General features: G+C 70.9%; 51 protein-coding genes (1 of these 51 cut by a window edge). 27 read left to right on the forward strand and 24 right to left on the reverse strand.

Annotated elements, in window-relative coordinates; translation table 11 throughout:
• The 11 genes from ACZ7M3_RS31255 to ACZ7M3_RS31305 form a co-directional block, all read right to left on the reverse strand.
• Positions 1–925 carry the 5' end (the start) of a putative baseplate assembly protein gene (locus tag ACZ7M3_RS31255; RefSeq protein WP_472067485.1) on the reverse strand. The gene continues 1,034 nt to the left of window position 1, outside the view, so the window shows 925 of its 1,959 coding nt (coding positions 1–925); it begins with the start codon at positions 923–925; its stop codon lies beyond the left edge, outside the window.
• Positions 925–1,365, reverse strand: coding sequence for a GPW/gp25 family protein (locus ACZ7M3_RS31260; RefSeq protein WP_060901262.1), 441 nt, complete (start codon positions 1,363–1,365; stop codon positions 925–927). The genes ACZ7M3_RS31255 and ACZ7M3_RS31260 overlap by 1 nt, the downstream gene beginning before the upstream one ends.
• 40 nt (positions 1,366–1,405) lie before the next feature.
• Positions 1,406–3,322 carry a VgrG-related protein gene (locus ACZ7M3_RS31265; RefSeq protein ID WP_472067487.1) on the reverse strand — a complete coding sequence of 639 codons (1,917 nt, stop codon included), beginning with the start codon at positions 3,320–3,322 and terminating at the stop codon, positions 1,406–1,408.
• Entirely contained in the window at positions 3,322–4,050 is a 729-nt protein-coding gene (locus ACZ7M3_RS31270; RefSeq protein WP_472067489.1) for a CIS tube protein, read from the reverse strand. Before ACZ7M3_RS31270 ends, ACZ7M3_RS31265 begins: the two co-directional genes overlap by 1 nt.
• Before the next feature lie 15 nt (positions 4,051–4,065).
• Positions 4,066–4,491 (reverse strand): phage tail protein, encoded by a 426-nt coding sequence (locus ACZ7M3_RS31275; protein WP_054235291.1) that lies wholly within the window; start codon positions 4,489–4,491, stop codon positions 4,066–4,068.
• A gap of 60 nt (positions 4,492–4,551) precedes the next feature.
• Positions 4,552–4,827: a hypothetical protein gene (locus ACZ7M3_RS31280; protein WP_472067491.1), complete on the reverse strand. Its 276-nt coding sequence runs from the start codon at positions 4,825–4,827 to the stop codon at positions 4,552–4,554.
• A 3,162-nt stretch (positions 4,828–7,989) separates the two neighbouring features.
• On the reverse strand, positions 7,990–8,148 hold the full coding sequence (locus ACZ7M3_RS31285) for a DUF6760 family protein (RefSeq protein ID WP_095856654.1): 159 nt from the start codon (positions 8,146–8,148) through the stop codon (positions 7,990–7,992).
• A complete protein-coding gene (locus tag ACZ7M3_RS31290; RefSeq protein ID WP_472067493.1) occupies positions 8,145–8,621 on the reverse strand; it encodes a hypothetical protein in 477 nt (158 codons plus the stop codon). Before ACZ7M3_RS31290 ends, ACZ7M3_RS31285 begins: the two co-directional genes overlap by 4 nt.
• Positions 8,621–9,064 (reverse strand): phage tail protein, encoded by a 444-nt coding sequence (locus tag ACZ7M3_RS31295; RefSeq protein WP_054230236.1) that lies wholly within the window; start codon positions 9,062–9,064, stop codon positions 8,621–8,623. The genes ACZ7M3_RS31290 and ACZ7M3_RS31295 overlap by 1 nt, the downstream gene beginning before the upstream one ends.
• Positions 9,065–9,132: 68 nt before the next feature.
• A complete protein-coding gene (locus ACZ7M3_RS31300) occupies positions 9,133–10,713 on the reverse strand; it encodes a phage tail sheath subtilisin-like domain-containing protein (RefSeq protein WP_472067495.1) in 1,581 nt (526 codons plus the stop codon).
• A 204-nt stretch (positions 10,714–10,917) separates the two neighbouring features.
• The gene (locus ACZ7M3_RS31305) at positions 10,918–12,351 is read right to left on the reverse strand and encodes an eCIS core domain-containing protein (RefSeq protein WP_472067497.1); all 1,434 of its coding nucleotides are present in this window, start codon (positions 12,349–12,351) and stop codon (positions 10,918–10,920) included.
• A gap of 351 nt (positions 12,352–12,702) precedes the next feature.
• Here ACZ7M3_RS31305 and ACZ7M3_RS31310 point away from each other — a divergent pair, with 351 nt between their 5' ends.
• Both ACZ7M3_RS31310 and ACZ7M3_RS31315 read left to right on the forward strand, forming a co-directional pair.
• Positions 12,703–14,127, forward strand: a complete 1,425-nt coding sequence (locus tag ACZ7M3_RS31310; protein ID WP_472067499.1) for an RICIN domain-containing protein — start codon at positions 12,703–12,705, stop codon at positions 14,125–14,127.
• Positions 14,128–14,219: 92 nt separating this feature from the next.
• A complete protein-coding gene (locus tag ACZ7M3_RS31315; RefSeq protein ID WP_472067501.1) occupies positions 14,220–15,650 on the forward strand; it encodes a hydrolase in 1,431 nt (476 codons plus the stop codon).
• 55 nt (positions 15,651–15,705) lie between these two features.
• Here the strand turns inward: ACZ7M3_RS31315 and ACZ7M3_RS31320 are convergent, their stop codons facing one another.
• The 3 genes from ACZ7M3_RS31320 to ACZ7M3_RS31330 form a co-directional block, all read right to left on the reverse strand.
• Positions 15,706–17,802: an ATP-binding protein gene (locus ACZ7M3_RS31320; protein ID WP_472067503.1), complete on the reverse strand. Its 2,097-nt coding sequence runs from the start codon at positions 17,800–17,802 to the stop codon at positions 15,706–15,708.
• Entirely contained in the window at positions 17,799–18,518 is a 720-nt protein-coding gene (locus tag ACZ7M3_RS31325) for a Pvc16 family protein (RefSeq protein WP_472067505.1), read from the reverse strand. Before ACZ7M3_RS31325 ends, ACZ7M3_RS31320 begins: the two co-directional genes overlap by 4 nt.
• Positions 18,519–18,651: 133 nt before the next feature.
• Positions 18,652–19,314, reverse strand: coding sequence for a helix-turn-helix transcriptional regulator (locus ACZ7M3_RS31330; protein ID WP_472067507.1), 663 nt, complete (start codon positions 19,312–19,314; stop codon positions 18,652–18,654).
• Between the two features lie 189 nt (positions 19,315–19,503).
• Between ACZ7M3_RS31330 and ACZ7M3_RS31335 the strand changes: the two genes are divergently transcribed.
• Positions 19,504–22,338 carry an AAA family ATPase gene (locus tag ACZ7M3_RS31335; RefSeq protein ID WP_472067509.1) on the forward strand — a complete coding sequence of 945 codons (2,835 nt, stop codon included), beginning with the start codon at positions 19,504–19,506 and terminating at the stop codon, positions 22,336–22,338.
• Positions 22,339–22,350: 12 nt separating this feature from the next.
• Here ACZ7M3_RS31335 and ACZ7M3_RS31340 read toward each other — a convergent pair whose 3' ends face one another.
• Positions 22,351–27,900 carry a hypothetical protein gene (locus ACZ7M3_RS31340; protein ID WP_472067511.1) on the reverse strand — a complete coding sequence of 1,850 codons (5,550 nt, stop codon included), beginning with the start codon at positions 27,898–27,900 and terminating at the stop codon, positions 22,351–22,353.
• A gap of 280 nt (positions 27,901–28,180) precedes the next feature.
• On the opposite strand from ACZ7M3_RS31340, the gene ACZ7M3_RS31345 reads away from it, so the two are divergent.
• From ACZ7M3_RS31345 to ACZ7M3_RS31355, 3 genes are all read left to right on the forward strand, one after another.
• Complete coding sequence (locus tag ACZ7M3_RS31345) at positions 28,181–28,543, forward strand: SH3 domain-containing protein (RefSeq protein ID WP_472067513.1); 363 nt, start codon at positions 28,181–28,183, stop codon at positions 28,541–28,543.
• Positions 28,544–28,602: 59 nt separating this feature from the next.
• Positions 28,603–28,986, forward strand: a complete 384-nt coding sequence (locus tag ACZ7M3_RS31350) for an SH3 domain-containing protein (protein ID WP_472067515.1) — start codon at positions 28,603–28,605, stop codon at positions 28,984–28,986.
• A gap of 79 nt (positions 28,987–29,065) precedes the next feature.
• Positions 29,066–29,437 carry a cupin domain-containing protein gene (locus ACZ7M3_RS31355; RefSeq protein ID WP_472067517.1) on the forward strand — a complete coding sequence of 124 codons (372 nt, stop codon included), beginning with the start codon at positions 29,066–29,068 and terminating at the stop codon, positions 29,435–29,437.
• A 55-nt stretch (positions 29,438–29,492) separates the two neighbouring features.
• Here ACZ7M3_RS31355 and ACZ7M3_RS31360 read toward each other — a convergent pair whose 3' ends face one another.
• The 3 genes from ACZ7M3_RS31360 to ACZ7M3_RS31370 form a co-directional block, all read right to left on the reverse strand.
• Entirely contained in the window at positions 29,493–29,960 is a 468-nt protein-coding gene (locus ACZ7M3_RS31360; protein WP_472067519.1) for a peroxiredoxin, read from the reverse strand.
• Positions 29,957–30,337, reverse strand: a complete 381-nt coding sequence (locus ACZ7M3_RS31365) for a DoxX family protein (protein ID WP_472067521.1) — start codon at positions 30,335–30,337, stop codon at positions 29,957–29,959. The genes ACZ7M3_RS31360 and ACZ7M3_RS31365 overlap by 4 nt, the downstream gene beginning before the upstream one ends.
• Positions 30,338–30,446: 109 nt before the next feature.
• Positions 30,447–31,025, reverse strand: a complete 579-nt coding sequence (locus tag ACZ7M3_RS31370; protein WP_095856668.1) for a TetR/AcrR family transcriptional regulator — start codon at positions 31,023–31,025, stop codon at positions 30,447–30,449.
• 248 nt (positions 31,026–31,273) lie between these two features.
• On the opposite strand from ACZ7M3_RS31370, the gene ACZ7M3_RS31375 reads away from it, so the two are divergent.
• Together ACZ7M3_RS31375 and ACZ7M3_RS31380 are read left to right on the forward strand one after the other, a co-directional pair.
• Complete coding sequence (locus tag ACZ7M3_RS31375; protein ID WP_121417481.1) at positions 31,274–32,728, forward strand: MFS transporter; 1,455 nt, start codon at positions 31,274–31,276, stop codon at positions 32,726–32,728.
• Between the two features lie 227 nt (positions 32,729–32,955).
• Positions 32,956–33,303: a hypothetical protein gene (locus tag ACZ7M3_RS31380; protein WP_472067523.1), complete on the forward strand. Its 348-nt coding sequence runs from the start codon at positions 32,956–32,958 to the stop codon at positions 33,301–33,303.
• A 30-nt stretch (positions 33,304–33,333) separates the two neighbouring features.
• Here the strand turns inward: ACZ7M3_RS31380 and ACZ7M3_RS31385 are convergent, their stop codons facing one another.
• Positions 33,334–33,801 carry a hypothetical protein gene (locus ACZ7M3_RS31385; protein WP_472067525.1) on the reverse strand — a complete coding sequence of 156 codons (468 nt, stop codon included), beginning with the start codon at positions 33,799–33,801 and terminating at the stop codon, positions 33,334–33,336.
• Between the two features lie 209 nt (positions 33,802–34,010).
• Positions 34,011–34,916: an EamA family transporter gene (locus tag ACZ7M3_RS31390; protein ID WP_472067527.1), complete on the reverse strand. Its 906-nt coding sequence runs from the start codon at positions 34,914–34,916 to the stop codon at positions 34,011–34,013.
• 173 nt (positions 34,917–35,089) lie between these two features.
• Here ACZ7M3_RS31390 and ACZ7M3_RS31395 point away from each other — a divergent pair, with 173 nt between their 5' ends.
• Complete coding sequence (locus ACZ7M3_RS31395) at positions 35,090–35,947, forward strand: LysR family transcriptional regulator (RefSeq protein ID WP_472067781.1); 858 nt, start codon at positions 35,090–35,092, stop codon at positions 35,945–35,947.
• A 43-nt stretch (positions 35,948–35,990) separates the two neighbouring features.
• On the opposite strand, the gene ACZ7M3_RS31400 is transcribed toward ACZ7M3_RS31395, so the two are convergent.
• A complete protein-coding gene (locus tag ACZ7M3_RS31400) occupies positions 35,991–36,899 on the reverse strand; it encodes a LacI family DNA-binding transcriptional regulator (protein ID WP_472067529.1) in 909 nt (302 codons plus the stop codon).
• Between the two features lie 206 nt (positions 36,900–37,105).
• On the reverse strand, positions 37,106–37,492 hold the full coding sequence (locus ACZ7M3_RS31405) for a hypothetical protein (RefSeq protein WP_472067531.1): 387 nt from the start codon (positions 37,490–37,492) through the stop codon (positions 37,106–37,108).
• Positions 37,493–38,369: 877 nt separating this feature from the next.
• On the opposite strand from ACZ7M3_RS31405, the gene ACZ7M3_RS31410 reads away from it, so the two are divergent.
• From ACZ7M3_RS31410 to ACZ7M3_RS31435, 6 genes are all read left to right on the forward strand, one after another.
• Positions 38,370–39,020: a GntR family transcriptional regulator gene (locus ACZ7M3_RS31410; protein WP_472067533.1), complete on the forward strand. Its 651-nt coding sequence runs from the start codon at positions 38,370–38,372 to the stop codon at positions 39,018–39,020.
• 47 nt (positions 39,021–39,067) lie between these two features.
• Positions 39,068–39,817, forward strand: a complete 750-nt coding sequence (locus ACZ7M3_RS31415) for a PIG-L deacetylase family protein (RefSeq protein WP_472067535.1) — start codon at positions 39,068–39,070, stop codon at positions 39,815–39,817.
• On the forward strand, positions 39,814–40,524 hold the full coding sequence (locus ACZ7M3_RS31420) for a 4-carboxy-4-hydroxy-2-oxoadipate aldolase/oxaloacetate decarboxylase (protein WP_472067537.1): 711 nt from the start codon (positions 39,814–39,816) through the stop codon (positions 40,522–40,524). Before ACZ7M3_RS31415 ends, ACZ7M3_RS31420 begins: the two co-directional genes overlap by 4 nt.
• Positions 40,521–41,609: a 4-oxalomesaconate tautomerase gene (locus ACZ7M3_RS31425; protein WP_472067539.1), complete on the forward strand. Its 1,089-nt coding sequence runs from the start codon at positions 40,521–40,523 to the stop codon at positions 41,607–41,609. Before ACZ7M3_RS31420 ends, ACZ7M3_RS31425 begins: the two co-directional genes overlap by 4 nt.
• Positions 41,610–41,619: 10 nt before the next feature.
• Positions 41,620–42,585: a catechol 2,3-dioxygenase gene (locus tag ACZ7M3_RS31430; protein ID WP_472067541.1), complete on the forward strand. Its 966-nt coding sequence runs from the start codon at positions 41,620–41,622 to the stop codon at positions 42,583–42,585.
• 256 nt (positions 42,586–42,841) lie between these two features.
• Positions 42,842–44,173: an MFS transporter gene (locus ACZ7M3_RS31435; RefSeq protein WP_472067543.1), complete on the forward strand. Its 1,332-nt coding sequence runs from the start codon at positions 42,842–42,844 to the stop codon at positions 44,171–44,173.
• Positions 44,174–44,263: 90 nt separating this feature from the next.
• Here the strand turns inward: ACZ7M3_RS31435 and ACZ7M3_RS31440 are convergent, their stop codons facing one another.
• Entirely contained in the window at positions 44,264–44,668 is a 405-nt protein-coding gene (locus ACZ7M3_RS31440; protein WP_472067545.1) for a cupin domain-containing protein, read from the reverse strand.
• 233 nt (positions 44,669–44,901) lie between these two features.
• On the opposite strand from ACZ7M3_RS31440, the gene ACZ7M3_RS31445 reads away from it, so the two are divergent.
• The 12 genes from ACZ7M3_RS31445 (at position 44,902) to ACZ7M3_RS31500 (ending at position 56,148) form a co-directional block, all read left to right on the forward strand.
• The gene (locus tag ACZ7M3_RS31445) at positions 44,902–45,465 is read left to right on the forward strand and encodes a carboxymuconolactone decarboxylase family protein (RefSeq protein WP_351302116.1); all 564 of its coding nucleotides are present in this window, start codon (positions 44,902–44,904) and stop codon (positions 45,463–45,465) included.
• Positions 45,462–46,958, forward strand: coding sequence for a sugar ABC transporter ATP-binding protein (locus ACZ7M3_RS31450; RefSeq protein ID WP_472067547.1), 1,497 nt, complete (start codon positions 45,462–45,464; stop codon positions 46,956–46,958). The genes ACZ7M3_RS31445 and ACZ7M3_RS31450 overlap by 4 nt, the downstream gene beginning before the upstream one ends.
• Positions 46,955–47,968 (forward strand): ABC transporter permease, encoded by a 1,014-nt coding sequence (locus ACZ7M3_RS31455; protein WP_472067549.1) that lies wholly within the window; start codon positions 46,955–46,957, stop codon positions 47,966–47,968. Before ACZ7M3_RS31450 ends, ACZ7M3_RS31455 begins: the two co-directional genes overlap by 4 nt.
• 46 nt (positions 47,969–48,014) lie before the next feature.
• The gene (locus tag ACZ7M3_RS31460) at positions 48,015–48,962 is read left to right on the forward strand and encodes a sugar ABC transporter substrate-binding protein (RefSeq protein ID WP_472067551.1); all 948 of its coding nucleotides are present in this window, start codon (positions 48,015–48,017) and stop codon (positions 48,960–48,962) included.
• 181 nt (positions 48,963–49,143) lie between these two features.
• Positions 49,144–50,055 (forward strand): LysR family transcriptional regulator, encoded by a 912-nt coding sequence (locus tag ACZ7M3_RS31465; protein ID WP_472067553.1) that lies wholly within the window; start codon positions 49,144–49,146, stop codon positions 50,053–50,055.
• A gap of 96 nt (positions 50,056–50,151) precedes the next feature.
• Positions 50,152–51,072, forward strand: coding sequence for a VOC family protein (locus ACZ7M3_RS31470; RefSeq protein ID WP_472067555.1), 921 nt, complete (start codon positions 50,152–50,154; stop codon positions 51,070–51,072).
• 91 nt (positions 51,073–51,163) lie between these two features.
• Positions 51,164–52,612: an NAD-dependent succinate-semialdehyde dehydrogenase gene (locus ACZ7M3_RS31475; protein ID WP_472067557.1), complete on the forward strand. Its 1,449-nt coding sequence runs from the start codon at positions 51,164–51,166 to the stop codon at positions 52,610–52,612.
• 5 nt (positions 52,613–52,617) lie between these two features.
• Entirely contained in the window at positions 52,618–53,412 is a 795-nt protein-coding gene (locus ACZ7M3_RS31480) for a fumarylacetoacetate hydrolase family protein (protein ID WP_472067559.1), read from the forward strand.
• The gene (locus ACZ7M3_RS31485; RefSeq protein WP_472067561.1) at positions 53,409–53,780 is read left to right on the forward strand and encodes a VOC family protein; all 372 of its coding nucleotides are present in this window, start codon (positions 53,409–53,411) and stop codon (positions 53,778–53,780) included. Before ACZ7M3_RS31480 ends, ACZ7M3_RS31485 begins: the two co-directional genes overlap by 4 nt.
• A 26-nt stretch (positions 53,781–53,806) precedes the next feature.
• Positions 53,807–54,610 (forward strand): alpha/beta fold hydrolase, encoded by an 804-nt coding sequence (locus ACZ7M3_RS31490; protein WP_472067563.1) that lies wholly within the window; start codon positions 53,807–53,809, stop codon positions 54,608–54,610.
• A complete protein-coding gene (locus ACZ7M3_RS31495) occupies positions 54,607–55,104 on the forward strand; it encodes a GlcG/HbpS family heme-binding protein (RefSeq protein ID WP_472067565.1) in 498 nt (165 codons plus the stop codon). The genes ACZ7M3_RS31490 and ACZ7M3_RS31495 overlap by 4 nt, the downstream gene beginning before the upstream one ends.
• 3 nt (positions 55,105–55,107) lie before the next feature.
• Positions 55,108–56,148: a uroporphyrinogen decarboxylase/cobalamine-independent methonine synthase family protein gene (locus ACZ7M3_RS31500; RefSeq protein WP_472067567.1), complete on the forward strand. Its 1,041-nt coding sequence runs from the start codon at positions 55,108–55,110 to the stop codon at positions 56,146–56,148.
• 64 nt (positions 56,149–56,212) lie between these two features.
• On the opposite strand, the gene ACZ7M3_RS31505 is transcribed toward ACZ7M3_RS31500, so the two are convergent.
• On the reverse strand, positions 56,213–56,500 hold the full coding sequence (locus ACZ7M3_RS31505; RefSeq protein ID WP_067374769.1) for a putative quinol monooxygenase: 288 nt from the start codon (positions 56,498–56,500) through the stop codon (positions 56,213–56,215).
• Between the last annotated feature and the right edge of the window lie 68 nt (positions 56,501–56,568).

Here is a 56,568-nt window from a genome sequence, read left to right on the forward strand (position 1 = left end):
GCTGCCCGGGCAGACCGGTGGACTCGCCGAGCGCCTCGTCCTGGACGGTCTCCGCGTGGATGGCCGAGGTGGTGCCGCCGAGGGTGAACGCGTCGGCGGACCGGATGGTCGGAGATGTGGTGTAGAAGGGCTGGTCGGACAGTGGTTCGGTGACCCGGCAGCGCAGCCAGCCCGCCTCCTGCCCGCCGGTGCGCGACAGTGTGTGGCCGCCCGGGATGTGCAGGACCACCTCACCGGGCCGGTTCAGACCACCGGTGCCGTCCCGGTCCACCTCGCAGGCCGCCCAGCCGTCCTCGGTCCACGCCTCCCAGACCAGCGGCGGCTGCCGCGGGTCGACACCGACACCGTCGACCCGGCTGTCGAGCTCCAGGCCCAGCGCGCAGTGCGGTACGGCGGAGGTGAGGCCGAGGAGCATGCAGTCACCGGGGCTCGGCGACTCCGCGAAACACAATACGTCCTTGCCCTCGGCGAGATCGGCGGTCCGGTCGGTGACCGCACCACCGTTCTGCTGCACGACGAGACGACGCAACGAGCTGGGAACCACGGCCAGTTCGCGCTCGGTCGCGAAGACGACCGCCTCCTCGTTCTCGGTACGCACGGTGGCGGCCTCGGTTCCCACGGGCAGCACGATGGGCTCCTCGTGCGGCGCGGACAGCCAGAACGTGAGGTCCGTACGGGCGGCCGAGGGCGGGAACAGCGTGATGCCGACGAGGTCGAGGAACGCCAGGTGGTTCTTCTCGGGGACGCGGTTGAGCCGGTAGACGATCTGGTCGGCCATGTGGGCGACCGTTTCCACGAGGGTGACGCCGGGGTCCGACACGTTGTGGTCGGTCCATTCGGGGGCGCGCTGCTGGATGTAGCGCTTGGCGTCGTCGACGAACTGCTGGAAGCGGCGGTCGTCGAGGTTCGGGGAGGGCAGTGCCATCAGCGGTCGCTTTCAAGGGAGTTGCCCGCGCCGGAGGCGTCGGGCTCCTCGTGGGAGGGGATGACGTAGAACGGAAAGACCAGGCTGCGCGGGTTGTTGGTGCCGCGGATCGAATAGCGCACGTCGATGAAGAGCACGCCCTGGTCGGGACCCGCCGTCACCTCGACGTCGTTGACCTCGATCCGTGGCTCCCAGCGGTCGAGGGTGGTGTACACCTCGTGCTGGATCCGGCCCGCAGTCGCCTCGTTGACCGGCGCGAACACCAGGTCGTGGATGGCACAGCCGAACTCGGGCCGCATCGGCCGCTCGCCCGGCGCGGTGGCCAGCACCAGCCGGATGGCCTCCTCGATCTCCCGCTCCCCGCTGACCATGGCGATGCCACCGGTGGGACCGATGCGCATGGGGAACGCCCAGCCGGATCCAACGAACTGCTCGGCCATCAGAGGGCCACCCGCCTACTCCTGAAGAACGTTCCGGCCGTCACGGCAGCGGATACGGCTTGTTGTTGACCAGCACCACACCCTGCAAGGCGAGCGTGATGGCCCGAATGCCCACATTCGCGATGGAGTTGACCTGCACGCTGCCGCCGGCGGTGAGCGTCGCGGCGCCCACCGCCTTGAGGCTGAGCGCCCCCATCGCGTCGACGGTGACCGCACCGCCGAGCGATTTGAGGTTGACCAGCCCGCGGCCCTCGATGTCGAGCGGGCCGCCGCTCTTGATGGTCAGTCTCCGGCGCGCGCTCAGGGTGAGGTCGGTGCCGGCCTCGACCGACACCGACCGGGTGCCCTTGATGGTGACGGACCCCTTGCTGTCCACGGTGATCTCGGTCTTCGTGCGATCGAGATTGATGATCAGCTTGTCGTTGCCGGAGGCGATCCGCACCCCCTGCTTGCGGGCACCGGTCTGCTGGCTGAGCAGGTCCACCCGGTTGCCCTTCCGGTCGGACAGGGTGTGCCGGATCGCCTGCTTCTTCAGCCCGTCGTGCAGCGGTACGTCACTGACCACGGTCGGCTTGTCCTTGCCGTTGTAGAGGCCGCCGATGACGAACGGGTGGTCCAGGGCGCCACGGTCGAAGGCCACCAGCACCTCGTCGTTGACGTCGAACGGGAACACCCCGCCGCCGCCCTTCCCGCCGAGCTGCACGGTCCGCGTCCAGTCGCTCTCGTACGCGTCGTCCAGCCAGGGGAACTGGAGCTTGACCCGGCCCTGCTTCAGCGGGTCCTGCACATTGGTCACCAGGGCGTTGGCCACACTCGGCAGCTTCGGCGCGGTGGCCGTGCCCCCGCCGGATGTGAGCCCGTACAGGGAGCGCCACTGTCGGCCGCTGACGGTGATCCAGGTCTGGTAGTGCTCGTCGTAGCCGAAGACGTGCCGCACGGACGTCACCGTGTACTTGCCCTCGAACGGCTTGCCCACGTCGGACAGCGTGACCGGAACGCCGGGACGCAGCTTGGGGTTGCCGAACACCATGACCTCCAGCTCGGCGAAGGAGGAGGTCACGTCGTCGGCGAGGGCCTTGGCGGCGACCTTCACCTCGGCCAGGCGGTCGTAGGGTGTGTCGGTCTCGACCAGCTTGGCGGTCTTGAACTTCTTCGCCGTCTTCTGCGGGGTGGTGCCGATCGCGAAGCCGTCGTTGGACGTGGCGGGCGACATGGCGGTGAGCTTCTTCTTGGTCGTGACGTTCCAGCCGCGCGCCTCGGTCTTGGCGACCTGGTCGGCGGAGGTCACCGCGGCCCGGCAGCGCAGCACGTCGACGCCGCCCTGCAGCACGAAGGGGCTCTTGTCGCCGGGGGTGCTGGTCGGCGGCGCGGTGGAGGCCGGGTCGGCCTTGGCGAACTGGAACCTCCCCTCGGAGTCCAGCGACATGACCACGTCGTTCTCGTCGGCGAGCCGGGCGAGGAAGTCCCAGTCGGTCACATTGGCCTGACTGATGAACTCGTAGACCGTCGTGGTGGGCTTGATGCCGCCCTTCCCCGTGCCGATCGGAATGCCGTTCATCGTGGCCAGCTTCTTCGCGATGTCCGCGGCCGTCTGGTTGCGGTACGCGGCCACCCTGCGCTGGCGCATCAGACGGTGGCCCATGTCGTAGCCGCGGATGACCGTGAAGGTGCCGGTGCCGTCGTAGTCGGTCTCCATGCCGGTCACCTCGCCGGTCAGCAGCGGGGAGGCCGCGCCCTGGCCGTCCGCGACCGGCGCGAGCGTCACCGGGGTGCCGCACTGGATACCGAGTTCGCCGAGCACCAGCCGGTCCGGGTCGCGGAAGGTCAGCCGGAACGCGGCCGGCACCCCCGCCCCGAGGTCGACCCAGCAGCCGACGAGGTCGGAGGCGATCTTCTCCGGGACCGGACTGCCGTCCACGGTCACGTGGACGACGTTGGAGTACGAAGGCTGGACCATCAGAAACCCACCTCTTCGGCGGCGGGCAGCACGAGCTCGGTGCCGTTCGACAGCCTGTTCGGGTCGTCGATGCCGTTCGCCTCGGCGATCGCCCGCCAGGCCGCCGCGTTCCCGTACTCCCTCCACGCCAGCGACTGCAGCGAGTCGCCCGCGACGACCCGGTGCACACGCTGTGCGGTGAGCGCGCCCGACGTCGGGTTCTGCCCCTTGGTCTTGCTGGGGATCTCGTGCAGATGCACCTGACAGGTGGCGCGGATCGGCACGCCCGTCGTGCCGAACAGGGAGTAACTGGCGTCCACCGAGCTGACGTACGCCGTGAACCGCGCGGTCGAGAACGACCCCCACTGGAACACCACCCACGGAGTGGACGGCTGCTTCGCGGCGATGCTCTTCTCCGTCACCTCGCAGCAGGAGAACAGCGCCTCGACCTTCTTCAGCACGGTGTTGCCGGTCGGGTCGTCGGACGAATCGAGGAAGATCTCGACGGTCATCTCGCGGGGCTCGGGCCCCATGAACTCCGGGAGTGAGCCCTTCCGTACGGCCGCGGTCGGGGTGGTCTTCCAGCGGGCGCGACGGCTCAGCGAGAGCGTCGAGGGGTTGAAGTCGAAGGTGAACGTCTTGATCAACGCGCCCGGAGTGGTGCTGCGGCCGATGGGCGGCTCGTGAATGGCCAGCGTGGCCTTCACCAGACTCTTGCCCGCGCCGCCCTTTCCTGACTTGCCTGCCATGTTCTTCGCCGTTCCCTAGTCCGTGAACCCGTGGTGGGTGATTTCCAGCACCTCCGTGGCCACGGCCGGGCTGGCCGGGTCCAGGGAGGGCCCCTGCCAACTGACCGGGAGCACGTCGAGCAGACCCCAGCGGGCCACCTCCGAGCCGTCCGCGCGCAACGCCGCGATCTGCGCCGTCGGCCGCTTGACCCCCGTGGTCACGGAGGACACCCAGGCCGCGACCTTCGCGGTGTCCGGTGTCAGGGGGCGGGTCAGCCGGATGTTGGAGAAGGTCACGCGGGACGGAAGCTGCCACACGAACCCGTTGTTGCCGCCCTCCTGGCGCTGTTCGATCTCCACCTGCGACGAGAGTCCTTCACACCCGTTGAAGTAACCGAGGCTCTCGCCGTCGATGGTGAGGGTGAAGAAGATGGTGGAGCCCGGGTCTCGATCGGTGGCCATCGGGGATCGGCCTTTCTTGGGGTGTCGTACGGGGAGGGGTGTCGGACGGGGTGGTGGAGGTCAGCGACGGGGATCGCGCAACTTGCCGATCCGCTCCCGTTCGAGGCGGAGTTCGGTCCGCAGCAAGCGGGTGATCGGCCCGGACAACTTGTGCGTCAGCTCGTCGATCTGACCCTGGGTCAGGGATCGGGGATCGAAATCGACGGCGGTGTACGTGGGCGGGGCCTCTTCGCGCTCGGCGTGCGAGGGCAGTGGCCGACGGGGCGGCTCGGTCGCGGAGTACGGGGGCGGGGGGCCGCTCGGAGGCGGCGGTGGTGGTGGCGTCGCCGGAGGCAAGGCGGGTGAGTACGCGGGAGGGGACGTCGGGTTGACGTCTCGCTGGACCGAGGGGAGGGCTGGGGGTACGGCGGGGGTGGCAGGTGTGGTGATGGTGGTGGTGGGCGCGCTGCCGGTGGGTACGGGGGGTACGGGAGGTACCGCCGAGGAGCGCTGTACCGGCAGGGGTACGGGTGGGGCGGCGGGGGTTGCGTTGAGGGGGACGGCCGCTTTGGGGGTGGGACTCGTGGAACTCGTCGGCTGTGCTGGGGCCGTCGACTTCATGGGCTGAATCGGTCGCGTCGGCTGCGTCGGTCGCGCCGGGTCTGTCGGAAGGGGGAGTCCGCCCGACGGGCGAGGCATGGGTGTGCTCGGAGCGGAGGAACGCTGTATGACGGGAGTGGCGCTGTGCGTCGCCGGGGGCGTGGGACCGGGGGAAACACCTTCGGCGGGCAGCGGGCGCGCAGGGGTGTGGCGAGCCGTCGAGCGCTGAACGGCGGGTGTGTCGGGTGCCTGCCGCGACGGAGCGGGTTCGGAGGCGACGTGCTGGACGACGGGGGCACCGAGGCCGAGACGTCGCGGGGTCGTGGCATCGGGGCGAGGAGCGCGGTGCTGCCGCGCGGACACCTGGGGTTGGGATGCGGGTGTCGAGGTCTCGGGCTGCCGAACGGCCGAGCGCTGCACCGGGGGCACAGGGAGCGCAGGAGGCACGGCGGACCCGGCGACATTCGTACGGGCGATGCCGGGACGCGCTGGAGTTGAAGCTTGAGTCGGCACAGACGCGCGAGGGGCGAGTGGTCCTGTGGCACCGATGGGTGTTGCCGGTGACGCACTCGCACGGGGCAGCGGTGTCGAGGAAGTCGAGGAAGTCGAGGAAGTCGGGGGAGTCGGGGTGACAACGCGCTGGACAGCAGGGGCAGTTGGCGTCGGTGAGTTCGGTGTCGACGGCTTCGTAGGGCCTGCGGAGGCCGGGCTGTGTCGCGCCGACGGGCCGCTCGCAACGGTGCCGGGTCGAGCAAGGGGGACGGTGGCAAGTCGCCGAAGCACCGGAGCACCGGAGCCGGGAGTCTCGGGGCCACGCGCTGCCGGACCGCCGTAGGTACCGGCGACGGGCCCGTCGACCGACGGTTGCGACACTGCCCGCTGCACCACGGCACCGGCGCCACCGGGCAGCCCGGGCACCCTGGTCGACGAAGGTGCCGTTCCTGGTGCCTCGGGCGATCGGCGTATCGGACGGGACAGCAGACTGCCGCCAGGCCCTGGACGGGCCCCGGCTGCCGAGGAACGCTGTATGGCCGGGGTCGGGGTCGGGGCCGTTCCGGCTACGGCTCTACCGGGGGTGATGGACGTGCCCCCCGTCGGGCCGACTGCTCCTGTCGGCCCGGGCCCGGCGGCACGCCGCGCCGACGGGCCACTCGCAGAGCCACCGCCGGAGTCACTGGAACGGGACCCGCTCCCGCCGTTGTCGGCTGTTGTGGCGCGCCGCAGCGGTACGGCCGTGGGAGCGGCACGGCGCTGCACAGCGGCGGCAGGAGGCGTGGAGGGCAGCAGCGAGGTCAGTGCGCGTGCGGGAGCGAGCGGGCGCATCGGTGGACGCGGCGACGGCGGGGAGGTGGGAGCGACCGGCTCCGCGCCACTGTCCCGCCCGGGGGCGACGGGCCCACTGCCCGCCGCACTCTTCGCCGTTCCCTCCGCCGCACTCGTATGTTCCTGAGCGCGAGGTTCCGCCACGACGGCCCGCTGGACGACAGGGCTGCTCACCGGCGCCGTCCCTGACGCCGCGGAACCTGCCGAAGCCGGAACCGGAGCCGGGGGCCGAGTCGACACCGCACGCTGAACAGGCAGGTCCCCGGACGGGGCTCCCGCCTCGGGAATCTCCAGTCGAGACGGTGCCGCACCTGATGACGACGATCCCGAAGGTGGCATCCCTGGCTCTGGGGACGGCGTTCTGGGAGACGTCGTGGCGGAGGGAGCGTGGGGAGTCGTCGCACCGCTGTGTGCGGCCGGTCGTCCCGTTGGGGTCCCCGTCGCACGCTGCACAGGACGTTGTACCGGCGTCGCGTGCGAAGGCGGAGCGGACAAGGGCGCGCCCAGCCCCGATCGTCGACGCGGCGGACCCGCAGTCGGGCTGCTGCCCGGAGCGGTCGGTGCCGCCGGTGCTGCCGGAAGGGGGGACGCCGGTACGGATGCCCCGGCCGGCGGCTCGTCCCGAACGGACGGCGCCGCCAGCCCCGTACGTCCGGAACCGTCCGACGTACTCCGCTGCACCGGAAGGTCGGACCCGGCGGCAGAACCGTCGCGCGATCGCGACACGGAGACGGGAGGCGCGACCGGGCCGGTGAAGTCAGCAGGTGTCCCGGAACCCGGGAGCGTGGAGGCGGGAACCGAAGCCCGGGGAGCAGCGTCCGATGTCCGGGAAGCACTTACCGAAGCGGCAGAACCGACCGACGTTCTGCCACTGCCACTGCCACTGCCACTACCGCTGGCACCGTCACTGCCGCCGCCACCGCTGGCCGGGTCGGTGACGGCGGGCGTCGACGACGGCTGCGGTACGGACGGCAACGGCGCGGACGGCTTCATCGCCGGCAGAGCCCGCCGCTGTACCGCGGGCCTGGCCGGTGCCTTGGTCAGTGAGGTGGGCCGTGTGGCCCGGGGAGCGGCGGGCGTCACCCGTGGGCCCGTCGGGCCGAGTGCCGCCACCGGGGAACTCATGCGCTGCACGGGCAGCGCACCGGTCTCCTCGCCCGACTCCACGGGCAAGGCCACCGGCAGGGAGAGCGAGGGGAGTTCGAGCCCGGAGGCAGGTCCCACCGGGGCTGCGAGCAGGCCCTTCACCAGTCCGCCGGGCGCGCCGTCGAGGACGGCGTGCGACAGCGTGCCGGTGAAGGAGGGGTTCTGCCAGGTCGTCAGCCGACTGCCGAACCCGGCGTCGGCGACGGAACCCGGCCGGTCCGTGGCTCGCTGGATCGGCGGCAGCGCGGGCCAGGCGGCAGGCCGGACCACACGCGCACCGGCTCCCCGCCCCGCACCGCCCGCCGTGGACGTATCGCTCACTCCGGCATCCGTACCGTCGGCCGGAGCCGAAACGCCCGCCGGTCCGGAAGCGGACGCGGCGGCGGAACCGCTGCCGGATCCCCGCTCGGGTCCGCCGCCCCGCAGCCGATCAAAAAGCCCCACGCCGTGTCACCCTTCTCCGGCGCCGCGGTTGACGAGTGCCGCGATCTGTTCCGTGTAGCCGCGCCGGTCGCGGTGTTCGAGATCCAGGATGGTCTCCAGGCTCCAGTGGAAGTGATAGGCGATGTACGCGATCTCCTCCTGGATGCGGTCGGTCGCGTACGTCACGATTCCCCCAGGCGGCTCCCGCCGAGTTCGACCTCGAACGGCTCCTCGCAGTGCGGGCAGGTCACGGCGGCACGGGTGTGGCCCTCCGCGTTGACCTGACGGTAGAAGTCCTGCAGGAAGGCCAGGTCCGAGGCGAACATGTTCTCCACCACCCCGTCGTGCACCAGCGGAAGCGTGCCGAGCCGGGTGATGACCCGGCCGAGCAGGACGACCGACAGGTACGCCGGGTTCTCCTGCACCCGCATGTCCCGCAAGGGGACCAGCTCGTCGCGAGCGGTGGCCAGCCGCATCACGCCGTGCCGGTGCACGGTGCCGGAGTCGTCCACGTACCCGCGCGGCAGCTCGAAATCGAACTCGGTGCGCAGCGGTTGCGCGGCTGCAGCCGGGGCCGGGGCCGGAGCCGGAGCAGCGGTCTGCTCCGGCTCCGGTTCGGCGACGGCCGCAGCCGCCGCCCTGGGAGCCGTACGGCGCATTACTCGATGACCAGTTCTTCGAAGGTGATCGTCACGGTCTCGGTGAGCGCGGACGCCTCGCCGGCCTTCACGGTGCTGGTGTCGATCTTGCTGCACCAGGCGTTGCGCATGTTGTACCGCTTGACCGGGTTGTTCATGTAGTCCATCACCATGATGGTGGCGTTCTTGCGGGCGGTGCTCATCTGTCCGGCGACGGACTCGGTGATCCACTGGTTGAAGGCCGCCGACTGCGTCATACCGCGGACGACCGTGCAGGTGCCGGCCTTCTTCACGCCCGGCAGCTTCTTCGTGACGGGGATGCCCTGAGAGGAGACCTGCTGGTACTCGATGACGTCCTGCTCGATGCTGAGGCCGCTGACCTCCGCGAGGTACTCGACCATCACACCGTCGATCTGGAGGCCGAAATTGTGTGAAGTGAGGGCGTCACCCGGCTGGAGACTCATCTGTTCTCTGTCCTTCTAGGGTTTCTTGGGCGTACGGGGCGGAGCTGGTGCCCGAGAGGGCGGTGCTGCTACTCCTCCAACTCGCCGCTGCCGCTGGAGAACTGGGCCAGCCGGAAGATCACGAACTCGGCGGGCTTGACCGGCGCGATGCCGATCTCGCAGATGACGCGGCCGAGGTCGACCGACTCCGGCGGGTTGGTCTCCTCGTCACACTTGACGTAGTACGCCTCCTCCGGCCGCGAGCCGAAGAGGGCGCCGTTGCGCCACTCGTTGACCAGGAAGGCGGAGACATTGCGCCGGATCCGGGCCCACAGGGCGTGGTCGTTCGGCTCGAACACCACCCACTGGGTGCCGATCAGGATCGACTCCTCCAGGTAGTTGAAGTACCGGCGGATGTTGAGGTAGCGCCAGGCCGGGTCGGAGGACATGGTGCGGGCGCCCCAGACGCGGATGCCGCGGCCCGGGAAGGCGCGGATGCAGTTGACGCCGATGGGGTTGAGCAGGTCCTGCTCGCCGCGCGTGATCTGGAGCTCCAGGTCCACCGCTCCTCGTACGACCTCGTTGGCGGGCGCCTTGTGCACACCGCGCTCGGAGTCGTTGCGGGCCCAGATGCCGGCGACGTGGCCGCTCGGCGGGATCAGCCGGGACTGGCCGCTGGCCGGGTCGAAGGCCTTGACCCAGGGGTAGTAGAGGGCGGCGTACTTGGAGTCGTAGCCGGCCGTCTCCTGGCGCCACACCCGGATCTGACGGGCGTTGAGGCCCGGCGGCGGGTCGATGACCGCGACCCGGTCGCCCATCAGCTCGCAGTGCGCGATCAGGCCGAGCTGGACGGCCTTGACGGCCTCCAGGTCGATGGCACCGCGCTGGTAGGCGGCCATCAGGTCGGGGACGGCGACCATCGAGACCTCGTCCACGGCCTCCAGCCCGCCGAAGCCGGTGCGGTCGGCGGAGTCGCCGAGGTACTGGGCGGGGCCGGGGTGGCCGTTCTCCGTGGTGGCCGGGGCGGCCGGGGAGGAGGTGGACGGGGCGGCGAGCGCCACCGTCTGGTTGTCGGGGCGGGCCAGCTGGGCGGCGGGCGCGGCCTCCTGCACGGCGATGAGCTTCGAGCGCTCCTTCACCTGGGTGACCACGTAGTTGCGACCGCCCTTCTTGGCGGTCACGTCGAAGGTCTCGGCGACCTTGTCGCCGTCCTTGACGATCAGCTTGAACCGCTCGGCCGGGCCCTCGCCCTCGGGGTCGGCGACCTCGACGCTCAGCGAGCCGCCCGCGACGGCGCTCACCGAGAACGTGCCGAGCTGCTTCGGCTCGCCCGGCGGCAGCGCGGCCTGCGCGCCGGAGCCGGTCACCGCGGCGGGGCCCGCGGAGTCGCCCGAGGCGCCGCCGGGCGTTCCGCCGACCCGGACGACATAGGCGGCGCTGCCGCCGTTGTTGAAGAAACCGTAGACGGAGTGCGCGAGGAAGTACCCGTCGGTGAACTCACCGAAGGCCGCCACGTACTGCGTCCAGTTGGTCACCAGTGTCGGCTCGTGCAGGGGGCCGATCGGGGCGAGACCGACGAAGGCCGCCACCGAGGTGCCCACGCCCTCGATCGGACGCGAGCCGCTGGCCACCTCCTCGACGTAGACGCCCGGCGACAGGTAGGACGGCATGCTCTGCTCTCCTCGGGGTACGAGATGGGACGTCACTCACCCTCACGCGCGAAGCGCGCCTCCCGAAACGTCCTGCGGTGCCGGGTCGGGGGCAGCCGTGTTGCCCCCAGGGGCAATTCCGGAGGGGGATTGCGGGGGTGTAGGGGCCCTGGCCCCCGAGGACCGGCGCGCACACCTCTGCCGTACTGGTCGCGCTCCGCCGTACTAGTTGCTGATGCTCCACGCCCACGCGGCGCCCTTCGCGATTCTCCCGGTGAGCGTCAGGAAGTCCTGCTTGACGACCTCCGGTGTCTTCTCCGGAGGGAAGAGCGGCTTGATCGGCGAATCTTCGGGGAAGTCGGCCGACAGCAGGGCCCGGTAGCGGTTGTAGACCTGTGCGATGTCCTTGCGGACCGCCTCCGATCCGCTCTTCGGGGGCGCTCCGAGGAGCCGGTTGTCATTCGTCGCCGCCATGGAGGCGACATCCATCAGGAAACAGTCCAGAAGGTCGGTCACGTCCTGTTGCTTGGCGCCGTCCACCTGGTCCTTCACGTCCTGAAGCAGACGTTCCGCCATTTCCGTGGTGACCGCCTTGTAGACCCCGTAGCGGGGGCCCTGGGGAATCACGCCGAGCACGTGGTCAGCCTGCTTGGCCTCGGCCGAGTTCATGAACTTGGGCTGTTCCTCGAGACCCGGCACGGGGAAGGGCATCCCCTTCAAATGCTGCTCTTCGTCGAGGAGTTGAGGCTTTGCCTCCGCGAGAGGATGTATGCCGAACTCGTGGGAGAGCATTCCGACGATGTAACCGATGTCGTAGTTCTCGAAGTAGTAAGCGGCGAGAATGACCTTTACGCCCTGGTCCCCGTTGTCCTTGACCTCGGCCGGAGTGTCCGCGATCCGCTTCTCCAGCACGATGTCGCACGGGCGGCCGCGGAGATAATCCTTGATGAGCTTGTGCTCCGACAGCAACTGAAGAACGCGCTGGGCCTTGCCGAAGTACTCCGGGTATTTGTTGGCCACGTTGGTGAACGCGATGTTCCCGCTGGCCATGCGGGCCCGCTGGATCGGCAGTGCGGCGCGCTGCACCGGAGCCGCCTCGACCGCACCGGCGGAGGCCGGCCGGTTCTCCAGTGGGACCGGCCCGGACATGACGCGTTTCGCATTGGCCTCGGCCGCCTGCTCGAAACTGTCCCCGGGGTCGGACATGTGCAGCCCGTTGCCGTTGTCGGTACCCGCCACGGGGCCCTGTCGCTGCTGGACCACATGCGTGAGTTCATGAGCGAGCGTGTGCTTGTCGGCGCCGCCGGGGCCGAGGACCACATGGCTGCCGGAGGTGTACGCATGGGCACCGATCTCGGCCGCGGAACGCTGCGCCACGGTGTCCGTGTGCAGGCGTACGTCGGAGAAGGCGGCGCCGAGACGGGCCTCCATCTCTGTCCGCACCCCGGTCTCGAGCGGGCTTCCCGTGCTGCGCAGGACGTCATGGACCGCCGATCGCTGCACCGGTGCGGAGTGCCCGCACGCCGGGCCGTGTTCGTGAGCCTCCCGGGCCAGCAGTCCGGCGACCGCCGCGTTGCCCGCGGTGCGCTGGAGCGCGGTCACGGCCGACGGGGAGAATCCGCCGCCGGGCAGCAGGGCGGGTCCAGATACCGGGCCCACGCCCGTGGCCCCGGCCGTCCGCCGTGCAGCAGCCCGGTCGGCAGGACCACCTTTTCGGGCCTGCTGCTGGTCTGGCTGGCGTTCCTGCACCGTCTGCCTCCTCGGCCGTCCGCGTGTGGTCCGCCGCGCACGGTCACACAACTCACCAGGAGAATGATGCGAGCGCCCTCCGTCCGGCCCGCAAGGTCATGCGGGACCTGTTCGGGAGCAGACCTGGTGCCCGAATGGGCCACGGAGCGGGTCCGCGTGACGTCTGGCGCTCCGTCCGGGTGCCGTGGCAGGGGACTTCCGGGCAGCGTCTCTGCCCTCTGGTCTCCTGACCGGAGCCGGTCGTCCTCATAGCGTCGACGGGTGAGCCTTTGGACTTCGCTGGAGCCTGCCTCCAGCACTGTGGATCCCGGTGGCAGCACCAAGGTGCGGTTGCGTTTGCGTAATACCGGTGACGTGGTGGATGAGTACCGGTTCGAGCCGGTGGGTGATGTGGCGCCGTGGACGGTGGTGGAGCCGCAGACGCTGCGGTTGTATCCGGGGACGACGGGGACGGTGGAGTTGACGTTCTCGCCGCCCCGTTCTCCGGACGCGGTGGCGGGTCCGAATCCGTTTGCGGTGCGGATCACGCCGACGGAGCATCCGGAGGCCACGACGGTTCCGGAGGGGAATCTGACGATCACGCCGTTCACGGAGGTGCGGGCGGAGTTGGTGCCGCCGACGGTGAAGGGGCGTTTTCGTGGGCGGCCGAAGCTGGCGGTGGACAACCTGGGCAATACGCGGCTGACGGCGTCGGTCAGTGGCAGTGACAACGGCGATCATCTGTCGTACGACATCCATCCCAGCAATGTGCAGATCGAGCCGGGTCGTGCGGCGTTCGTGAAGGCGACGTTGAAGCCGCGGCAGATCATCTGGTTCGGGTCGAAGGAGCAGCGGCCGTACACGCTGGCGATTCAGCGTTCGGGTACGGTGCCGCAGCCGGTGGAGGGTACGTATGTGCAGCGCGGGTTCCTGCCGCGTTGGCTCGCCACGTTCTTGGGTGTGTTCATGGCGCTCGCGATCACGTTCGTGATGCTGTGGATCGCGTACAAGCCCTCGGTGCGCACGTCCGCCACGGAGAAGCTCCAGGAAGCCGGCATCAGCACGCTGCCGGCACCCACCCCGTCCTTGTCGCAGGCGCCGAGTTCCGCGCCGGCGGACGTCCCGGCGGCTCCGTCCCAGCCGCAGCAGACACCCGAGAGCGGTGGTGGCGGGGGCGGCGGCGGAACGGAGGCCAGTCCCAAGGCGACGAAGAAGACAGCGACCGGGCCGCTGCCCGCGAACAACATCGTGCTCAGGAACCCCACGACCAAGAAGTGCGCCGACATCCCGGGCTACGACAAGGGTTCGGTGAACGGCCCGGTCAGGGAGTTCACCTGCGACGGCACCACCCATGACAACCAGCTCTGGAACCTCGAAGTGCGCGAGAAGGGCGGCGGTCCCGAGAATTCGGACCTCTTCCAGATCCGCAACGTCAAGGACCAGATGTGCATGGACCTGCCGGACTACGGCGCCAAGCCGGCACAGACGGGTGTGTTCGAGTTCCAGTGCGACGGCACGACCGCCGACAACCAGCTGTGGTGGCTCGACAAACAGGACGACGGCCACTACTGGATCCGCAACTACTCCAGCAATCACCTGTGCCTGGACGTCGCCGGCTTCAGCACCGGTGGCAACGACACCCCGCTCACGATCTACTACTGCAGCAAGACCGACGACCAGGAGTGGGACATCGTCCACCCGTCCTGACCCACAAAGGGCAGTGAGCCGCAGCCCTTTGGGCACCCGTCATGCCCCGATGCTTGCTGACGGGAGCGGCACCCCGGCCATAGCGTCGACGGGTGAGCCTTTGGACTTCGCTGGAGCCTGCCTCCAGCACTGTGGATCCCGGTGGCAGCACCAAGGTGCGGTTGCGTTTGCGTAATACCGGTGACGTGGTGGATGAGTACCGGTTCGAGCCGGTGGGTGATGTGGCGCCGTGGACGGTGGTGGAGCCGCAGACGCTGCGGTTGTATCCGGGGACGACGGGGACGGTGGAGTTGACGTTCTCGCCGCCCCGTTCTCCGGACGCGGTGGCGGGTCCGAATCCGTTTGCGGTGCGGATCACGCCGACGGAGCATCCGGAGGCCACGACGGTTCCGGAGGGGAATCTGACGATCACGCCGTTCACGGAGGTGCGGGCGGAGTTGGTGCCGCCGACGGTGAAGGGGCGTTTTCGTGGGCGGCCGAAGCTGGCGGTGGACAACCTGGGCAATACGCGGCTGACGGCGTCGGTCAGTGGCAGTGACAACGGCGATCATCTGTCGTACGACATCCATCCCAGCAATGTGCAGATCGAGCCGGGTCGTGCGGCGTTCGTGAAGGCGACGTTGAAGCCGCGGCAGATCATCTGGTTCGGGTCGAAGGAGCAGCGGCCGTACACGCTGGCGATTCAGCGTTCGGGTACGGTGCCGCAGCCGGTGGAGGGTACGTATGTGCAGCGCGGGTTCCTGCCGCGTTGGCTCGCCACGTTCTTGGGTGTGTTCATGGCGCTCGCGATCACGTTCGTGATGCTGTGGATCGCGTACAAGCCCTCGGTGCGCACGTCCGCCACGGAGAAGCTCCAGGAAGCCGGCATCAGCACGCTGCCGCCCAGCCCCTCGGCCTCCGTCGCGCCTCCCTCGCCCAGCGCCCAGGCCCCGGTCGTGCCCTCGGCGCCCGAGACACAGGCCGCGAGCGGTTCCGGAGGGGGCGGTGGAGGTTCGTCCGAGACCAAGCCGAAGGAGTCGGCCACACCGCAGGAGGAGACGGCGGCGACCGCCGTCGCGCAGCTGGCCGCGCAGGACCCCGGACGGCACATCTGCTATCGGGTCTATCTGACGGAAAAGGGCTGGACCAAACCGGTGTGCGACGGCGCCATGGCCGGCTCCGTGGGAGAGAACCGCCCGATCAAGTCCCTCAACCTCGCCACGTCCGACACCGACGGCACCGCTGCCACCGCCTTCGTCTACTACCCCCAGTCGACCGACGGCAAGGGGCACTACAACGGGCCGTGGAAGGGCGTGGTCGACGGCGCTGACCTCTACATCGGCAGCACCAAGAGGGACGACCCGTACATGCTGGGCTTCGCCATGAACGTCGGCGAGAGCAAGAGCGTCGTCTGCCAGACCGCGCACGTCCACAACGAGGGCTGGCACGGCCTGGGCTGCGACGAACTCGGCGGGGACAACTACATCTTCGGCGGGACCCTGAGCAACTCGCTCTGGCTCGAGGCCGTCAAGTTCACCGTGTGAAGCGACGCTGCCCGGCCGACAGCCGTCGGCCGGGCAGCGTCGTCTGCGCGAGCAGCTACCAGGTGCCCTCGCCCGGCACCAGCCGGCCCGCCTTGCGGTACTCGCGGCGCGCGCCCTCCAGGAGGTCGGCCGTGTCGACCGGCGCACCGCGGCCGGCGGCGCCGTAGGCGGCCGTGACCACGGCGCTGCGGATCGAACCACCAGCCAGCTCGAAGTCACGGGCGACGGCCCGCGGATCGGTGTCCTCGGCGCACGGCACATGGGTCAGGGCGTGCCGCCACAAGGCGAGCCGCTGGTCGGCGTCCGGGAACGGGAAGTCGATCACGAGGTCGAGACGGCGGGTGAACGCCTCGTCGATGTTGGCGCGCAGATTGGTCGTGAGCAGCGCGATGCCGTCGAAGGACTCCAGCCGCTGGAGCAGATAGGAGCTCTCCATGTTGGCGTACCTGTCGTGCGAGTCCTTGACCTCGGACCGCTTGCCGAACACGGAGTCCGCCTCGTCGAAGAGGAGCACGGCGTCGGTGCGGTCCGCCTCCGTGAAGATGCGTTCCAGGTTCTTCTCCGTCTCGCCGACGTACTTGTCGACGATCGAGGAGAGCTGTACGACGTAGAGGTCGAGGCCGAGTTCGGCGGCCACGACCTCCGCGGACAGGGTCTTGCCGGTGCCGGAATCACCCGCGAAGAGGCCCAGGACGCCCCGGCCCCGCCCGCCGCCCGCGCTCAGCCGCCAGTCGCCCAGCACCTGGTCACGGTGGCGGGCGCGCAATGCCAGCTCGTGCAGTTGCACCAGCGGTTTGTCGGGCAGGACGAGATCCTCCCAGCCGACGTCCGGACGGATCCGGCGGGCGTGCCGCTCCAGCCCGGAGGCGGATTGCTGCCGGGCGGCCAGCCGCAGATGAGCGGGGGTCAGCGCGGTACCTTCGAACACGGCGAGGCGCTGCGCGGCACGGGCGGCGCGCAGGATCCGGTCGCCACCGAGCCGGTACGGCGCGACCACCGGGGCGAGGTCGAAGCCGAGGGCGGCTTCCGGTGCGGGTGCGACATGAGCGGAAGTCTCGCTGTCGACCCCGGTGCCGAGCGCCACCGCCCACGCGTCCACCGCTCCGGAGCGCAGCCGGGGCGCGTCCAGGACGAGCGGATCGCGATGGTCGCACCAGTGCGGATCGTAGGGACGCGGATCGGTGAACAGCACGGACACGTCGTCCACCGCCAGCGCCCGCATCAACGGGGCGGGATCCTCCGGCAGCGGCGACACGACGATCGCGCAGTCACGCAGCCGGGCCTCGCGCAGCAGGTCGGCGATCGGCTCCTGCCCGGCGGTCCTGTCCGGAGCGAAGTGGAGCGCCTCCTGCCCCGATGCGTCGCGCAGCGCGCCCGCGGCACAGGCGAGACCGTCTCCCGCCCGGTGTTCGCGCAGATAGACGGTGAGCGGGGCGGCCGCCAGCCGGTCGGCGAGCCTGCGCAGGAAGACCTCGTCGTACTGCTCGCCCCGCACCGGCGCCCGGAGCCGGTGGACATGGCCGGTCAGCGCGGCGTCCAGGGTCTCGTCGCCCAGCAGGTGCGCGATCAGCCGGTCGGGTACGCGCAACGACCTGCTCAGAAAGGGACGTTCGGGCTCCTCGAGGACGATCAGGCCCAGCGCGGGCAGTGGTGCCGAGGGATGGAACCGGGCCCGTGCCTCGGCACGGTGTGCCGGAAGTCCGCACAGGTCGAGCGCGAGCCCGGTGGTGGCCCGGCGGCGGCTGACGTCGTCGTTGAGGTAGCCGTACAGCGGCTCGAAGGTACGGTCGAGGTCCGGTGCCAGCGCGATGAGCAGGATCCGGACGTCCAGCTCGGTCAGCCCGAGCCGCCCGGCCAGCAGATCCAGCCGGTCGCCACGCTCGGAGCCCCAGTTCTCGGGAGCGGGGTCCTGACCGGCCGGCTCCAGCAGATGCCGTACCGCGTCCTCGGACAGATACAGGCCGCGCAGCGGATCGGCCGCGGTGGGATCGGTCGCGCTGCGGTGTTCGACCAGCAGCGCCACCTGCTCGCGGAGCCGGGACACCCGGAGCAGGAGCGCGTCGGCCGGTCCCTCGAAGGCGGTGGCGGGTGAAGTGTCATCGGTGGACGACGAGGTGTCGGTGGCGGCCGACGCCGGGACGTGCGGGGTCACTTCGCTCGCTTCTGTCCGTTTCGATCCTCCGCGACCGGGCGGTCCCCGGCCGGGAGCTCCGTGCCCGGGGCCGTGTCGGCCGCGGTCGTGGACGTCAAGTGCCGTGCCTGGTGCCGCCGTTCGGGCGAGCCCTCCAGGGTTCCGTCCATCCCGCGTACGCGCACGCCCGCCCCCTCCGTGACCGGCGGCCCGGCGTCGTACTCCGGGAACGACGGGAACGGCGCGGTCACCACCAGATCCAGCGACGGCTTCAGCTCGCCGCCGAGCGCGGACCAGATCTCCGCGAGGGACCGGGACTCGGTGTGCAGATTCGCCACCGACAGCGGCACGGACAGCCCCAGTGCGGCCAACGCGTCGGGCAGTGCGTGCGGGGGCAGGATCTCGTGCGGGAGCAGTGTCGCCAACACCGCGGACAGCAGCCGGTGTTCGTCCTGCGGCTGCTTGGTCCAGGCCGTCACGAGATACGACAGCCGGAACCAACGGGGCGGCTGGCGGCGGCGCAGCACGATGCCGCGTTCGTCCCGCACGGCCATGGCGCCGCGCTCACGACGCCGCACGTCCTCGCGGATGTCGTACAAGTAGGCGTTGATGGCGGGCGCGTTGCGGCGGGCGGCCCACTCGCGGCTCGGCGCGTCGAAGGCGACCTCGATACCGGAACCGGCCAGCGCACCGCTCCTGAGCAGCCCTTTGAGGACCTCGTCCACCTCGTGAATCACCGTCGTGCTCCCGCCGTGCCGTCACATCCTGCCGCGTACCAGCCGTGGGCCGGCTGAGTACCCGCTGCGTACCCGTCTGCTGTGATCCGCCCGGTACCCCGCTCGGCAGGCCCCGTGCGAACGATCGGCCGCCTCAGATGTAGCCTTCCCTGAGCGCATAGGCCACGGCGTGGGCGCGATTGCGCAGATGGAGCCGGGTGGTCAGCCCGTGCATCACGTTCTTGACCGTACGTTCGGAGTAGGAGAGCTTGCTCGCTATCTCCCCGGTGTCCAGCCCCTCGGCGACGAGCCTCAGCACATCGATTTCGCGCGGTACCAGGCCGGAGAGCGGAACTCCGGTCTGGCCGGATGCGGTGCGCTGGAGCGATCCCACCTGAGTGATGAGGCGTCCCAGCAGATCAGCCGGCAGATCCCCGTCGCCCCGCGCGGCCGCGAGCACAGCCTGTACCAACCGGTGCGCACTGGCCTCGTGGCGCCAGACGATGGCCCCGACACCGCACTCGATGACGTCGAGCAGCTCGGCCTCGCGGATCGCGTTCACCACCAGCACGGCACGCGCCCCGTCGCTGCGTACGAGTCGGCGCAGCCGGGACAGCGTGGTCTCGTCCGGTCCCTCGTTGACCAGGACGGCCACGGTGCCGGGCCCGGCCTCCGCGCCGTCGAGGAGGTCGATCACCGGGTGCTGCGCCAACTGGCTGCGCACCCCGGCCCGGGAGATCGGGTCGGGTGCCTGGACCACCACCGGTATGCGGTTTCCGGAATCCACCGCACCGGTGTCGGCGGGCCGCTGTGACACGCCTGCGTCAGTGGTCCGTAATGAACTGCGCAACCGCTTCTCCCAAATCCACGTGCTGGTCGCCCCTGTGTCGCCAGTGGCCGAAGAGCTTGTCCCAGACTTCTGTGCTTGGCGTGCCTCGCGCAATCGTGGAGGACCACGAGACGTACCACGAGATGGATCATGAAACGTCCCCGACAGGAGACATCGATGGGCGAGACCGAGGCGCTGTGTGAACGACGGGAGGCGCTCGAGCTGGTGGCCGCCGAGGCGGACCGCGCCCGCGCCGGGTCCGGCCGCCTGGTGCTGCTCAAAGGAGCCACCGGCACGGGGCGCACCGCCCTCCTGGAGGCCGTCACCGAGCAGGCGGCGGCCCGTGGCATGCGGGTGCTGCGGACCCGCTGCTCGCCCGACGGAGAGGCCGGGGAGTTCGCGGCGGTCCTCCAACTTCTGTCATCGGGCGGCGAATTCGACGCCGGAACCAAGCTGTTTCCGGACATTTTCGACGACAATCCGCACCATTGGTCATACGCCGAACACCTGTGGAGGCGGCTGCGCTCCCACGCGGCCGACGCCCCACTGCTGCTGGCGGTGGACGACGTCCACTGCGCCGACGAACCCTCGCGCCGCTGGCTCGTCGACGTCGCCCGGCGGATCGACGCACTGCCCGTCCTCCTGGTGGCGACCGAACGCAGCCAGTACGACATCGACCCGCCGTCCGCCGGTCTGGCGCACTCGCTCTCGCCCACCCTGGTGCGCACCCACACCCTCGCCCCGCTGAGCGCGAACGCGGCGGCGCAGCTGATCCGTTCGGACGTCGACGCCGCCACGCCCGCCTGGGTGGAGGACTGCGTCCGGGCCGGCGCGGGCAGCCCCCTGCTGCTGCGCGCCCTGCTCGACGACCTCCGCGCACAGGAACCGGGCGGCGCGCCCCCGAGGCCCGTGCCGGACACCTGTGCCGCCCTCTACCCGGGTGCCTATCCGGCCGCCGTCTCCTGGTGGCTGGACAGCGCCGGAGAGGCGACGGCGAGGATGGCCCGTGCTCTCGCGGCGCTGGACGCGGACGTGTGGGAGGAGGGCCACACGGAGGAGTTCGCCGAACTGCTCGCCGAGACGGCCGGCGCGGACCCCGCCCGGGTGCCCGGCTGGCTGACCGCAATGACCCGCCTCGGCCTGCTGCGGCCCGATCCCGACGGGCGGCCGCGCTTCGCCCACCCGCTGCTGCGGGACGCGGTGCTCAGCGGCTGGCCCACCGTCCGGCGGCAGGCGGCCCACCGTACGGCGGCCGAAGTGATGCTGGGCCGTGGCGACCGCGCCGAAGCGGTGGCCGGACAACTGCTGAGGGCCCAGGCCGTGGGCGCGGCCTGGGCCACCGTGGCGTTGCAGGACGCCGCGTCCGTGGCGGTGCGGGACGACAGGCCCGACGACGCCGTGTCGTATCTGCGTCGTGCGCTGGACGAGCCGCTGACGCCCGCCCGCCGGACCATGGTCCTCACCGAGCTGGGCTCCCTGGAGTTCGCCGCCGCCCGCTCCTCGGCCGGGATACCGCGGCTGACCGAGGCGACCCGGCTGCCGGGCATGCCGCAGGACCGGGTACGGGCGGCCGTGGCCCTGGGCACCGTACTGGCCCGGCGCGGCAAGGCGCGCGCCGCGATGGACATCCTGCGCGACCTGGACGAGCAACTGACCGACCATCCGGACCTGACAAGGCTGCTGCAGACCGCCGCGGCGCTGCTGTCGGACCACGACCAGGGCATCCGTCAGGAGGCGTACCGCTGGCTGCACGGTGCCGCCGAGCAGTCCCCGGAGCTGGTCGGAACGGCAGGTCAGGCCCTTCTGGTGCGCTACGACGCGACGGCCGGACTGATCTCCGCCGCCACGGCCATGAAGCGGATCCACGCCCTGCTGGACGAACCGGGCGACGCGCTCGTCGAACCATTCCTGCTGGGTACGGCCGCCGCCGTCGCGCAATGGGCCGACGAACTCGCGGAGGCCGAGGGGCTGGTACGCCGGGGACTGGACCGGCAGAGCCCGTCCCTGTTGCACCCCATGCACCTGGCGCTGCTCAACGTACGGGCGGACATCGCCGCGACGCGCGGACAGTACGCCGATCTGCTCGCCGAACCGGCGGTCTGGCAGGTCACCGAAGCCACCCGGCGCCGGCCCGCTCCGGCCAACGCGCACGCACACGCCGTGATCGCCCTGGTCGAGACGGGCCGCACCGAAGAGGCCGCCCGCCTCGCGGACAGCTTCGCCCTGGGCGACGCGCACGACTCCTGGGAACTCAACCGATTCCTCTACGCGCGGGGCGTGTTGCGGTCCGCGCAGGGGGATCACGCCGGCGCGCTGGACGACTTCCTGGAATGCGGCCGCAGGCAGACGGCCCGGGACGTGGTGAGCCCCGTGGTCACGCCCTGGCGGACCGCGGCGGCCGAGTGCCGCAGCGCGCTGGGCCGTCCGCAGGAGGCCCTCACGCTGGCCCGCGAAGAACTGCGGCTCGCCCAGGTGTGGGACACCCCCCGGCTGGTGGGCCGGGCGCTGCGCGGGCTCGCCACCGCGACCGGGGGCCGTCGCGGTCTGGAACTCGCCGACCGTGCCGTACGCATCCTGCGGGACGCGTCCGTACAGACCGAGCTGATCCCCGCCCTGATCGGACAGGGGCGTCAGCTCGTCGCGGCGGGGGACCGGAGCCGGGCCCGCGACGCGCTGCGCGAGGCGGCCGAGCACGCCGAACGGCTGGGCGCGGTACGGATGCGGGCGCTGGCCGAGGAGGTTCTCCCCGAAGGCCGCTCCCGCGGCTCGGCGACCGCGCTCACCGGATGGGAGGCGCTGACCGGCAGTGAACGCCGGATCGCCGCCCTCGCGGCCGACGGGCGGACGAACGCCGAGATAGCCGAACTCCTGCACCTGGCCCGACGCACCGTCGAGACCCATCTGACCAGTGCCTACCGCAAGCTGGGCATCCGCCGCAGGACGGAGCTCGCCGCGGTCATCGGCGAGCGGCCGGCGGATCCGGCGGAGCCGGTGGAGGAGCCGGGCGGCTGACACGCCCCCGCATCAGGACGTGAGGCGGCCGTCCGGGTCGTTGAGCTTGGTGTGGTTGGAGGGGTCCTGGAGCATACGGCGGGCCACGGGCGCCGGGATCCGCACGACCACCGGAGTGGGGACGGTGAAGTCCCGTACGGCGACGGAGGGGGCGCCGGAGCGGCCCCGCTTGCTCACCCGGGCCACCACCCGCACGTCCAGGGTGAACTGCACCAGCGTCGCCTCGAACTTGGGCTTGTGCAGAGGCATCGAGCCGGACCCGTGGGCGGAGGTGTCGGTGGCGCCGCCGACCTGGTCGACGTTGCCGAGGAGCTGGTTCATCCGGAACTCGTCCGCGTTGAGCACACCGGCGCCGCCCAGTCCCCGTACCGACTTGTTGTGCTCCACCGCCTGCTGGTGGTCCGTACCCGTGGGCCGGGGCGCGTCCAGGGCGCTCTGCGCCACCGTCTCGAAGGTCATCTTGTCGCCGACGCCCAGCACGCGTCCGGAGCGCAGACGGGCGTGCAGGGAGGTCCGTAGATCCTGCCCCTGCGCCCCGGAGGCGTGCACGACGGGAAGGTCGACCCCTGCCGCGGTGAGCAGGGGCAGGGCGGAGATCAGCCACTCGGTGGACACCGCCTCGCGCTGCGCGTACGCCGCCGCGTCGCCCGTCCTGCGGTAGCGCTCCCCGCCGTGCGCGGCCCGTACCGCGTCGTCGATCACCCGGCGGATCTCGGGAGCGCCGCGGAACCCGTTGACCTGCGCCTCCATCGGCAGGCTCACCCCGCGGCCGTGCCAGGGCCCCAGCCGGCTCGCTTCGGCGTCGTCCTGCCGCAGGAACGCCTGTCCCGCCTCCGCGCGCGGCACCGGCCGCAGCCGGGACAGTGCCTCGAGGTCCTTGACCAGAATGCGGTGGACCAGGGACTGGCCGCCCAGGGTGGCGAGGCCCACCCGCCCACGGGACGAGTGCAGTTCGAGGGTCGCCTCGATCGGCACCCGCATTCTGACGGAACGCGCCGAGGCCTCGGCGACGCTCTTCATGCCGAGCTGACCGCGCCCCACGGTGGCCGACTTCGTGACGTCGCTGACGCCGACGCCGAGCCCGCCGGAACCGCCGACGGTCTTGAGCGGACCACCGCCGCCCTCCGGCTTGCCCGCACCGGCCACGACCCCCTCGACGGTCCGCGTGTCGCTCGTCTCGCGGGTGTCCGCCCGCTGCGTGGCGGCCGAGGTGATGTACTCCATGTCGCGGCCGTCCTTCGCCTCGCCCTCGGACGTGCCCTGCCGGGTGCGGCGTACGCGGAACACGGCCCAGTACGGTGTGTTGCGGCCGCGGAAGAGTTCGACGGGCACCCCGCCGTCCATGGCCCCCGAGAGCAGTCCGGCCGACCCGTCCCGGTCCAGGACGCGCAGCAGCCGCTGCATGTTGTCGTGCGGATCGGCCAGTTGCTGCTTCGGCAGCAGTTCGTCGGCGAGAGACCGGTCACGCCGCCCGACATCGGCGCGCAGCCGCTCCAGCAGGGGAACGAAGTCGGGCAGTTCCTCGATCATGCCGAAGCCGAGCGGCAGCTCCTGGGCGAGGGCGGGCGCCGCCGGGGCGGTCGTGCTCGACGACTCCCCGCTCCGGGACGCCTCGGTCTGCTCCTGGGTGGCCTTCCCCTTGCCCTTGGACTCTTTGCCCTTGGATTCCTGGCCCTTGGACTCCCTACCCCGGCGTGCGGACTCCTCCTGCGAGGACGTCTGCCCGGCGGCCCCGGGAACGCGCAGGCCTGCCGCCGCCAACTGCTCCTGGGTGAGCCAGACGGCGGCCGCGGCGGGCAGCGTCCGCTCGCCCTTCGCGACGTACGGGCCGCCTCCCGTGACCTTGACCTCGCTGACCATCCGGACCACCAGATCGCAGTGGACCAGGTAGAGGGGCCGGGTGCGCGGAGTGTGGGCGTTGCGTTCGACGGTGCCGCTCAGCGTCGTCGCCGTCGCCGCGCTCCGGCCCAGGCTCCGGCCGGCCGACACGCCCTCGCCCAGCCGCCAGCCGGCGCCGTTCTCCGATCCGAGGGCGCCGCCCTGCACGGACGTGGAGGTACCGCTGCCCTCCTGCCCGGTCATCTGGTGGCCGCCCAGCAGGAACGTCTCGGTACCCGCCCCGGTGCCCTCCGCCACCACCTCCGGGTTGGTGAGGGCGAACCGGGTGCCGATCGCGCCGTTGAGCGCGTGGAGCCTGCGCGGGTACTGCAGGTTCTTCACCACCCACCCGGAGGACACCGCCTGGCGCAGCGCCGAGGTGATGGCCTGCGGACTGAAGCGTTCCTCGATCGCCAGCCGCGGCGCGAGGCCCTCCGTCTGCAGCGCGAGGTCCTCCCGCAGTTCCCGATTGCGGCTCGCGGCCCGCGACAGGAGCTCGAAGGCGAGGTCCCGGACCGGTCCACCGCCTCCGACGGTCTCCACCAGCGTCCAGTCCCGGACCGCCCGGCCCGCGATCGAGCGCGGCGCCATGGTCGACAGATCACCGATGCCCGACGCGTTGAACTGCCGCTGCGGCGGCGCCAGTGCGGCGGTGCGCCTGCCGGTCCTGGCCGTCAGCCGGTCCTTCCCTGCGGTGTCCAGGGTGAACGCGGTCGGGGTGAGCAGCCGTACGTCCTGCTCGGCCAGGTCGAGCGCCTCGGTGTCCGCGGTCGAGGCGATGTGCACGGCGTCGGGTGCGTCCCGCCCCGGCATGCCCGGGGTGAGGGCACGCTTGGCGGTTCGCTCCCGTGTCGTCATGGTGACGTCCACGTCCAGGCGCAGGGCGCCGCCGAACGCGCTGGTGTTCTCACCGCCGTTGGTGAGCACGTCGGAGCGGGTCGCCGGACCCGCCTGGTTGCGCCGGGTGCTCTGCCGGGTCCGCTCGCCGCGCACCGTGGCGGACAGGGCACCGGGGATCAGCCGGAACTGGCCGAGCGCCAGTCCGCCGATCGACCGTGAACTGGACCGCCCGCTCTGCGAGTTGCTGGTGACGCCGCTGTGGCTGCGCACCAGCCAGTCCTTCGTCTCCCCCTGGTAGCCCGTCTCGCGCAGGGCGCCGACGACCTTGACCTGGACGTCGTGCGCGTGCCATCGGCTCTTGCGCCGCATCCGGACCCGGATCCCGGAGGAGAGCAACTGGTCCTTGTTGACCCGCAGGTTGGTCTCCGAGAGTACGGTGATCAGCTCGCGGTAGTTGCGCCGCTGCACCTCGCCCTCCTCGCGACTCACCTCGGTCCCCGCTCCCGCGCCGAACGCGGGCAGATAGCCCGCGAGTCGCTGGTCGGTGGCGAAGAGCCGCTCGATGCCGGAGAGCAGGGGGGCGGTGTCCAGCTGGCTGATCGCCACGCTCGACCCCATGGCTCCGAACGGCAGATGGCGCTCGGTGCCCGGACCGGCCGACGACCCGGCCCCGTCCCGTGACTCCTCCCCTTGCCGCCGGTCGAGCTTCTTCCCGTCCGCGTCCGTACCCGGCTCCTTGATCATGGAGCCCGCCGTGACGCCTTCGGGCAGTTCGAGACCCAGCGACCGGGCCTCGTCGGCGCGCAGACTGACCCACACATCCATCGAGTGCTGGGCCGCGCGGGCCCCGGAGCGCACCTTCATGGCGGGGGACAGCGGTCCGGTGCCCTCGACGCTGAACCGCACCTTGCCGAGGTAGAGCACCTTGTCGCCCCTGACCTCGGCGCCCTGACGGCTCGACACCGTCTGCTCGGCCACCGTGAACCGCGCTTTGCGCGCGCCGGCCGTGGGCATGACCGTCGCGCGCACCGCGGCGGCGTTGCCCAGCACGCCGAACCCCGCCGCCGGGCCCGCGCCGAAGGTCCCCCCTCGGCCCTTGGCCGCCGTGTGGGACACCGAGTGCTGTGCCTGCTGGTGCGTCCGCAGTTGCGTCTTGCCGGTCGTCCAGGTGGGCGACAGGGCGGTGAGGTCGGCGCGCATCCGATAGGTGCCCGTGGCACTGCCGTCCTTGGAGACGAGATCCTCCCCGATCACCCAGCCGCTCAGCAGCCGGGGCAGGTCCTCCAGGACGGTCGTGGCGGAGGTGGCGTCGTGGAGCCGGGCCCGCCCGGGCGCGCCGCGGGAGGTCAGGGAGGGGTGCAGCACGGAGCGGACCGTGTCGAACAGGCCGCCGCCGCCCGGATGGGGGGCCGCGGCGTCGTCCAGGGCGACCGGGGCCAGCGAGTCCGCGAGCCGTACGCTCCGCGCGGTCCCTGGACCGAGGGGGCGTGGCCGCGCGGGTGCCTCGGCGGTGACCGGCACCAGGTGTTCGGTGGGCACCCGCATCATGAGGGACCCGGCGCCGCTGAACGTCTGCGCCCGGCCGCCCCGCCCCTCGTCCTGGGGCTGGACCCGTATGCCGTAGCGCACCTGGCGCCGCATCTCGACGGACCCCTTGTCGCTGCGCAGCACCCGCGGTTCGGACATCGTCTTCTGTACACGGGAGTCGGTGGAGGACTGGAACGGCTGCGCGTTGGCCATGACCGCCCCGCCGAGCCAGACGCCCGGGACGACCGGCGCCAGCCCGAACGCCATGAAGTTGACACCCTTGCTGGACGAACCACCCGAGGAGTGGCTCACCACGCCCGAGGTGTTGTGCTGGGTGTCCACCTTGATGTTGGCGCCCGCGGCCATCCGCGCGTCCTGGGCGGCCTGCCGGGGGGCGACCTCGGTGCCGGTGCCGGTGCCGCCGTCGTGATCGTCGGCTCGCGCCTTCCCCTTCCCCTTGCCCATGGCGGCCTCCGACTCGGCCAGCAACGCGGCCATGGCCTTGGCCTGTTGCACGGCCGCGGCCTGGGCCTTCGCGGCCTCGGGGGAGACGAAGGTCTCGGGCAGATCGGTGGCGTCCCGGGAGATGGTGACGGTGACGTCGTACCAGCCCTTGCCTTCCGGGCCCTCGACGGCGAAGGAACGACCCTGGCCGTAGAACGTCTCCGGCCGCCCGGCCAGCTCCTCGCGTATCTCGGCCACCGTCCCGTCGGACCGTCCGACGACCGTCCCGAGGGCGGTGGACACGAACTCGTGCCCGGTGAGCCCGTACGCCGTGGAGAGTCCCGCTGCCCGTAACTCCCGCAGGTAGGGCGGCAGTCCGAGCGGCGGATGGGCGGAGCCGGACCCGCTGCCGGTCGGCCGGGGGAGCGGCCGACGCGTGCCCGCCCGACGGGGGCGTGTCGTGGTGGCGGCGCGTGGCCGGACGGTCTTCGCGCCTTCCTCGGACTCCTCCGCCGCCTCTTCGAGCGGGGGAAGCACCGCGGGCAGCCGGGTGGCGGCACTGCTCTCGGGCAGTTCCTCGAGGGTGGGCAGTACGGCAGGGGTGGGCCTCGGCGCACGCGTGGCGCCCGCCGCGCCCTCGGCGGCCGGGAGCCGTCCGCGCAGTGCGCGCGTGGTCGCCGCGTTGCCCGCGTCCCGCTGCAGGGCCAGCAGCGCCTGCGGAGTCATCCCCGGGCCGGTCGTCGGGAACGCCGGGTGCGACGCCGTGACCTCCGCGCCGTTCCTGGTGGCCGAGGCCGTGTCCCGGCCGACGGCTCCCCGGCCGTGGTCCCCGGCCCTGCCGTTGCCGCCTGATGCCTGCCGCTGCCTACGCACAGTGAGCCATTCCCGTCATGAGGACCGCCGTCCCGCCCCCATCGGATCCGTCCGCTGGGGAGCGTAACCACTGCGTAGGCCCCACAGGGAGCAAGATCATGGACCTGGACATATGGACGCCCGCCGACCACCGAAGGGACAACGGCAGTACACCCGCGCTCCATCTTCCGCGGCCGTGGGCTCACTTCGAACACCGTTGAATGGCATTGCCGCCGTGCTCCCGCGGCGCCCACTGTGGCGGTGGTCGAAAGCGAAACACCACACACAGGGGGAATTTCTCATGCGCCGTATTCCGGCCGTCATCACCACGTGCGCCGCGACGCTCGCCTTCCTCGTCCCGGCCGGCCTGGCCGCCGCCGCGCCAGTCGCGCCTGCCGCGCCCGCCTCGCCCGCCGAGCAGTCGTACACCGTGGTGCCCTACGAGAACGTCAAGGTCCGCAAGCTGCCGACGAAGGACAGCGCCTACCTGGCCACCCTGACCGCCGGCCAGTCCTACACCGCGTACTGCTGGACCCACGGGCAGACCATCACGGACCACGGCTACACGAACGACATCTGGATCGGATTCGCCGACGGATTCAGCAGCGCCGTCTATTTCAAGGGCAACCAGTACGCGAATCTGCCGGCCACCGACCAGTGCTGAAGGCAACGGAACTCACCGGAATCCACCGCGATCGTCCCTACGTGCCAGGGAGTTCATCCATGAGCATTCGACGCAAGGCCGCCGCCGTCCTCGCCGGAGCCGTGCTCGCGTGCGGCCTGCTGAGCGCGGGAACCGCCTCGGCCGCGGCGCCGACCGGCCTCACGCGGCAGGCCGCCTTCGAGACGTACACCGTCGTGCCCGTCGTCGACGCGCCCATCCGTTCCGGCCCGGGCAACGGCCACCCCGCGATCGGCAGGCTGCGCGCCGGGTACAGCTACCCCGCCTTCTGCTGGCTCTCCGGCGAGACGGTCGTCGACCACGGTTCCACCAGCCACATCTGGATCCATCTCTCCGGTGGCCCCGGCATCGGCAACGGCTGGGTCAGCGCCCTGTACCTCCGCGGTGACGAGCGGGCCGACCTTCCGGCCTCGGCGCAGTGCTGACCCGCGCGGCAGCCGGTCCCAGGCCCGCCGGACGGACCAGTCAGATGACTGAAGCTTCCTCGAGGCACCGCTTCGCACAATGGACGAGGTCACGTCCGACCGCCTCACGAAGCGAAGGATCAGCATGCACGTGGACGCCCATGACGATGAGATCTGGGCCGTACTCGAAGGTGAGATCACCTTCTTCGTCGGAGAGCAGCGCTATGACCTGGGCCCGGGCGACGTCGCTTTCGGTCCGCGCGGCGTGCCGCGCCGCCATGTCGTGCGCAGCCCGGAATCCCGACTGCTCGTGACCTCGGTGCCCACCGGGGTCGCGGAATGGTTCACCCGCAACGGCACCCCGGTGGCCTTTGCCGGTGAACTGCCCCCGTCCCTCGGCCTCGACGCCGCTGTCGGCCTGGTGGGCGCCTACGACCTTCATGTCGTCGGGCCGCCGGCGACGGGCGAGTGACGCGGGCGCGCCGGGCCGAGGCAGGACGGTCCGGCCGCCGCGTGCGAGTCGAAGGTCAGCCCTGCTGGGCCCGCAGCGCGGCGAGGGCCCGGTCCGCGTGGGCGCTCATCCGCAGTTCGCTGCGCACCACCTCCAGGACGGTGCGGTCCTGCGCGATGACGAAGGTGACCCGCTTCGTGGGTGCCAGGGAGAAGCCGCGCTTCACTCCGAACCGCTCGCGAACCGTGCCGTCGACATCGGACAGCAGCGGGTACCCGAGCGTGTGACGCCCGGCGAACTCCCGCTGCTTGTCGACCGCGTCACCACTGATGCCGACCGGCCGCCCGCCGGCGGCGGTGAACTCGGCGGCCAGATCACGGAAGTGGCACGCCTCGGTGGTGCAGCCGGCGGAGAGGGCGGCGGGGTAGAAGAACAGCACGACCGGCCCCTCGCCGAGCAGCTCGGTCAGCTTGCGCTCCGTACCGGTCTCGTCGGGCAGGGCGAAGTCCTCGACCTTGTCGCCCACGTCCACACCACGCGTCATGACTGACCCTTCCCACCATTGGCAACGCTGCGTGCCCACAGTACAAGGGGCACCTGCAAGGGGAGGCGCGCCATCGCCGCGGCCTTCTGCGGAGTGGGACGCCGGCGCCAGTCCACGGCCATCTGCACGTTGGCGGGGAACACCCCGACGAAGAAGGCCGCCGTGGCCAGCGCGGCCACCCGCCGCGTACGGGGCACCGCCAACCCGGCGGCCAGCGCCAGTTCGGCGACACCGCTCGCGTACGTCCAGGTCCGGGGCGCCCCCGGCAGCGCCCGCGGAATGGTCGCGTCGAACTGCCGTGGTGACACGAAGTGACCGACACCCGCGGTGGCCAGCAGGCCGGCGAGCAACAGGGCTGAGCGTTCCGACCGTGGCACGGTTCCTCCTCCAGGGGACTGCCGCGAGATATTACTGGAGGGTAAGGGTGGTGCGGGCGACGAGGCTCACGAAGGGGTAGGGGTCCCTCCTGCCTGCCCCGGGCCGACGTCAGCGCGCGGCGCGGACGCCGTCCAGCGCGACCGTGAGGACCCGGTCGCGCTGGGTGTCGTCGAGGAAGTTCGTCGAGGTGATCCCGGCGACCATGCGCAGCAGGTCGTCGAAGTCCATGTCCGCGCGCGCCTCGCCGGCCTTCTGCGCCCGCTCGAACAGTGGGCCGCCCGCCTGGTACATCGAGTCCCGGCAGGTCAGGAAGATCTCCGACTCGTTGTCGAGCGCCTCACGGATGGCCCGTTTGGTCACGGTGTAGTCCACGAACCGCCGCAGCCACGAGGTCAGCGCCTCCCAGGGCTCCCGATCGGCGACTCCCAGGGCCACCTGACACAGGGCGTCCACCTCGTCCGCGTACACGCTCTCGAAGAGGTGGCGGCGGGTGGGGAAGTTCCGGTAGAGGGTGCCGATGCCCACGCCCGCGCGCCGGGCGATGTCCTCCAGGGACGCCTCCGCGCCGTGCTCCGCGAAGGCCTCGCGCGCGGCGGTCAGCAGGGCGTCGTAGTTGCGTGCGGCGTCTTTGCGATGCGGGCGCCGGGACGCCACGATCCCGCTGATGGGGAACGGCTGAGCCGTCACTTGGTGCCTCCCGGCCGAGAAGAAGTTGAAGCGGAGGTGAGCCTCCGTTACAGTGGAGGCATACCTCCACTTTAGCAGTCGGGGGTGCGTTCCCCATGGTGGCGTGCGTCCGCACGCACCGTCGACGCGCTCGTACCCCCTGTGACCTCGAACGGGCCGTACGCAGCCCGTCCCCGCTCTTCGAGTGGCCGTTCCGCTTGCTCCGTTTCGTTCTCTGTTCCGTTCCGCTCCGTTCGGAGAGGCTTTTCATGCCCACGAAGTCCACCCGCCTCACCTTCGCGGTCCTCGCGACCGGTGCGGGCGTGTTCTCCATGCTCCAGTCGCTGATCGCACCGGCCCTGCCGACCGTCCAGCACGCCCTGAACACCTCGCAGTCCACCGTGACCTGGGTGATGACGGCCTACCTGCTGTCCGCCTCGGTCTTCACCCCGATCCTCGGCCGGGTCGGCGACCTGATCGGCAAGAAGCGCACCCTCGTCGCCGTCCTCGTGACCGTGACCCTCGGCTGTCTGCTCGCCGCGCTCGCGCCGAACATCGGCGTGCTGATCGTCGCCCGGGTCGTCCAGGGCATAGGCGGTGCGCTGTTCCCGCTCTCCTTCGGCATCATCCGGGACGAGTTCACCGCGGCCGAGGTCGGCCCCAGCATCAGCAACCTGTCCGCCGTGATCGCCGCGGGCGGCGGCGTCGGACTGGTGGCGGCCGGTCCCATCGTGTCCGCGCTCGACTACCGCTGGCTGTTCTGGCTGCCCGTCGGCGTCGTCGCGGTCACCACACTGATCGCCCTGCGCTACGTCCCCGAATCCCCGAGCCGGGCCGAGGGACGCGTCAGCTGGCTCGGCGCCGTCCTGCTGTCGGGCTGGCTGGTCGCGCTGCTGCTCCCGCTCAGCCAGGCGGGCCAGTGGGGCTGGGGGTCGGCCCGGGTGATCGGACTGTTCGCCGCCGCCGTCCTGCTCTTCGCGCTGTGGCTGCTGGCCGAGGCGCGCTCCCGCACCCCGCTGATCGACCTGCGCGTCATGCGCCTGCCCGCGGTGTGGACCACCAACACCGCCGCGCTCCTGTTCGGCGCGGGCATGTACGCGATCTGGTCCTTCCTCCCCGGCTTCGTGCAGACCCCGAGCTCCGCCGGATACGGCTTCGGCGCCAGTGTCACCGCGGCCGGACTGCTCATGCTGCCGATGCTGCTCGCCATGTTCTGCTCGGGCGTGCTCAGCGGTCGGCTGGAGCCCGTCCTCGGCGCCAAGAAGTTGCTCACGACCGGTGCCGCACTCGGTGCGGTCGCCTGCGGCTTCCTCGCCCTGTGGCACGACCAGCAGTGGCAAGTGGCCTTCGCCGCGGGCATCTTCGGTCTCGGCATCGGACTCGCCTTCGCCTCGATGGCCAACCTGATCGTCGGGAGCGTGCCGCCCGAGCAGACCGGCGCCGCGACCGGGATGAACGCCAACATCCGCACCATCGGCGGGTCCATCGGCGCGGCCGTGACCAGCGTTCTGGTGACCGGCCGGCTCCAGTCCTCGGGTCTTCCCTACGGTTCGGGATACACCCACGGGTTCACCCTGCTCGCCCTGCTCTGCCTGGCCGCGGCGCTGGCCGCCCTCCTCGTGCCGGTCCAGCGTGCCGGCCGGCTCTCCGCCTCGGCCCGCGCGGGCGCCGACTCCGCGCGTACGGAACCGGAGGCGGCCGTCGCTCCCGGCGCGCGGAGCTGACCCGGTCCATGCTCGGCGCGACCATGCTCGGCGCGACCGCGTCGATGCGTGAAGTCGATGCGTGAAGTCGATGCGTGAAGTCGATGCGTGAAGTCGATGCGTGAAGTTGATGGGTGAAGATGCTTGTCGGACAGGGGCGTGGCTCCGAACGGGCGGCGCGTTCACCCGACTCGGTGAGCGGTACTACGGGTGCGTACCACCGGCGCACGCACCGCCGTTGCTCCGACATGGACAGCACTCACACGGCCCAGCGGCGCCGCCCGCAGCCGGGCCTCGCGGGTCGGCCCTACGCCGAGCTGACGGACGGGCGTCTGGGCCACCCGCCGATCCACGCCCAACTGGTCGCGGAGTGGCGGGCCGAGGGCCGGGTGGTTCCGGAGCACCGCGAGGTGGTCGCGGTGCTGTGGGCCTCCTTCGCCGCCTCCAGCCCCTTCGAGAGCGCGGCGTGGCCGGTCGACTCCTGGGCGGAGATGCGGGACGAGAGGGCCACCGGACCGGTACCTGCCGAGCCCAGGACCGTGTCCGCAGTCTCCGTACCCGCCGTCCCCGTACCCCGTGGCCTGCTGGGCTGGTGAACCCCTCCGCGCGTTGCCGCGGAGTGCCGGTCACCCTCCGGGCGGGGGTGCCAGGACGGCGAGCGTCCCGTTGGCCCGCTGCAACGCCAGTTCCAGGGGGACCGCGGCATGCAGGGCTCCGGTCCCGTCGGGTGGAATGATCCATTCCAGGAACCGCGCGGCGCGGTACGGCGGTGGTACGGCGACCCACGAGCCCTTGCCCGCGTGGCGGAGCCCGGAGCCGACCCAGTGGCTGGCCGGGTCCGGCGGCAGGAAGAAGCCCACTCTCCGGCACGCGGTGTCCACCAGGGTGGGGCCGGGGGCGCGCAGCGGGTCGTTCCACAGGATGTCCAGGGCGAGCAGCCCGAGTTGCTCGGGAACGCTGAGTACGTCCCAGAACCGCCCGGCCTCCATGAGCACGGTCCCCGACCCCTGATCCCACTCCCGCTTGCAGACCCGGGGGTCCGAGGCAGCCGCCGCGAGCCACTCGACACCTTGCATCCACATCACATCCGGCATGACCGACTCCAGGGCATTCGCAGGCCGTCTGACCAGGCGTGGAGCGGCGCACTCGACTGCGGAACCCGCACCTGGGCGCCGACCCGGCGTGTTCATGCTGGTAGATATTTCTATGTGGCGGAAGGGGTGGCGCGGTCTGGCGTTTTCGCCGAAACGTTCTTCTGGAGACGTCCGTTGCTCGGACTTCCGTCAGGTCCGTGAAGCGTCCGTCAACTTCGTGCAGCCAGAATGCCGAGCACGTTGGCCGCGACGACGGCGCCGATGCCCGTCCACTCCGTCCAGTCCAGGCTCTGACCGAGGACGATCCACCCGACCAGACCGGCCAGGACGGGATTGACGCTCATGAAGAGACCGAAGGCCGGGGCCGGGACGCGGCGCAGGGTGAACAGGTCCGCGAGGCAGGGCACCGCGGAGGACAGTACGCCGGCGGCCACGGCGCAGCAGACCGCCGTCGGCGTCGGAGGATGCCGGACCACGACGGCGACGCCGACCGGCAGGAACAGTACGGCGGAGAGCCCGGCGACGGCAGCGGACCCCGCCGCCCCGGGGATGCGGCGGCCGACGGTGCGGTTGAGCAGGATGTACGACGCCCAGCACCCGGCGGCCAGCAGCCCGAGGCCCATTCCGAGGAAGTCGGCGGAGGGGCGCGGACGCATCAGCGTGACGACGCCCGCCGCGGCGATCACCGCGCAGCACGCGTCCACGCGGCGGCGGGAGGCGGCCAGTGCGATGCTGAGCGGGCCCAGGAACTCGAGGGTCACCGCCAGCCCCAGTCCGATGCGGTCGATCGCCGTATAGAGGGACAGGTTCATGGTCCCGAACACCAGCGCCAGCAGCACGACCGGCCACCACTGCCCCCGGGTGAACGTCCGCAGCCGGGGGCGGCCCACTGCCATCAGGACGACCGCGGCGACGTACTGACGCACCGCGACCACACCGACGGGGCCGAGGACGGGGAAGGCCAGGGAGCCGATCGCGGCACCGGTCTGGTTGGACAGGCCACTGCCGACCATGGCGACCACGCCGGCCAGGGGCGTGCCGCCCGGCTTCGGGGCCGTGGGCGCCGGGGGAGTGCGACGCGCGGGTTCTGCCGGGCGTGCGGAGGCTGCGTGCATGTCTCGATGCTGGGAGGCCGGGGCTCTTGCACAAAATGCATCAGCGGGTCCATCTATACGCTTGAGTCATGGATCCTTCAGCCGAAGATGCTTCCGGCAAGGGCGCTTCCGACGAGGACGCATCCGTCACCGACGACTCCGTCACCGACGACTCCGTCAAGCACGCCTCCGTCATGAATGTGGAGCTGCGACAGCTGCGCTGTCTCGTCGCCATCGTCGACGAGGGCACCTTCACCGACGCCGCCATCGCGCTCGGGGTCTCCCAGGCCGCCGTGTCCCGCACACTGGCCTCGCTCGAGCGCGTCCTCGGGGTGCGGCTGTTGCGGCGCACTTCCCGCGAGGTCGCCCCGACGGCGACGGGACTGCGTGTGCTGGCGCATGCCCGGCGGGTACTCGGGGAGGTGGCCGACCTGGTCCAGGAGGCCACGTCGGGTCGCGCCTCGCTGCGGATCGGGTACGCCTGGTCCGCGCTCGGCCGTCACACCCTGGCCTTTCAGCGCGACTGGGCGCGGGCACACCCCGAGACGGAGCTGCGGCTCGTCCGTGTCAACTCCGCCACCGCCGGCCTCGCCGAGGGAGCCTGCGACGCGGCCGTGGTGCGCAGACCCCTGGACGACCGGCGGTTCGACTCCGCGATCGTGGGGCTGGAACGGCGGCTGTGCGCCCTGGCCGCGGACGATCCGCTGGCCGGACGCCGCTCGGTGCGACTCGCCGACCTCGGCGGGCGCGTCCTGCTGATCGACCGCAGGACCGGCACCACGACGACGGAGCTGTTCCCGCCCGATTCCCGCCCGGTGACCAGGGAGACCCACGATGTCGACGAGTGGCTCACCGCGATCTCCACGGGTCGCTGTGTGGGCATGACGGCCGAGTCCACCGCGCACCAGTACCCGCGCCCCGGCGTCGTCTACCGGCCGGTGCGCGACGCCGAGCCCATCGCGGTGCGGCTCGCCTGGTGGCGGGAGGACCCGCACCCCGCCGCCCCCGCCGTCATCGAACTCCTGACGGAGCTCTATCGCCGGGCCGCGTAGCCGACGTCGGGGCGCATCGGGTGCGCCGTGTTGCCCGCCGGTGTCACGCCGAGTCGCGCGCGATGATCCGCCCGGGCTCGGGGCTGAGCCCGGCGGGATCGAGGCCGAGCGCGGCGCGGGCGGCGAGGCGGCCGTGGACTTCGGCATCGATGCGGACGGTGGTCAGCGCGGGTGTGACGAGGGCGCCGTACTCCGTGTCGTCGAAGCCGATCACGGCCAGGTCGTCGGGCGCGGCAAGTCCCAGGTCGTGCAGGGCGGTCAGGGTGCGCAGGGCGATGTCGTCGTCGAAGGCCGCGACCGCCGTCACGGTCCCGTGCGCGGCGAGGAAGGTCTTGACGGCGCTGGTGCCGGCCGTCCTCGGACGGGGCACGACGAAGGAGGTCAGCGGGGCGAGCCCCAGTGTGCTCACGGTCTCCCGGGCGAGGCGCAGCCGCACTTCCAGCAGGGGGGAGTCGTGGTCGGGCAACGCCATCGCGACGTGCGTGTGGCCGCGGTCGGCGAGATGCCGGATCTGCAGGGCGGCGTTCGCGGCGAACCCGGCACGCCAGTCGCCCGCCGCTCCGGGCTCGTGGCCGGTGAGATGCGCGGCGAACCGGAGCACGGCCCGGGGAGCGATCGTGTCGAGGACCTGCTGCGTCGAGTGCGGCGCGCAGTGGCCGTGTCGGACGAGCAGCACATGGCCGTGCGCGGCGAGTTCGTCGTCGAGGCCCCGGATGTAGCTGCGCGAGTAGTTGCCCTCCAGCCCCCAGTCGACGTCGAGGACGACGATGCGGGACGAGCCCTCGCGCAGCGCCCGCGCGATGCCGTGCGGTACGTAGCCGAGATCGCGTGCGGCCTGGCGTACGCGTTCGCTCGTGGTCGGCGAGATCGTCTGGTTCGGATCGTCGTTGAGCACGAAGCTCACGGTCGCCCGCGAGACGCCGCTCGCCGCGGCGACGTCGCTCAGCGTCACGCGCCGTGCACCGGCCATCATCACGCCCCCGATCGGTTCTGTCGCGGCGGTACCGGGACCGTGGAAGACCGCCAGTCTAGGTCGTACGGCCGCACGCCGAACGGTCCCGTGTCGCTGGCGCGACGCGGGACCGTTCGGAGAAGACCAGTCGTCTTCGGTGAGATGACGGGCCGTCAATCTTCAGATGTCAGTTGCGACCACTGGGGTCAGTGTCCGCCACCGCCCCCGCCGCCGCCGTTGCCGCCACCGCCGCCGCCGCCGTGGTCTCCGCCACCGCCGCCGCCGTTGCCGCCGCCGCCGTGGTCTCCGCCACCGCCGCCGCCGTGGTCTCCGCCACCGCCGCCGCCGTGGTCTCCGCCGCCACCGCCGCCGTGGTCTCCGCCGCCACCGCCGTAGTCACCGCCGCCGCCGTAGCCGCCGTCGTCGTCTCCGTGGTCTCCGTGGCCTCCGTCGTCGTTCCAGTTGCTGTAGGAGTAACCGGAGTCCGAGTGGGAGCTGGTCGCGCTGGCGATGCCGGCCGTGCCGAACGCCAGGGCCAGAGCGGCGAACAGGCTGGCGACCAGCCGGAACGTCCTCGAAGTGATGATCCGCATGGTGCTTTCCCTTCCCGGGAGCGTAGACAGGTCCTGGCCCTGCACGGCCGCGGTGACGTCGGCACCACTGAGGCACTGAGACGTTCGCGATGAGGGTCCGGTACATCGGCGTTGAAAGTGACGGGAATCGCCGTCCGCCGACTCACGCGCTGATCGCGCGGCATCGGGCCCACCTGGGCTGCTGAGTGCAGCGAACCCCGCGGCGGGGCGCCCGTCCGTCAGTTAACCGACGACCGGGTTGTCGTCGGTCGGGATGTAGTCGGTCGGGATGCTGAGATTGTTCGTCTTCTCACCAGGCAAAACGTCTGTTTTCTGTTCAACCCGTATCCAAACTACGCATACCGGGACAACGAAGTCAAGCGCAGCAGGTGGGCCCCGGGAGCGGATGAAGTAGGCCGTGGCGCCGCAGGTAACTCCCTTTACTTCCTTTTGGTGTTGGGTGACTGACGCCCGCCCAGATCGGGGCTGGTCAGGGCGGTCCCGGCCGTCCTCTTCGGCCCGCGCGGCGCACGACGCGCGCCCGGCCCGACTCGCCCAAGGAAGAGGGGCCGACGTCGAGTTGGCATTCCCCGAGGCGGATCCTCGACGGCGCTGCCCTCGGGTCGACGACGCGCTCGGTGTCCGCGAAGTGGGCGTCGCGCCCTTGCCCGGCCCGGGAGATGGGGCAGTGGCCTCTCTGTATGCGGAGATCGACACGTGCCCGGCCGGGCGACCGTCACTGCCGAGTGGCCGTGGGACGCTTGGGGCTGGTCGGCGCCCTGTGGTGGTGGGTGGCCTGGCCGTCGACAGGGCATGTCGGCAACATAGAGAACAAAATTGTTGACAATCTTGTTGGGCTGGATTTAGGTTCGACAGGCACTCACTCAGGGAGGGCGCGATGCCGAAGGAAGCCCGTCCAGGCACCGGCGAGCAGGCCAAGCAGCACGCACTCGTGCACCTGCGGCAGGCGATCCTGCACGGCGACATGGCACCGGCCCAGCGGCTGGTGGAGACCGAACTCGCCGAGCAGTTCGGTGTCACGCGGGCCAGCGTCCGGGCGGCGCTGATCGAGCTGGAGTCGGAGGGACTGGTCGAGCGGATCCGCAACCGCGGCTCGCGGGTGCGGGTGGTGACGGTCGAGGAAGCGGTGGCCATCACCGAGTGCCGCATGGTCCTGGAGGGCCTCTGCGCGGGCAAGGCGGCCGTCGCGGCGAGCGAGGACCAGCTGGACCAGCTGACCGACCTGGGCACGGCGATGTCCAAGGCGGTCGCGGGCGGTGAGCCACTGGTCTACTCCCGGCTCAACCACGAACTGCACGACCGGATCAGGGAGTTCTCCGGCCAGCAGGTCGCCGTGGGGCTGCTGGAGCGGCTCAACGGGCAGCTGGTGCGCCACCGTTTCCAGCTCGCGCTGAGACCGGGGCGCCCCCAGCAGTCCCTGAGTGAGCACCTGGCCATGATCGAGTCGATCAGGGCCCGGGACCCGCAGGCGGCCGAAGCGGCCGTCCGTACCCACCTCGCGGGAGTCATCGACGCGCTGCGCCAATGACGTCGCGGTGGTGGGGCATCCGGCCTGTCCACAAGGAGATGTGAGCAATGACGTACGGCAAGGCGCCCACCACCCCACGATCGACACTTGTCATCACCGCGCATGCAGGGGACTTCGTCTGGCGGGCCGGGGGAGCCATCGCCCTGGCCGCCTCCCGTGGAGAGAAGGTGACCATCGCGTGCCTCACCTACGGGGAGCGCGGTGAGTCCGCCAAAGCCTGGCGCGAGGGCAAGTCGCTGGAGGAGATCAAGGAGATCCGCCGTGCCGAGGCCGAGGCGGCGGCCTCGACGCTGGGCGCCAGGGTGCGCTTCCTGGACGCCGGCGACTACCCCCTGCTCGTCACTCAGGAGCTGACCGACCAGCTCGTACGCATCTACCGCGACACCCAGCCCGACGTGGTCCTGACCCACCCCCTGGACGATCCCTATAACGGTGACCACCCGGCGGCCGCCCGCATGGCCCTGGACGCCCGTGTCCTCGCCCAGGCCATCGGCTACCCCTCCGAGGGCGAGATCATCGGAGCCCCGCCGGTGTTCTTCTTCGAGCCGCACCAGCCGGAGATGTGCGGCTTCCGGCCCGAGGTCCTCCTCGACATCACCCCGGTCTGGGAGACCAAGCGCAAGGCCATGGAGTGCCTCGCCGCCCAGCAGCACCTGTGGGACTACTACACCGACCTGGGCAAGCGGCGCGGCGTACAGCTCAAGCGCAACGCGGGCCCCAACCTCGGCCTGCCCCACGCCACCTACGGCGAGGCCTACATGCGTCCCTACCCGCAGGTCACGGAGGAGCTGGCATGAGCGGCCTGATCGTCACCGACCCGCCGCGCGCCCATGCCGAGGACGTCGAGGCGCTCGGCGGCTACGGCGTGGCCACCGTCCACGAGGGCATGGGCCGAACCGGCAGTCTCGGTCCCGGCTTCCGGCCCATCCAGCAGGACGTGCGCATCGCGGGCACCGCGGTCACCGCCCTGTGCTGGCCCGGCGACAACCTCATGATCCACGCGGCGGTCGAGCAGTGCCGCGAGGGCGACATCCTCGTCGTGACCACCACCTCGCCCTCCACCGACGGGATGTTCGGCGACCTCTTCGCCACCGCGCTCCAGTACCGCGGGGTGCGCGGCCTGATCATCGACGCCGGGGTGCGCGACACCGCCGACCTGCGTGCCATGGACTTCCCCGTCTGGTCGAGCGCCGTCTGCGCCCAAGGCACGGTCAAGGCCACGGCGGGCTCGGTGAACATACCCGTCGTGCTCGGCGGCCAGGTCGTCCGCCCCGGTGACGTCATCGTCGCCGACGACGACGGCGTGGTGTGCGTACCCCGCGAGCGGGCCGGTACGGCCGTCAAGGCGGCCGAGGCGCGCACCGCCAAGGAGGACGCCTCCCGGGCCGCCTTCGCCGAGGGCCAGTTGGGCCTGGACCGCTACGGCCTGCGCGAGACCCTCGTACGGCTCGGGGTGCGGTACCAGGCCTACGACGAGTACGAACGCAACGGTTCCCCGTCATGAGCACCGGCGAGGAACTGCGCTGCATGCTGATGCGCGGGGGGACCTCGAAGGGCGCCTACCTCCTGGCCGAGGACCTGCCGGCCGACGCCGGCGCACGCGACGACCTGCTGCTGCGGGTCATGGGCAGCCCCGACCCCCGGCAGATCGACGGACTCGGCGGAGCGCACCCGCTCACCAGCAAGGTCGCGGTGGTCTCCCGCTCCCAGAGCCCCGACGCGGAGGTCGACTACCTCTTCCTCCAGGTGGGAGTGGACCGGGCCGAGGTCTCCGACCGGCAGAACTGCGGCAACCTCCTCGCGGGGGTCGGCCCGTTCGCCGTCGAACGCGGTCTGATCGCCGCCCGGGACGGCCACACCTCGGTACGGATCCGGATGGTCAACAGCGGTGACCGCGCCACCGCCACCTTCCCCACGCCGGACCGGCGCGTCTCCTACGCGGGCCCGGCCGAGATCTCGGGCGTGCCGGGCACCGCCGCACCCGTGGTGATCGAGTTCGAGCGGGGCAGCAACCCCCTGCTGCCCACCGGGCACGCCCGGGACATCGTCGCTGACACGCCCGTGACCTGCGTGGACAACGGCATGCCGACCGTGCTGATCGCTGCCGCCTCCCTGCAGGTCACCGGTTACGAGAGGCCGCGGGACCTGGAGGAGGACCTCACCCTGCACGACCGACTCCAGCGGATCCGCCTGGAGGCGGGCCTGCTGATGGGCCTGGGCGACGTCAGCGAGACGACCGTGCCCAAGCTCAGCCTGCTGGCGCCGCCCACGAACGGCGGTGCGGTCATGACCCGCACCTTCATCCCGGTCCGCTGCCACACCGCCATCGGCGTCCTGGGAGCCGCCAGTGTCGCCGCCGGGCTGCGCGTCCACGGCGGCGTCGGCCAGGACGTCGCCCGTCTGCCCGAGAACGGCGGACGACTGCGCATCGAGCATCCCACCGGATTCCTCGACATCGAGAGCGAGATCGACGACGGCACCCCGGGGGCCGCCCCCGTGGCCCGCCGTACCGCCGTCGTCCGCACCGCACGCAAGATCTTCGACGGTACGGTCTTCCCCCGACCGGCCGGAGCCGCACTTCACCCTTAAGGAGGCCTGCATGGCCCCGCCCCTCGGCGACATCGCCCACCTCGGGCACGTCGAACTGCTCACCCCGGACCTGGACGGAAGTCTGCGGTTCTTCACCGACTACCTCGGCCTGACGGTCAACGGCCGCAGCGGTGACTCGGTCTATCTGCGGACCTGGGACGACTACGAGCACCACAGCCTCGTCCTCACCGCGCACCAGACCTCCGGTCTGCGCCGCACGGCCCTGCGCGCCTCCAGCGAGGAGGCCCTGCGGCGGAGGGTCAAGGAACTGGAGGCCGCCGGTCGCCAGGGCCGCTGGACCGAGGACGAGCCGGGCCTCGGTCCGCTGTACGTCACCGCCGACCCCGACGGCCACGAACTGGCCCTGTACTGGGAGTCCGAGTGGTACCAGGCCCCGGACGAGCTGAAGCCGGGGCTGAAGAACCAGCCCCAGGCCAAGCCCGGTCACGGCGTGGGCGTACGCCGCCTGGACCATGTGAACTACCTGGCCGCCGACGTCGCCGCCAACGCCGACTTCCACCAGCACCTCCTGGGCGCCCGGCCGACCGAGCAGATCCAGCTCGACGGCGGCCGGATCGCCGCGAAGTGGCTGACGTTCACGAACAAGTCGTACGACGTCGTCTACACCGAGGACTGGACGGGCTCGCGCGGGCGGCTGCACCACATCGCGTTCGCGACCGACACCCGCGAGGACATCCTGCGCGCCGCCGATCTCGCACTCGACACCGGTGTGTTCATCGAGACGGGCCCGCACAAGCACGCCATCCAGCAGACGTTCTTCCTCTACGTCTACGAGCCGGGCGGCAACCGCATCGAGTTGTGCAACCCGCTCACCCGTCTCGTACTGGCCCCCGACTGGCCCCTGATCACGTGGACCCAGGCCGAGCGGGCCAAGGGGCAGGCGTGGGGTCTGAAGACCATCGAGTCCTTCCACACCCATGGCACACCGCCGCTGGACCCGGCCGCGGACCACTGAGAACAAGTCAGCGAAACAGGCAGGGCGGCACACGGATGTGTGCCGCCCATGGCCGTTTCACCTGCTGTTTCTCTCCTGCTGTAGCCTCTCGGAACCGTTGGCTGGATTGTTCCTGAGATTGTTGACAAAAGCGTTGACACTTAGGGAACCGGAACCCTAGCGTCGTGCGCACCATCGGGTCAGGCCGCTCGAGCCGCACCGACCCGCCTCACTCATCCCCTCCAGGGACACTTCTCCCGGACGAGAGGAAACAATGATGTCTCCCTCCCCAGACCTGCGCGCCCGCGGGACCGGACTGGCCACGCTGGTCGTCGGCCTGTGCTGGCTGGTCGTGCTCTTCGACGGCCTCGACATGTTCGTCTACGGCTCCGTGCTGCCCAACATGCTCGCCGAGCACGCCCTGGGGCTCCAGCCGTCCCAGGCCGGCGACCTGGGCAGTTACGCCACCTTCGGCATGCTGATCGGCGCGCTGTCCGCGGGTACGGTCACCGACTGGATCGGCCGCAAGAAGGTGATCATCACCTGCACGGCGGTCTTCTCGCTCGCGTCCGCCCTCTGCGCCGTCGCCCCCAGCCTCGGTGTCTTCGGACTCGGCCGGTTCATCGCGGGTCTCGGACTCGGCGGCCTGCTCCCCACCACGATCACGATGGTCGCCGAGTACGCCCCGCGTGGCCGCCGCGCTCTGATCGTCGGCACGCTGATGACCGCCCACCAGGCCGGCGGCATCCTGGCGGGCTTCGTCGGCCTGTGGACGCCCGGCGCCGGCCAGTGGCGCGTCGCCTATTGGATCTGCGTGGTCCCACTGCTCATCGGCGTCCCGCTGATCGCCAAGTACCTCCCCGAGTCCCTGAACTTCCTGGTCGCCAAGGGACGCACACGGGAAGCCCGCGAGCTCGCCGAGCGCTACGACGTCGAACTGCCCGCCCCCGCGGCGGAGCGCCCCGCGGCCGGGGACCGCTGGAGCGCTGTCGTCGCCCTGTTCCGCGGCGGCCTGTGGCGCACCACGCTGCTGTTCTGGCTGGCCTCGTTCTGCGGCCTGCTGCTCGTCTACGGCGTCAGCAACTGGCTGCCCACCATGATGCGCGGCGCGGGATACGAGCTCGGCTCCTCGCTGTCCTTCGTCATCGTCATCAACCTCGGCGGCATCGCCGGCATGCTGATCGCCGGCCGCTTCTCCGACCACTTCGGCGGCGCGCGCGTCGCCACCGTCTGGTTCGCGGCCACCGCCCTCGGCGTCTATCTGCTCGGCATCCACATGGCGCTGCCGCTCACCTACGTCGTGGTCTTCCTGACCGGCCTGTTCCTCTTCAGTGCTCAGGCCATGATCTACGCGACGGTCGCCGGCCGCTCCAGCGACGACAACCGCGCCACCGCCGTGGGCTGGGTCTCCGGCATCGGCCGCTTCGGCGCCGTGTTCGGACCGTGGCTCGGCGGCCAGCTCGTCGCGGCCAAGTCCGAGAGCTGGGGCTTCACGGCGTTCGCCATCGCCGCCGTGCTCGCCACGGTCTTCGTCGCCCTCACCGGCCTGCGCGGCCCCGAGCGGACCCCGCAGCGCGACGCCGCCCAGCAGCTGACCACCACCGGCTGACCGCGACGACATGCCTGAGGCCGGGACCTGGCGGGGCCCGGCCTCAGGCATGTCCGGATCAGATACGACCAGCGCCACCCATGGCCCATCTCAGCCCATCTGGTCCTGTGCCGAGAGGTGTTCCACCGTCACCCCGGTCTCGGTGAACGTACGCGTGACCGTGCCCGACGTGTACACCCACAGGATGCGCAGCGGGCGGTCGCCGATGTTGCGGAACAGATGAGGGACGGGCGACGGCACGTACGTGGTGTCGAACTGCTCCAGCTTCGTCACCTCACCGTCGACCACCACCTCCGCCTCGCCCTCGAGGATCGTCACGTGCTCGTCGCAGTTGTGCGAGTGCAACGGAGCCCCGGAGCCGACCGGATAGACACTCATGCCGCTGGTGATGCGGTTCTCCCCGGCTGCCGAGGGCGTGGTGATCAGCGGTGTCGTCATGACGGCACCACCACGGTCGAGCGGCGGCACGGACGCGACTTTGATGATCGTGGTCATCCGGAGTTCCTCTCCCATCAACGCTGTTGCGTCGATCGACGTTAGGTCGCGTCCCCATGAATGGGTGCCCTCCGGCGTGCAGTTTTACCTTGCATTCCGGGAGGGGTGAGCTTCCCGAACTCGGCTGTACCTTCGGCTGGCATCGCACGGCTTCCCCGTACGTGCCGGAAACACGCCGGAAAGAGAAGGCAGGTATCGGCCCCATGAGGCTCCCCGTTCTCACCGATGAGGAAATGAATCCCCGCCAGCAGGAACTGGCCGCCCGCATCGCCGGCCGGCGCGGCGCCGTCCGTGGCCCCTTCCGCGTCTGGCTGCACAGCCCGGAGATGTGCGAACGCGCCGAATCCCTCGGCGCCTTCGCCCGCTTCGACTGCGACCTCCCCAAGCATCTGCGCGAGCTCACCCTGCTGATGGCCGCCCGGAACTGGGACGCGCAGTACTCCTGGAACGCGCATGTGCACCAGGCGATCGAGGCCGGCATCCCGGAGGCCGCCGTCAAGGCCGTCGCCGAGAAGCGCGAGGCGGTCTTCGACGACGAGGCGGACCAGGCCTTCTACCGGTTCTGCCGCGAGGTCCTCGAGAACCACTTCGTGTCCGACGAGACCTTCGCCCGCGCACTCCAGCACTTCGGCCCCAAGGGCCTGGTCGACACCATCGGCGCGCTCGGCAACTTCACCATGCTCGGCATGTGCCTGAACACCTTCCAGGTGGACCTCCAGGCCGATCGTGAGCCCCCCTTCCCCGACATCCGCGGCTACGAGCGTGTCGTCCCCGACGGGGACGGACCGCGGCCGTGACGGCCCTGTCGGCCGTGGTGCGCGTACGGGGCGTCACCAAGAGCTTCGGCGGGGCGGCCGCGCTCAAGGGTGTGGACCTCGATCTGTACCCCGGCGAAGTGCACGCGCTGATGGGCATGAACGGAGCCGGCAAGTCGACACTGGTGCAGATCCTCTCCGGGGCGCACCAGCCCGACGGCGGCACCATCCAGGTCAACGGGGCCACGTACTCCGGACTGACCGTCCGCAGGGCCCGACGGCTCGGCATCGCGTCGGTTCCCCAGCGCCGCGAACTGGCGATGGGCCTGACCGTGGCCGAGAACGTCATGCTGGGCGACCTGCCCACCAGGCGTGGCACGGTCCACTGGAAAGCCGTCAACTCCGAGGCGAGGAAGGCGCTGTCCGGCCTCGGCATCGACATCGGCGTGGAGCGCACCGCCCGTTCGCTCACCGTCGCCGAACAGACCATGGTCGAGGTGGCGCGGGAGGTCCGCCGCGGCGGCCGGATCCTGATCCTCGACGAGCCGACCGCCTGCCTGAGCGCGGAGGCGGCGCACCAGATCAGGGACCTGGTGCGCACCCTGCGCGACGAGGGCGTCGCCGTCGTCTACATCTCGCACTACATCGACGAGGTCATGGCCGTCGCCGACCGTCTCACGGTCCTGCGGGACGGCGACGTCGTACGCAGCGCGCCGGCCGGCGACCTCGACCCGGCGGGGCTCGTGCGCAGCATGGTCGGCCGGGACGTGGTCTCCCGGCGCGTCGAACGCGCCGCCCCCAAGGACGACATCGGCCTCGCGGTGCACGGTCTGAGCGACGGCCGGACCATCCGGGACTTCACCGTCGAGGTGCGCAAGGGCGAGATCGTCGCGGTGCTGGGACCGGCCGGGGACGCGCAGTCACGCCTCTTCGACCTGCTGTCCGGCCGCCGCCGCCCCGACCTCGGCACCGTGCTCGTCGACGGCGCCCCCGTGCCCCTCGGCCGTGTCCACGCCTCGCTCGCCAGCGGCCTGCGCTGCGTCACCGGAGACCGCAGGGCGCTGGGCCTGGTCCCCGAACTCTCCCTGGACGAGAACCTGATGCTGGCCGACGACCGCTTCGCACGCCGCCGCGTCCACCGGCGCGGCGCGCTCACCCGCCGCGCGGCCCCGCTGCGCAGGAGCTACGGAGTGGTCTCCCTCGCCGGGAACCCGCCGGTGAGCGCGCTGTCCGGAGGCAACCAGCAGAAGGTGCTGCTGGCCAAATGGCTGCAGACCGAGCCGGTCGCCTGCTTCCTGGAGGACCCCACCAACGGCGTGGACATCGCGGCCATGGCCGACATCCACACCCTCGTCGACGACCTCGTCTCGCGGGGCACGGCCGTACTGCTCGCCTCCTCCTCCGCCGAGGAGGTCATGCGGCTGGCCGACCGCGTCGTGGTCGTCAGCGCCGGCCGCGCGGTCGCCGAACACGACGTCACCGCCATCACCCACGACGAACTCGTCGCCACCACTCTCGGAGGTCAACCGCAGTGAGCGTCAAGACACTTGCCGACGCGCCGGGCGTCAGCGACCCGCCCGAGGAGCCCCGGCCCCGGTTCACCTTCGGGGGCCTGCGCCGTGCGCCGCACACCGGCCTGGTCGCGGTCCTGATCGTCGTGGTGGTCGCCACCGCGCTGCAGACCGACTCCTTCGCCACCACCACGAACCTGATCAACGTGCTTCGTCAGGTGAGCGTCACCGCGGTGATCGCCGCGGGTCTCACCCTGCTGATGACCGCGGACGGCATGGACTTCTCCATGGGCAGCAACGTCTCCGTCACCACCGCCGTCGGCGCGCAGTTGCTCTCCCACGGCCACTCCACCGCGTTCACCGTGATCGCCTCGGTGCTGCTGGCCACGGCCATCGGGCTGGTCAACGGACTGGTGGTGACGTTCACCAACGTGGCCCCCTTCGTCGCGACCCTGGCGACGGCCACCCTGCTCGACGGCGTCGCGCTCCTGGTCCAGGGCGGCCTCAGCGTCTCCATCGGCACCAGGATGTTCCCCCTGGGCAACGACAAGGTCCTCGGGGTGCCGTACCTGCTGATCGTGGCGGTCCTCGTGCTGCTGGCGACGGCCCTGGTCATGCGGTTCACCGTGTTCGGGCGGGACGCCTTCGCCATCGGCGGCAACGAGCACGTCGCCCGGCTCAGCGGCATCAACGTCACCGCGCGCAAGCTCACGTTGTACGCCGTCACCGGCGCCCTCTCGGGTCTCGCGGGAGTGATGCTGCTGTCCCGGCTGGGTGCCAGCAGCCCCGGCACCGGCGGCCTCACCCTCCAACTCACCGCCGTCGCCGCCGTGGTGATCGGCGGCACCTCACTCGCCGGCGGCCACGGAACCGTCGTGGGAACGGCGCTCGGGGTCCTGCTGCTCGGCGTGGTGGCCAACGCCCTCAACCTCGTGCAGGTCTCCAGCTACTTCCAGCAGGTCTCCGTGGGCGGCGTGCTCCTCGTCGCGGCCATCGCCAACGAGCTCCACAAGGCCCGCTCCGCGCGGCACTGACCCCCCTCGTCTTCTCTCCACCGCCCGTCATGAAAGGCGTACGCCCATGAGACTCTCCGCCCGCTCCCGCCGAGCGTTGCTCGCCGCCGTCGCCGGCACCACCCTGGTGCTGAGCGGCTGCGGCAAGGACACCGGAAGTGGGTCCGGCTCCGTGTCCCTCGGGTTCGTCAACGGCGCCGACACCGAATTCCACACCTGTTTGCAGAAAGCCCTGGAACAGACGGCGAAGTCGGAAGGGGCGAAGGTCTACACGGCCAACTCCCACCAGAACTCCGGCACCGAACTGTCCAATATCGAGGACATGATCTCCCGCAATGTCAGCGCGCTCATCGTGCAGACCGTCAACGTCGACGCGCTCAAGGGCGACATAGCCAAGGCCAAGGCCTCGAACATTCCGATCTACCTGACGTCCGTGGCCACCAGCGACGTGAACGACATCCTCGGCGCGGCGGTCGTCGACCTGGGCAAGGTCGGGGCCCTGGACGCCGGCTGGGTCGCGAAGGACGCGGGCGGCAAGGACGTACAGGTCGGTGTCATCGCGGGTGCGCCCGGTGCCGCCTCCGATCTGCTGGTGGGCGGTTTCACCAAGGCGCTGCCCGGCAACGCCAAGGTGGTCGCGAACCAGCCAGGCATGTTCAACGCCGCCAAGGCGCAGGACGTCGCCGAGAACATGATCCAGGCCCACCCGGACCTCGCCTACGCCTTCGTCGCCAACGAGGAGATGGGCCTCGCGGCACGCAAGGCGTTCGACGCGGCCGGCGCCAAGAACGTCAAGATCGTGACCACCAACGGCACCGACGAGGGCCTGGCCGCCGTCAAGGACGGCCGCTTCTCCGCCACCGTGGCCAACTCGGCGATGACGATCGGCCAGACCGCGGCCAAGAACGCGATCGGACTTCTGGGCAAGAAGAAGGTTGACAAGATTGCCAACATTCCTCTTCTCTTGGTCACCAAGGACAACCTGAGCAAGGCACCCCAGTACTGCCCCAAGTAACCGAACCCGCACCGCGAAGCGGTGTCTGTCGCGCAGGCGTCCCGAGCCGCCCGTCCACCGCGTCGCCGGAATGCCCGACCAGCCGCCTCGAGGACATTCCGGCGCGGTACGCCCGCACACCCGTACGACCGGCACCGCCGCCGGGGCCCACCCCTGGCAGTCATGGGCCTCCGGAGGAAACATGGATCGCTTGCTCCTCATGCACAGCTTCGTCACCGTCGCGCAATCCGGCAGTTTCAGCGGAGCCGCCAAGAAGCTGGGCTCCTCGGGCTCGCTGGTGTCACGGCACGTCGCCGAGCTGGAACGGCAGGTGGGGGTCCGCCTGGTCAACCGCACGGCCCGTTCGGTGAGCCTCACCGAACCCGGCCAGCGCTACGCGGAGTTCGCCGCGCGCATCCTGGAGGAGATCGAGGCCGAGGACGCCGGCATCGCCCAACTCCACGACCGCGCCGAAGGGACGCTCAGCATCATCTGTCCCAAATGGATAGGCAGCCTGGACCTCGGAGACGCCATCGCCGCCTTTTCCGCCGCACACCCGAAAATCCAGGTGCGATTCGAACTCGGCGGCATGTCCGACCGGACCTACGATTTCCTGGACGGCGGATTCGACGTGGCATTCCACACCCGCGACCTCCGGGACTCCAGCGTCCGCCTCAAGAAGATCGCCTCGCTCCCGTTCGTGCTGTGCGCCGCCAAGGAATACCTCAACCGGAACGGGCCACTGACCGAGCCGAACGGCCTCGCGCACCACGACTGCCTCGTGCACGTCAACGACCCGGTCTGGCGCATCGGCCACGGACACGCGTCCACCCTGCACAAGATCCGCAACATCGCCTTCTCGTCCAACTCCTACATCGCCCTGCAGAAAGCGGCCGTGCACGGGCGCGGTCTCGCCCTGCTCCCGCAGCGACCGGCCTACGACGACCTGGTCTCCGGCGCTCTGCAGGTCCTGCTGCCCGAACTCGCGGTGCCCGACCGGCCGCTGTACGCGATCTACGGCCCCGGGCAGGACACCCCGCGCAAGATCAGCGTCTTCCTCGGCTTTCTGACGGACTGGTTCTCGCAGAATCCCATTCCGGCGATCCGGCCGTAACCGCAAGAAACGATTGCACAGTCCGTCGGCCCCGAGCGTTGAGCCGCCGCCACCCGAAATCTACGCTCACCAGGCGACCCGTGAAACGAGGAGACCATGGGAATCCAGAGAATCGAATCGGTCACCTACGGCATCGGCGACCTCGACGAATGCGCCCGTTTCTTCGACGACTTCGGACTGTTCCTGGTGGAACGGACCGACGAGTACGCGGTGTTCGAGACGCTCACCGGGCAGACCCTCCACCTCGACACCGACCCAGGGCCGCTGCTGCCGCCGCCGGTGGAAGCGGGTCCCACCCTGCGCGAGGTGGTGTGGGGCGTCGACACGGCGACGGAGCTGAAGCGGATCGTCGCGGCCGTCGGCCGGGACCGGGCGGTCCGGGAGGACGCCGCCGGAGTGTTCCACACCGTGGACGAGACCGGTTTCGGAGTCGGTCTGACCCTGGCCCGGCCCAAGCCCGCGCCCCTCACCCCCCGGCCGGCCAACGCCCTGGGCAGCGTAGACCGCTGGAACACCGCCCTGGAGCCGATCACCCGCGTCCACCCCCTGCGGATGTGCCATGTGGCCCTCAACATCCTCAAGGAGGGCCGCGAGGAGGCCGTCGCGTTCTACGTGGAACTGCTCGGCTTCCGGCCCACCGACGTGGTGAAACCCATGGGCGTCTTCATGCAGGCCCCGGGCGACCAGGACCAGCACACCATCCTGCTGTGCCACCGCCCCGACAAGGCCGGCGTCAACCACATCGCTTACGAGGTGCCCGGCTTCGACGACGTCATCGAGGGCGGCAACCACATGATCGACCACGGCTGGCGCGAGGCCCGCAGACTCGGCCGCCACACCGTCGGTTCGAACGTCTTCCGGTTCGTGCACGCACCCTGCGGCGGACGGGTCGAGTACGCCGCCGACATGGACCGCGTCGACGACCGCTACGAGACCCGGGTCCACGAGACCACCCCGCCCCACCACATCTGGGCGCTGCGCACCAACCGCGACCAGCAGGACGCCTCCGCCTCCTGACCCTCCGCCGCCTTCGGCCGGGGAAGCCCGCGCCGTGGGCCGGGGGAAACCTCCATTCGCTTCGCTCGCCAGCCTGAGAGGGCACCCACTCATGACCTCCGACCACGGCTACCCCGCCGTCCGCATGTACATAGCGGGCCAGTGGTGCCAGGGCGGCACCGGACGGACCGCCCCGATCGTGAACCCCGCCACCGAGGAGGTGATCGGAGAAGTACCGCTCGCCACCACCGACGACCTGGACCGCGCCCTGGCCGCCGCCGCCGGGGGCTTCAGTGCCTGGCGCGACACACCCGTCGCACGACGCACCGCCCTCCTGCACGCCGCCGCCGACCTGCTCACCGAGCGCAGCACCGAAGTCGGCCGGATCATGACCCTGGAGCAGGGCAAGCCCCTCGCCGAGGCCACCGGGGAGGCCCGCCGCGTCGCGGACACCCTGCGCTGGCACGCCGACGACGCCCGCCGCGCCTACGGCCGCATCATCCCCTCGGCCCCCGGCACCCTGCTGTCCGTACGACGTGAACCCATCGGACCCGTGGCCGCGTTCGTCCCCTGGAACTTCCCGGCGGGCGGCCCGATGCGGAAGATCTCCTCCGCGCTCTCCGCGGGCTGCTCCATCATCATCAAGGCCTCCGAGGAGACGCCCGCGACCGCCGCCGCCCTCGTCGGCTGCTTCGTGGACGCGGGCCTGCCGGCCGGTGCGCTCAACCTCGTCTTCGGCGAACCCGCCGAGGTCTCCGCGCACCTCATCGCCTCCCCGATCACCCGTCTGATCGCCTTCACCGGCTCGGTCCCCGTGGGTAAGCTGCTCGCCGCCGCGGCCGGCGAGGTCATGAAGCCCTCCCTGATGGAGTTGGGCGGCCACGCCCCGGTGATCGTGTGCGCGGACGCCGACCCGGTGAGGGCCGCGCGCCGCGCCGCCCAGGCGAAGTTCGCCAACGCCGGACAGGTGTGCACCTCACCGAGCCGGTTCCTGGTCCACGAGGGCCTCGTCGAGGACTTCACCGCGGAGTTCGTGAAGGCCGCCGAAGCGGTCGTCGTCGGCGACGGCCTGGCCGAGGGCACCACCATGGGGCCGCTCGCCAACGAGCGTCGGCTCCAGGCCGTTCAGCGTCTGACCGCCGATGCCGTCAGCCGGGGAGCGAGCGTCCGCACCGGCGGCGAACGCCTCGACCGCGCCGGGTACTTCTTCACGCCGACCGTCCTGACCGACGTACCTGCGGACGCGGGCCTCCTGCACGAGGAACCGTTCGGACCCCTCGCGCCGATCGTCCCCTTCGATGACCTCGACGAGGCGCTCACGACCGCGAACGCGCTGCCGTACGGCCTCGCCGCCTACGGCTTCACCGAGTCCGCCGCCACCGCCGAGCACCTGGTGCGTGAACTGGAGGCCGGCATCCTCTCCGTCAACCACTGCGGCGGCTCCGTCAGCGAGGCCCCCTCCGGCGGCGTCAAGGAGAGCGGCTACGGCAGGGAGGGCGGGCCCGAGGCCCTCGACGCCTACCTGATCACCAAGCGCGTCTCCCATCTGCTGGCGGGCTGAGCGTCATGCGATACACCCGTGTCTCGGTCGGCGGACGGGCGGTGTGGGGCAGGGTGGGGGAGGAGGACATCGAGCTGCTGTCCGAGTCCCCCCTCGACGCCACGCGGCAGCAGCACGGCGAACGCGGCCCCACCGTGGTCGGCACGGTGCCGCGCGCCGACGCGACCTGGCTGCCCGTCGTCGTCCCGCCCGTGTTCTACGCGGTCGGCATGAACTACCCGCGGCACATCGATCACGCCCGCGCCGAGGTCCCCACCCGTCCCGAGGTGGGCTACCGCGCCAACAACGCGCTCACCGGGCACGGTTCGCCCATCGTCAAGCCGGCCGGCGTCGAGGGCCGGTTCGAGGCGGAGCCCGAACTCGTCGCGGTCATCGGCCGAACGCTGCGGCACGCCACGTACAAGGAAGCCCAGGAAGCCGTCTTCGGCTGGACCATCGGCAACGACGTCAGCGCCCGCACCTGGCAGCATCAGGACCGCACGTTCTGGCGCAGCAAGAACAGCGACACGTTCAAGCCCATGGGCCCCTGGATCGAGACCGACGTCGACGCCCTGGCACAGACCACCACGCTCCGCGTCAACGGGGAGGTCCGGGCGTCGTTCGCGACCGGCGACATGGTCTTCGACCCCTTCGACTTCATCGTCGAGATCGCCCGGCGCAGCACCCTGCAGCCGGGTGACGTGCTGTGGATGGGCGCCGAGTCCACCTGCCAACTGGAGCCCGGGGACACCGTGGACATCGAGATCAGCGGCATCGGTGTCCTGTCCAACCCCGTACACAGCGAAGGGAATCCGTCATGAGCACCGCACCCCGCTACATCCACCACGTCAACTTCCCCACCACCGACCCCGACCGCACGGCCGACTGGTACACGAAAGTCTTCGGGATGAAGCGGATCATGCCCAAGTCCAACACCCGCGTGGTGCTCATGACCCGCGGCAACTTCGACCTGCACTTCACCCCGGTCGAGGAGATGGAGCGCATGGCGCCCTATCACTTCGCCGTCGAGGTCGACGACTGGGACGAGTTCCTCACCCATCTGAAGGAGCTCGGCATCCGGCACACCCGCCCGATCGAGCGGCCGGAGAACCAGTCCAAGTTCTGCTACGTCCACGACCCCGACCACACCATGATCGAGCTGGTCTTCCACGGCAAGCGTCCCAACTGACCGCATTCGGCTAGGAGTTCACTGACATGCCCATCGTCGACTCCGACGGCACCTCCCTCTACTACGAGCGCCACGGCAGCGGTCCGGCGATCCTGTTCGTGCACGGCAGCGGCGGCCATCACGCCGCCTGGTGGCAGCAAGTGGCCGCCCTGCGCGAGGAGTTCACGGTCGTCACCATGGACCTGCGCGGCTTCGGCAAGTCCGACGCCCCGGCCCGTCCGCACTCCTCGAAGCCCGAGTTCGACGGACAGGACTTCCCCGGTGACGTCGTCGCCGTACTCGACCAGGAGGACCTGACCGACGTCATGCTCGTCGGCCAGTCCATCGGCTCCGTCGCCGCCCTGCGCGCCGCCCTCCTGCGCCCCGAGCGCGTCTCCGTGGTCGCCCTCGGCCACTCGCTGGGCGGCATCAGCCACCCCGAGCTGAAGGAACTCGCCGCCGCCGACCGAGCCGAGGCCGTCAAGCTCCCCGTCATCGACCGCCTGCTCACCCGGCGGTTCCAACAGGAGCGACCCGACCTCACCTTCCTCTTCCAGCAGATGGGCACCTTCAACGTCGCCAAGATGGCCGACCTGCGCAACCTCGACACCAACGGCCCCTCGCTGGAGGAGATCCAGAACTCGGGCGTCAAGGTCGCCTTCCTGGCCGCGGAGAAGGACGCGGTACTCAGCGTGAAGACCGTGACCCGCGCCCACGAACTGCTGCCCGGCTCACATCTGGAGATCGTCCCGGACGCCCCGCACTCCATGTACTGGGAGGCGCCCGAGCAGTACAACGTGGCCGTCGCCCAGCTGCGCCGCACCCTCACCGCACAGAAGGAAGCCGCATGAGCAGCCTCACCCTCGATGCCGCCGAAGAGATCGTCGACGCCGCCCTGAAGCGCGCCCAGTCGCTCGGGAAGGCGGTGAGCGTCGCCGTGGTGGACGCGGGAGGCTTCGTCGTCAGCGTCCGCCGCTCGGACGGTGCGCGCCCGCTCACCCCGGACATCGCCCGCGCCAAGGCGTACACCGCCGCCGTGATGCAGCGGCCCGGCAAGATGCTGAAGAAGTGGCAGGAGAGCCAGCCGGTGTTCTTCTCCCAGCTCTCCCAGCTGCCCGGCGCCGCCCAGCCGATCATGGCCACCGAGGGCAGCGTCACCATCAAGAAGGACGGCGAGATCATCGGCGGCCTCGGCATCGCCGGCGGCACCGCGGACGAGGACCAGCAGGTCGCCGACGACGTCCTCGAATCCCTCGGCTACGAGCTGGAGTTCGCCGCCTGGGGCGTCGCGGGCAAGCCGGTCCCGAACGCCGAGAAGACCGAGAAGACCGAGAAGGAGGCCTGAGCCATGGCGGACACGTTCAACTACCGCATCGACCACCACGGCAGCCTGGTCCGCCCCGGCACTCTCCTGACCGCGCGGGCCGAGGGCGACCCCGAGATCGTGCTGAAGGCGGAACTCGACGCGGTCGAGGAGGCGGTGGCCCTCCAGCGGAAGCTGCGTACCACGGTCGTCACCGACGGGGACTTCCCCCGGGAGGACTTCCGCAGCGCGGTCTTCGACGCCGTCTCCGGCTTCCGTCGCACGGACACGGAAACCCCCGACGGACTGCCGCGCTGGGTGGCGGAAACGCTGCCCAAGGCGAACGGTCCGCTGCTCGCCGACTGGGCCGGGCGGCTCACCGGGCTGACGGTGATCGCCCCCAAGGCCTCGCTGCCCTCCCCGGCTTATCTGGCCGCCACCACCTTCGTACCCGAACTCGCCGCATCGGGCGGGCCCTCCTCGGCACGTGAACTCGGGGAGGCCCTCGCGGAGATCATCCAGGCGGAGATCGCGCTGCTGGTCTCCCGAGGCGTCCGGCTCGTCCAGCTCAACAACCCGCTGCTGATCGGCCACGTCGCCGCCGACCCGGCCGCCCCCGGCGTGCTGCCCTTGGAGGACGCGCTGGCCGTCGACGCCCTGGCGGTACGACTGGAAGAGCGCCCGGAGGGAGTCAGGATCGGCGTGTGCCCCGGCTGGGAGGCACCCGCCGCGGTGGACCGGGCCAGGACCGAGCGACTGTACGGCGGGATCCCGGCCGACCGCTGGATCCTGCCGTACGACAAGGGCACCGACGCCGAACTCGACCTGGTCAGGGCCCTGCCGGAGGACCGCGACGCGTGCCTGGGCGTGGTGGACGCGACCGTGTCCGCACTCGAGGACATCGACACGGTGATGGCCCGCATCGACGCCGCCGCCGAGGTCAAGGACCTCGAGGACATGGCCGTATCGCCGTCCCGCGGCTTCGCCGACGCGGCGACCCGTCCGCTGCTGAGCGCCGAGAACCAGCGCCGCAAGCTGGTACTGGTGGAGACCGTCGCCCGCTACTGCTGGGGCAACGAGTTCTGACCTGCGGGCCAGGGGCCGGGAAGCGCGCCCGCGCTTCCCGGCAGGCCTTCGGAGAACCTCGGCGTCAGAGAACCTCGGCGAAGGTCACCGTGCGCTCGGTCAGCAGCGGCCACACCGTCTCCACGATCAGCTCGGTGAAGTGGTCGGCGACCTTGTGCGCGTCGAAGCCGGCGCGGTCGGCGTACTGCTCGTACAGCACGAAACCACCCGGCCGGTCCACCTCGGCGTGCACCTCGTACGCCAGGTTCGCCGGCTCGGCGCGGGTGTGTTCGCGCACCTTCAACAGCGCGGCGCGCACGGTGTCCTCGTCGGCGGGCTCGCAGCGGTAGTGGGCGACTACTGCGTAGGCCATGTCTGTTTCTCCTTAGGGCCTGTCTCCGGCTCCCGGCGGCGTCGTACACACCGTCCGGCCTGCAGATT

The organism is Streptomyces sp. NPDC111656 (assembly GCF_055656965.1).

Bases quoted from the DNA above. Each gene is read 5' to 3' on its own strand.
- ACZ7M3_RS31410 (WP_472067533.1), top strand. From the start codon at position 38,370: ATGCCGAAGGAAGCCCGTCCAGGCACCGGCGAGCAGGCCAAGCAGCAC.
- ACZ7M3_RS31470 (WP_472067555.1), top strand. From the start codon at position 50,152: ATGGGAATCCAGAGAATCGAATCGGTCACCTACGGCATCGGCGACCTC.
- ACZ7M3_RS31350 (WP_472067515.1), top strand. From the start codon at position 28,603: ATGAGCATTCGACGCAAGGCCGCCGCCGTCCTCGCCGGAGCCGTGCTC.
- ACZ7M3_RS31395 (WP_472067781.1), top strand. From the start codon at position 35,090: ATGAATGTGGAGCTGCGACAGCTGCGCTGTCTCGTCGCCATCGTCGAC.
- ACZ7M3_RS31485 (WP_472067561.1), top strand. From the start codon at position 53,409: ATGAGCACCGCACCCCGCTACATCCACCACGTCAACTTCCCCACCACC.
- ACZ7M3_RS31385 (WP_472067525.1), bottom strand. From the start codon at position 33,801: ATGCCGGATGTGATGTGGATGCAAGGTGTCGAGTGGCTCGCGGCGGCT.
- ACZ7M3_RS31375 (WP_121417481.1), top strand. From the start codon at position 31,274: ATGCCCACGAAGTCCACCCGCCTCACCTTCGCGGTCCTCGCGACCGGT.
- ACZ7M3_RS31390 (WP_472067527.1), bottom strand. From the start codon at position 34,916: ATGCACGCAGCCTCCGCACGCCCGGCAGAACCCGCGCGTCGCACTCCC.
- ACZ7M3_RS31465 (WP_472067553.1), top strand. From the start codon at position 49,144: ATGGATCGCTTGCTCCTCATGCACAGCTTCGTCACCGTCGCGCAATCC.
- ACZ7M3_RS31505 (WP_067374769.1), bottom strand. From the start codon at position 56,500: ATGGCCTACGCAGTAGTCGCCCACTACCGCTGCGAGCCCGCCGACGAG.
- ACZ7M3_RS31475 (WP_472067557.1), top strand. From the start codon at position 51,164: ATGACCTCCGACCACGGCTACCCCGCCGTCCGCATGTACATAGCGGGC.
- ACZ7M3_RS31360 (WP_472067519.1), bottom strand. From the start codon at position 29,960: ATGACGCGTGGTGTGGACGTGGGCGACAAGGTCGAGGACTTCGCCCTG.
- ACZ7M3_RS31415 (WP_472067535.1), top strand. From the start codon at position 39,068: ATGACGTACGGCAAGGCGCCCACCACCCCACGATCGACACTTGTCATC.
- ACZ7M3_RS31295 (WP_054230236.1), bottom strand. From the start codon at position 9,064: ATGAGTCTCCAGCCGGGTGACGCCCTCACTTCACACAATTTCGGCCTC.
- ACZ7M3_RS31380 (WP_472067523.1), top strand. From the start codon at position 32,956: ATGGACAGCACTCACACGGCCCAGCGGCGCCGCCCGCAGCCGGGCCTC.
- ACZ7M3_RS31495 (WP_472067565.1), top strand. From the start codon at position 54,607: ATGAGCAGCCTCACCCTCGATGCCGCCGAAGAGATCGTCGACGCCGCC.
- ACZ7M3_RS31290 (WP_472067493.1), bottom strand. From the start codon at position 8,621: ATGCGCCGTACGGCTCCCAGGGCGGCGGCTGCGGCCGTCGCCGAACCG.
- ACZ7M3_RS31260 (WP_060901262.1), bottom strand. From the start codon at position 1,365: ATGGCCGAGCAGTTCGTTGGATCCGGCTGGGCGTTCCCCATGCGCATC.
- ACZ7M3_RS31355 (WP_472067517.1), top strand. From the start codon at position 29,066: ATGGACGAGGTCACGTCCGACCGCCTCACGAAGCGAAGGATCAGCATG.
- ACZ7M3_RS31430 (WP_472067541.1), top strand. From the start codon at position 41,620: ATGGCCCCGCCCCTCGGCGACATCGCCCACCTCGGGCACGTCGAACTG.
- ACZ7M3_RS31500 (WP_472067567.1), top strand. From the start codon at position 55,108: ATGGCGGACACGTTCAACTACCGCATCGACCACCACGGCAGCCTGGTC.
- ACZ7M3_RS31435 (WP_472067543.1), top strand. From the start codon at position 42,842: ATGTCTCCCTCCCCAGACCTGCGCGCCCGCGGGACCGGACTGGCCACG.
- ACZ7M3_RS31490 (WP_472067563.1), top strand. From the start codon at position 53,807: ATGCCCATCGTCGACTCCGACGGCACCTCCCTCTACTACGAGCGCCAC.
- ACZ7M3_RS31405 (WP_472067531.1), bottom strand. From the start codon at position 37,492: ATGCGGATCATCACTTCGAGGACGTTCCGGCTGGTCGCCAGCCTGTTC.
- ACZ7M3_RS31270 (WP_472067489.1), bottom strand. From the start codon at position 4,050: ATGGCAGGCAAGTCAGGAAAGGGCGGCGCGGGCAAGAGTCTGGTGAAG.
- ACZ7M3_RS31480 (WP_472067559.1), top strand. From the start codon at position 52,618: ATGCGATACACCCGTGTCTCGGTCGGCGGACGGGCGGTGTGGGGCAGG.
- ACZ7M3_RS31420 (WP_472067537.1), top strand. From the start codon at position 39,814: ATGAGCGGCCTGATCGTCACCGACCCGCCGCGCGCCCATGCCGAGGAC.
- ACZ7M3_RS31445 (WP_351302116.1), top strand. From the start codon at position 44,902: ATGAATCCCCGCCAGCAGGAACTGGCCGCCCGCATCGCCGGCCGGCGC.
- ACZ7M3_RS31425 (WP_472067539.1), top strand. From the start codon at position 40,521: ATGAGCACCGGCGAGGAACTGCGCTGCATGCTGATGCGCGGGGGGACC.
- ACZ7M3_RS31345 (WP_472067513.1), top strand. From the start codon at position 28,181: ATGCGCCGTATTCCGGCCGTCATCACCACGTGCGCCGCGACGCTCGCC.
- ACZ7M3_RS31275 (WP_054235291.1), bottom strand. From the start codon at position 4,491: ATGGCCACCGATCGAGACCCGGGCTCCACCATCTTCTTCACCCTCACC.
- ACZ7M3_RS31460 (WP_472067551.1), top strand. From the start codon at position 48,015: ATGAGACTCTCCGCCCGCTCCCGCCGAGCGTTGCTCGCCGCCGTCGCC.
- ACZ7M3_RS31300 (WP_472067495.1), bottom strand. From the start codon at position 10,713: ATGCCGTCCTACCTGTCGCCGGGCGTCTACGTCGAGGAGGTGGCCAGC.
- ACZ7M3_RS31440 (WP_472067545.1), bottom strand. From the start codon at position 44,668: ATGACCACGATCATCAAAGTCGCGTCCGTGCCGCCGCTCGACCGTGGT.
- ACZ7M3_RS31265 (WP_472067487.1), bottom strand. From the start codon at position 3,322: ATGGTCCAGCCTTCGTACTCCAACGTCGTCCACGTGACCGTGGACGGC.
- ACZ7M3_RS31335 (WP_472067509.1), top strand. From the start codon at position 19,504: ATGGGCGAGACCGAGGCGCTGTGTGAACGACGGGAGGCGCTCGAGCTG.